Raw genomic sequence first — 55,800 nt, forward strand, 5'->3', positions numbered from 1 at the left:
CTGCCGGTCGCCCCGGCCAGCGCCACCACCGTGGCCTCGCCCAGGGCCTGGCGGGCACCGGCCTTGGCCAGCAGCGTGCGCGCCCGGCCCACCTCGGGGACGGCCAGCCGCCCCTCGGCCAGCTCGACGGCCTCCCGCAACCCGGCCAGCCGGGTGGTCAGGTCAGCCACGTGCCCGGGCCGTCGCCTCGGCCGCCGCACGCACGGCGGCGACGTCCTCGGTGGAGGCGGTGCCGGCGAGCAGCTCGGTGAACCGGGCCCGCTCGGCGGCGAGCAGGGCCTCGGTGCGCTCGTCGAGGTCGCGGCGCGCCCGGTCGGCGAGCTGGCGCACGGCCGAGTCGCCGAACACGGCCTCCAGCACCCGCTGCCCCACGACCGTCGTGCCGCCGGCGACCGCGACCTCGGCACCCGACAGACCCGCGGTCTGCGCGAACACCGCGACCATCACCACGGCGCCGGCGCCGTTGACCCCCCACGACAGCACGCGGGCCCGGGTGCGCTTGCCCGCGCCCTCGCCGCGCACCAGCTCGAGCACCGCGCCCTGCCAGTCGCGCACCGTGCGGCCCGCGGCCTCGGTGAACCCGGGGCCCACGGTGGCCAGCTCGCGCTCCCGGCCGGCCACCAGCGCCGCACCGCCGGGCAGGGCCCGCCAGGCGGTGACGGTCTCCTCGGCCGCGGTCTCGGCGGCCGAGCGCAGCAGGTGCTCGACGCCGCTCTCGAGGGCCCCGGCGAGGTCCTCGGCCGGGGTGGTGCGGCCGGTGACCGCGGCGGTGACCCGGTCGCGCAGCCGCCCGATGCCGGCCTGCAGCGAGCGCATCCACTCACCGGTGCCCACGAACTCCTGCCAGCGGGCCAGCACCTCACCGCGCAGCAGGGTGCCGCTGCGCACGCCCTCGTCGACCGAGGCAGCCGCCCGTGCGGTGGCGGCGTCCGCGGCGGTCCGCAGCGCCGCGGCGGCCGCGACCTGCTCGTCCCCGGCCGCGGCGATGCCGGCGATGCGCTCGTCGAGGCTGGCCAGTGCGCCCGCCAGGGTCTGCCGCACCACCTCCGCCCGGGCACCGGCGTCCGCGGCCAGCCCGTGCAGCCAACCGCGCAGCGGGGCCACCTGCTCCTCGGGCAGGAGGCCGTCGCGCAGCGGCACCTCAGGCACCACCCACAGCCGCGCGGCGCCCAGCCCGGCGCGGGCCAGCATCCCGGTCAGGTCGGCGGCGATCTCCTCCGCCGCCTCCGGCGGCACCCGGTCCAGGACGACGGCCAACGCCGTCCCCCGGTCGGCGGCGGTGCGCAGCAGGTCCCACGGGACGGCGTCGGCGTAGCGGGCGGCCGTGGTGACGAACACCCACAGGTCGGCCGCGGCCAGCAGCTGCCCGGCCAGGTCGCGGTTGCTCTCCACCACGCTGTCGACGTCGGGGGCGTCGACCAGGGCGAGACCGGGCGGCAGGGCCGGGGTCACCGTCACCTGCACCGGCAGCACCCGGCCGTCGGCGAAGGTGCCGCGGTCGGCGGGGGCGCACACCAGCACGGGGGTGCGGGTGGTCGGGCGCAGCACGCCGGCCGTGCTCACCTGCTCGCCGAGCAGGCTGTTGACCAGCGTCGACTTGCCGGCGCCGGTCGAGCCGCCCACCACGGCCAGCAGCGGGGCGTCGAGGTCGCGCAGCCGGGGCAGCAGGTAGTCCTCGACCTGGTCGACGACCGAGCGCACGGCCCTGACCGCTCCGTCACGACCCGGCGTCGCGAGCCGCCAGGGCAGGGCGTCGACGCGGTCGCGGAGCCGGTCGAGCTCCTCGGGGAGGGTCACCGGGGAAGTCTCCCCCGGTTGCTCCCGCTGCGCGTCCGGACCGCGTCGGTCAGGATGGGTCCGACCGCGCCCCGCCGACGCACGAGAAGAGGACGCCACCCCGTGCACGCCGACTCCTCGTGGCCCCACGCGCCGGTCCCCGACATCCCCGGTGACGTCTGGCGCTGGCAGCTGCCCAGCGTGCACGACGCCTCCCGCGTGCGCATGGACCTCCGCGCCCGGCTCGCCCACCCCTCCCTGGCGTCGTCGTCCACCGAGGACGCCCGTGAGGGCCTGCTGCTCGCCTTCGAGGAGCTCGCGTCGAACGCACTGCGGCACGGCGGCGGGGCCGTCGAGGCGGTCATCGTGGCCACCCCGGGGTCCGGCTGGGTGCTGAGCCTGTCCGACGAGGCCGTCGACCGGCCGCCGGTGCCCGCCGTCGACCGCGACCCCGCCTTCGGCGGCATGGGGCTGCCGATGGTCGCGCAGCTCTCGGTCGAGCACGGCTACGCGATCGCGCACGACCGCAAGCACGTGTGGGCGCGGCTGGCCTCGGGCGTCCCGGCACCCGACGCCACCCCGGCCCCCCGGGGCAGCCTCGCCTGACCTGGGTCTTCGTCACCCGTCCGTGACACCCGGGGTCACGGTCGGTTAGCGTCGTGACGATGCGCCGCCGGTTGACCGTCCTCGTCGCCGGGGCAGTGGTGGCTCTCACCGCAGCGACGTCCCCCGCGTACGCCGCCCCCGTCGACGCCACCGCGGTCACCGCCGCGCAGGCCGAGGTCGACCGGGTCGCCGCCCTCGTGCGCGCCGCCGAGGACGAGCTGGCCCGCTCGACCGTGCTGGCCGAGGCGGCCGCCGACGCCGACCGGGCCGCCCAGGAGCAGCTGCTCGCCGCCCAGGTCGCGCAGGTCACCACCGCCGCGGCGCTGGCCCGGGCCCAGGCCGACACCGTCGCCGCCGAGGCCGACGTCGCCACCCTGGGCCGTGAGGCGTTCATGGGCCAGCAGGGGTTCGGCACCGCGCAGGTGCTGCTGGACTCGGGCAGCCCCGAGGAGGTGCTGCAGCGGGCCGCCACCCTGGCGCAGCTCGGCGAGGACCGTGCCCAGCGCTTGGACGCCGTGGAGCTCGTGCGCGACCAGGAGCAGGCGGCCGACACCGCGGCCCAGCAGGCGGTCGCCGAGCTGAGCACCGCGGCCTCCGCCGCCGCCGAGGCCGACACCGCCGCGCAGCAGCAGGTCGCCGCCGCGCAGCAGTCCTACGACGCCGTGGCCGCGCAGAAGGCCGGCCTCGACGCCCAGCTGCTCGCCGCGCAGACCGCGCTGCTGGAGGCCCAGGGCGTCGAGGACGCCGCCGCAGCGGCCCAGGCGGCCGCCGCCGAGGCGGTGGCCGAGGTCAGCGTGACGTCGGTGGGTGACGGCTCGCTGGTCGCCGGTCGGGTCACCTCCTGCTACGGCTCGCGCTGGGGCACCACGCACTACGGCGTCGACATCGCCGCCCCCATCGGCACCCCGATCTACGTCCCCGAGGGCGGTGTGGTGCTCGACGCCGGGCCGGCCAACGGGTTCGGGCAGGCCGTGTACGTGCAGCACCCCGACGGCGTCGTCTCCCTGTACGGGCACGTCGACACGTTCACCGTGCGGGCCGGGCAGGTCGTGTCCGCCGGCCAGCAGATCGCCACCGTGGGCAACCGCGGCCAGTCGACCGGTCCGCACGTGCACGTCGAGACGCACTACGGCGGCCTCTACGCCGACCGCCGCAACCCGGTGCCCTGGCTGACCTCGCACGGCATCTCCGTCGGCACCTGCGGCTGACGCCCCCCGCGCACCGAGCCACCTGCTGCGCTCCCACGCGGGTCTCCCAGCTCGATGACCCGCACCCCAGCGCACCCGCGAGGTGGGCGCGTCGCTGCGCCCGTCATCGGGGGCGATGAGCCGCATGCCGGCGCGGTGGCTCGCCGGGTGCGCACGCGGAGGTCATCGACCCGACGTTGCCGTGGACGTTGCATGCCGTCCGACCGTTTACCGCACCAGCGGATCGTGCGTCGCCAGCCGTCCGCACCGACGGAGATGATCACGGTTCACGGCCAGGTCGGCGCAACTTGTACGTGAACGGCCGTGACGCACACCACCCCTGGGCGTTGGACAGGTCGACGCTGTGCGCCCGCTCGACGACGGTGCGCAGCGCTCCGCCACCGACGACAGCTGACGAAGGAGTCACCTGTGAGCCTGGGAACGCCTGAGCACGACATCGCCGAACCCGCGCGCGAGCACAGCCGCCGCCGCTTCCTGACCTTCCTGGTGGCCGCACCCACCCTGGCCGTCGCCGCGCGCATCGGCGCCGACGGCCTCGCCCCGGCCTCGGCGCAGGCCGCCGTGCCGTCGCTGCCGGCCCCGGCGGAGATCCTGGACCTGGGCGACGCGCTGATCCTGGCGGCCGCCCCGACCGCGAACCTCATCGTGGTCACCGTCGACGAGACCGGCCGGGTCGGTCTGGCCCTGCCCCGCGCCGAGGTCGGGCAGGGCATCACCACCGCCGTGGGCATGCTGATCGCCGACGAGCTCGACGTCGGTCTGGACCAGGTCGACGTCACCCTCGCCGACGCCCGGCCCGAACTCGTGTTCAACCAGCTCACCGGCGGCTCGAACACGATCCGCAGCGTCTACGGCCCGGTGCGGGCGGCGGCCGCCCAGGCCCGCGCCCGGCTGCTCGCCGCGGCTGCCGCCCGCTGGGGCACCGCGCCGTCCGTCCTCTCCGTGTCCGCCGGTGTCGTCACCGGCCCCGGCGGGCGCAGCGCGACCTACGGCGAGCTCTCCGCCGCAGCCGCCGACCCCGGCCTGTCGGTCGTGCTGGCCACGCCCAAGCCCCCCTCGGCCGCCACCCTGGTCGGCACCCCCACCAACCGGGTCGACGCGCGACGCATGGTCACCGGGCAGATGGAGTACACGCTCGACCTCGACGTGGTGCCCGGCGCGCTGCCGACGATGGTGCGCCGCCCGCCGACGATCAACGGCACCGTGCGGTCGGTGCAGAACGAGGCCGCGGTGCGGGCGATGCCCGGCGTCGTCGACGTGGTCACCGTGGCGACCGGCGTGGCCGTGCTCGCCGAGACCTTCGGGCAGGCACTGGCCGGCAAGGAGGCCCTGGAGGTCACCTGGGGCCCGGGCACCGTCGACGGCGAGAGCAACGCGACGATCCAGCAGAAGCTGCGGGCGGCCACCCTGCCCTTCGTCGTCCCGCCGTTGCTGACCACCACGGTCGACGCCGAGTTCGACTTCGCGATGGTCAGCCACGCGCCGATGGAGACCAACTCGGCGATCGCCGACGTCCGGCGCGACCGGGCCGAGATCTGGTCGGGGCTGAAGTCGCCGATCGTCGCGCAGCAGACCATCGCCGCCGAGCTCGGCCTGCCCCAGTCGGCGGTCACCGTGCACGTCACCCAGGGCGGCGGCTCGTTCGGTCGCCGGCTGTTCTTCGACGCGGCCCTGGAGGCCGCGCGCATCTCGAAGGCGGCCGGCAAGCCGGTGAAGCTGATGTGGTCGCGGATCGACGACATGCGGCACGGGCGGGCCCGCGCGGCCAGCTTCCACCGCATCCGGGCGACCGTGGCCGCGGGCCAGGTGCTCACCTTCGAGCACCGGGTGGCCAGCGGCGAGACCGACACCAAGCACGGACTCGGCGAGATCCTCACCGCGGTCGCGGCCAGCCTGCCCGTCGGCGGGAACCTGAGCTTCGCCCAGACGATCTTCCTGACCACGGTGCACTCGCCCTACCAGCTCGGCGCGACCACGCACCTGCTGAACGAGGTGCCGCTGCAGATGCACACCGGCTCGTGGCGGTCGGTCTACTCGGCCAACACCCGGGGCGCCGAGGAGGTGCTCATCGACGAGATCGCCGCGAAGCTCGGCAAGGACCCGGTGACCTTCCGCCGCGAGTTCCTCAAGAGCGACCGGTTCCGCGCGGTGCTCGAGAAGGTGGTCACGGAGGGCCAGTGGGGCCGCTCGATGCCGCGCGGCACGGCCCAGGGCATCGCCTTCCACGCCGAGTACAAGTCGTGCACCGCGTGCCTGGTCGAGGTCGACGCCACCGACCCCCGTGCGCCGCGGGTCACCCGGGCCACCATCGCCGCCGACGTCGGCCGGGTGATCAACCCGCGCGGCCTGGAGTCCCAGCTGATCGGCGGGCTCACCGACGCCATCGGGACGACGTTCCGGGCCGGGTTGCACATCGACGCCGGCCTGCCGCTGGAGGGCAGCTACTCGCAGTTCCACTACACCCGCCAGGCCGAGAGCCCGCTGCGCACGTCGGTGTTCGTGGTGCCCTCGGACGGCGAACCGGGGGGTGCCGGCGAGCTCGGCGTCCCCGCGGCCGTCGGCGCGGTCGCCAACGCCTACGCCCGCGCGACCGGCACGAAGCCGCGCAGCTTCCCGATCAACTTCCCGGTCGACTTCGACCCCTTCCCCCGCTGAGCCAGGAGACGACCGCGATGCCGAACTACACCTTCCAGCTCAACGGCGAGACCGTCACCGTCGACGCCCCGGCCGATCTGCCGCTGCTGTGGGCGCTGCGCGACAAGCTGGGCGTCACCGGGCCGAAGTACGGCTGCGGGATCGACGTCTGCAAGGCCTGCACCAGCCACCTCGACGGCGCCGCGATCAACCCGTGCGTCACCCCCACCGCCGACGTGGCCGGCCGCGAGGTCACCACCATCGAGGGGCTGGCCGGCACCTGGTCCGACGACCCGGACGAGCTGCACCCCGTGCAGGAGGCCTGGCTCGAGCGCGACGTCGCCCAGTGCGGGTACTGCCAGCCGGGCCAGATCATGGCCGCGGTCGCGCTGCTGCGCCGGACGTCGAACCCGACGGACGCCGACATCGACGCGATCGAGAACGTCTGCCGGTGCGGCTCCTACAGCCGCATCCGGGAGGCGATCAAGGCCGCCGCCGCCCGCATGTGAGCTGCGGTGATCAGCTCAGCTGATCCGACTCCGTCCTGGCTCACCGGCGTCGGTGCGCCAGGACGGAGGCCGGTGGACGCAGCTGATCCACGCCGAGCGGGCCGTCAGCCGCGGGCGCTCCAGGCGGCCCACAGCCGGGCGTAGCCACCCCCGGCGGCGACCAGCTCGTCGTGCGTCCCCTGCTCGACCACCCGCCCGGCGGCCAGCACCACCACCCGGTCGGCGCGGGCGGCCTGGCTGAGCCGGTGGGCCACCACCAGCGTGGTGCGGCCGCGCACGGCGGCGTCGGCGGACTCCTCGAGGTCCCGGGCCCCTGCGCTGCCGGCCTCCGCCGTCGCCTCGTCCAGGACGGCAACAGGCGGGTCGGCCAGCACCAACCGGGCCAGGGCGAGCTGCTGGGCCTGGGGGGCGGTGAGCTCGCGGCCGCCCTCGCCGACCAGCGTGCCCAGCCCCATCGCGACCGCCCAGCCCGCACCGACGGTCTCCAGCGCCGCGGTCACCTCGGCGTCGGTGGCGTCGGGGCAGGCCAGCCGCACGTCGTCGGCGAGGGTGCCGGCGAAGACGTGCACCTCCTGGCTGACCAGACCCACGTGCGCCCGCAGGTCCTCGACGGGTGCGCCGTCCAGGAGCACCCGGCCCGCAGACGGTTCGAGGGCCCCGGCCAGCACCCCGGCCAGGGTGGTCTTGCCCGCGCCCGAGGCCCCGACCAGCGCCGTGTGCTCCCCGGGGGCCAGCACGAGGTCGACGTCGTCGAGCACGGCCGGCCCGCCGTAGCTGTGCCGGATCCCGCGCAGCTCGACGGCCGGGCGGGTGGTCGAGCGGGCCCGGGCCGCCGGGGGGACGTCGGGCAGGTCGGCGACCCCGACCATGCGCACCAGCGACGCCCCGGCGGACTGGATGTCGTCGAAGGTGAACAGCAGCAGGCCCAGCGGCCCGAACAGGCGGTGGAACAGCAGCGCCGCCGTCGTCACCGCACCGACCGTCACGGTGTCGGCGCGCACGAGCACGAACCCGACCGCGAGGACGGCGGCCAGGCCCACGTACTCGGCGCGGTTGGTCCGCCACCCGAAGTCGGTGTAGAGCCGGAAGACGTCGAGGGTGATCGACAGCGACCGGGCCGACCGGTCGTCGACCACCGCGCGGTGCCGGGCCTCGTCGGCGTAGGCGTGCACGGTGTCGGCGCCCTGCACCGAGCTGACCAGGGCCTGCGACCGCTCGCCCATCGCGACGCGCTCGGCGGCGTACCGGGGGCCCGACCGCGGCAGGTACCAGCGCAGGGCGGCGACGTAGAGCGGGAGGGCCACGAGCCCGGCCAGGGCCAACCGCCAGTCCAGGGCCCCCAGCCCCAGCAGGGTGAGCAGCACCGTGAGCCCGGCGCCGACCACCTGCGGCAGCCCGCTGGTCACGGCCTCGGCCACCTTGGCGACGTCGTCGGCGACCCGCGAGAGCAGGTCACCGCCGCGCACCCGGTCCAGCGTCGCCGAGGGCAGGTGCAGCGCCCGGTCGACCACGCGCTCGCGCAGCCGGGCCAGCACGGTCTCCCCGAGCCGCGCCATGAGCACGACGGAGACCCCGGTGAGGACGGCGGTCAGCAGCGCCGCGGCCAGCAGCGCGACCAGGAACGGCCCGATCGAGCCCTCCTGCCGGTCGACGGCGTCGACGAGGCGGCCCAGCACCGCGGGGGCGACCAGCCCGGACGCCGCGGCGGCGACGGCGGAGAGCAGCGTGACCGCGGTCGCGACGGGGCGGGTACGGAGGACGTCCCACACCACACGGCCGGCGCGCCGTCCGGTCGAGACGGGCAGCAGCTGGTCGCTCACCGCAGCACCGCCGCGGCGTAGTCCGGACGGCCGGCGAGCTCGTGGTGGGGGCCCTCGGCGACGACCGCGCCCTCGCGCAGCACCACCACCCGGTCGCAGCGGCCCAGCAGCGCCGGGCTGCTGGTGACCAGCACGGTCGTGCGGCCCGCGCGCAACCGCGCCAGCCCGGCGGCGATCTCGCCCTCCGTCACCGCGTCCACCGCGGTGGTCGGGTCGTGCAGCACCAGCACGTCGGGCCCGCGCAGCAGCGCCCGGGCCAGCCCCACCCGCTGCCGCTGCCCACCCGACAGCGAGCGCCCGCGGTCGGCGACGGCCAGCTCGAGGTCGGCGAGGTCGGCCGCCCCCGCCGCGGTCAGGCTCGTGCGCAAGGCTGCTTCGTCCGCCGCACCCGCCGGGTCGACGGCGGTGCGCAGGGTGCCCTCGAACAGCACGACGGCGTGCGGCTCGACCAGCACCCGCGCCCGGACGGCGGCGGGGTCGAGCCCGGCGACGTCCTGCCCGTCCAGCAGCAGCTCCCCGGGCAGGGCGGCGCGCCGACCACCGAGCAGGGCGACCAGGGCCTCGGCGTCGGCCGGGTCGGTGGTCACCACCCCGGTCGTGCGGCCCGGTTCCACGTGGAACCCGAGCGCGGGCAGCTCGAGGCGGCCCGGGCCCGGCAGCGGGGGCACCCCGGTCGGGTGCAGCGGCTCGGCGGCCAGGACCCCGACCACCCGGGCCGCGGACGCGCGCGCCTCGGCGACCTTCTGGCCGGCGAACCCGAGCAGCCCGACCGGCTCGGCGAGGAACTGGGCCAGCCCCACGACGGTGACCAGCTGGCCGACGGTCATCGCGCCGTCGAGGGCGAGCGCCCCGGCGACCCCGGCCACGGCCAGCAGGAACAGCCCGCTGCCCAGCACGGTGGCCCCGCGGTAGGTGCCGACGGCGCCGGCGGCCCGCAGCGTCGAGGCCAACGCGGCGGCGCTGGTGCGGCGGTAGCGCTCGGTGGCGGCGTCCTCGGCGCCGATGCCGCGCAGCACGCGCGTGCCGCGCACGAGGTCGGTGGCCAGCCCGGCGGTGCGGGCGACGTCCTCCTGCTGGGTGGCGGTGCGCCGGGTGAGCCAGGGCGACAGCAGCTGCAGCAGACCCACGAGCAGGGGCGCACCGAGCAGCACGCCGATGCCCAGCGGCACGCTGATGGTGAGCAGCCCGACCGCCGAGACCGCCAGCGCCGTCGTCCCGGCGACCACCAGCGAGGCCGCCTCCACCACCCGGCCGACCCGTTCGGCGTCGTTGGTCGCGATGCTCAGCAGCTCGCCGGTGGGCGGGGTGCCGCGCAGCCCGTGCGGGTCGAGCACCCGGGCGGCCACCTCGACCCGCAGCTGGTGGGTCTCGGTGAACCAGCCGGCGACCACGTGCCGCGCGCCGAACCGGTAGGCCTGCGACAGGACCACGAACAGCACCGCCGTCGCGCCCAGCGAGGCCAGCAGGGCCGGCACCGAGCCCGTGCTCACCGCACGGTCGATGGTCACGCCGATGGCGACGGGCACCAGCGCCTCGCACGCCTGGTGCAGCGAGAGCAGCAGGGTCGCCGCGCCGAGCTGCCGGGGGTGCCGGTGCAGTGCGCGACGCAGCAGGCCGGTCGCGGTGGTGGGGTGCCCGTTCATGAGTGAGGGCACCCTAACCCAGCCCGGTGGTGGCCTCAGGCCCGCGTGCGGCGGTGCCCCCGGCGCTGCACGCGACCGACCACGCGCTGCACCCGGTTCGGCGTCTGCTCGGGGTCCAGCAGCTCGGTGTCGGCCAGCAGGGTGTCGATGATGCCCTGGCGCGGGGGCTGGAAGGGCTGCAGCGAGCGGCCCTCGTCGCGGCGCAGGTGCTCGACCGCCCCGATGAGCGAACCGTCGTGGGCGGCCACGGCGGCGGCGACGTCCTCGGCCCGCACCCCGAGGTGCTCGGCCAGCAGCCGGTCGCGCATGCCCAGCACCGCCGCGGCGACCTCGGCGCGGTCGGCGTGGTCGGCGCCGGCCTCGATGGTGAGGTCGCACTCGGTGTCCAGCCCCATCGAGCGGTTGTTCAGGTTCGACGAGCCGATGCGCAGCAGCCGGTCGTCGACGACGCAGACCTTGGCGTGCACGTAGATCGGCGCGCGCTGCTCGGTGACCGGCACGTAGATGCGGAAGCGGTCGTGCACGTCGGCCCCGCGCACCATGCCCAGCAGCTTGGCCCGGGCGGTGCCCATGGCCTTCTCCTCGAGCCAGCCGTCGGCGGTCTCGGGGTTGACCACCACGAACTCGGGGCCGTCCTCCTCGCCCAGCCGCGCGGCGATGGCCTCGGCGACGCGGCGGTTGGCGAAGTACTGGCTCTCGATGTAGACCGCCGTGGTCGCGCTCGCGACCATCGCCAGCCAGAGGTCCTCGATCTCGTGCACCAGCTCCCACTCGCGGTGCTGCGGCCGGGTGCGCGAGATGGCCACGTCGACGTCGTGCAGCAGCACCGGCACCTGCTCGGGCCAGCAGTGCTCGACGTCCTCGACCGGGTCCAGCTGCTCACCGGTGCCCGCGGCCCACCGCCGGCGGGCCAGCTCGCCGAGGGCCTTGGCCGCCGGTCCGGACACCAGGCTGGTGACGTCGTGCCAGGGCTGCGTGGTGCGCGGAGAGCGCGGCCGGTGCCGGTGCCGGTTGCGGTCGAGGTGCTCGGAGGTGTCCCAGCGGTCTGCGGTGACGTCGATGCCGCCGGCGAAGGCCAGGCAGTCGTCGACGACGACGATCTTCTGGTGGTGCGCCCCGCCGAGGGGGTGGAAGGCGTCGACCTTCATCTGGAACCGGTCGGGGGTGCGCCGGTTCAGCAGCACGATCGGCGCCAGCCCGCGGCCGAGGGCCTCGAGCATGCCGAGGTCCCACTGCAGCACCCCGACGAAGAGGTCGGGGTTGGCCTCGACCGCGGCCTCGAGCACCCGGCCCACGCGGTCGTCGCGGCCCCGGCCCGGGGAGCGCGGGTCCAGCCGGATGCGGGGGTCGAAGTCCCACCCGATGAACAGCACCTGCCGCTTCGCCTGCAGCACGACCTGCTTGAGGGTGGCGAAGTAGTCGGCGGCGTCGACGAACACCGCGTGCTGGGTGGCCCGCTCGATGCGCCAGACCGTCTCGCCGGGCACCAGCACGCTGCCCGGCGCCGGGGCCGGGTCGACCGGCTCGTGGACGCTGGGGACGGCGGCGGCGAACCCGCCGGTCTCCGGATCGGTCTCGGGGTCGGTGGTGGTCACGGGTGCTTGGTGGCGTAGGCGGCCGCGGCGTCGCGCAGGCTCTTGGTCGGGCGCAGCCAGGCGCCGTCGACCGGCAGCGAGTCCAGCCGCACCCGGTCCAGCGGGGCGGCGAAGGCACCGGGGACGTCCTCGATGTCGACGAAGCGCAGCAGCTCCGAGGAACTGGCGTAGCCGGCCACCTCGGAGAACGCCACGACGACGACCTCGGTGCCGGCACGGGCCAGCTCCTCCAGCGGCTCGGCGAAGTTGCGGCCGTCGCCGGAGAACACGACCAACCGGCGCAGCTGGTGGCTGTGCGCGCGCACCTCGATGTGGTCGAGCATCGACTGGTCGATGTCGTCGTCGGGGCGGCTCTTGGGGCGGGCGAAGACCGAGTAGCCGAAGCTGCGCAGCGCCTCGACCCAGCCGCGCAGCGTGGTGACGTGCTGCGGCGGCACGTTCGCGAAGACGCACGCCTCGACGTCGTCGGCGTCGGCCCCGCCGACGAACCAGGCGGCGATGGCGTCGAATCGCGGCCGGGAGGCCGCGGTGGGGCGGGCGCCGATGACCGTCGCCAGCGTCATGTCGATGTTCGGGGCGTCCCAGACCAGCAGGTCCAGCGAGGGGCGGCCGTCCGGGCCGCGGTCGTCCGCGGGCGACCAGGCGGGTTCGGCGTCGGTGCTCACGGGCGCGCTCACCGGGCCAGTGTGCCCCGTCGGGTCCGGGTCCGGTGACCAGGTGCGGACGTCGGCCACCCGCGAGGGTGGTCCGGCAGGGGACGTCGCCCGCCGCGAGCGACGTCGACCGGAGGGCTCCACCCGGTCCATGGTGGCAGCCCCGCACGCACGGCGAGCGGGTGGTCGCGCACGGTTCTTCATTGACATCTCATAGAGTTCCGGGACGAAGCGGAACCGAACGGGACGAGGTACAGGCATGCAGTCGTCACGGCGCGACCGCAAGCGCGAGCAGACTCGCCAGCACATCCTGGCCGAGGCCCGCCGGTTGTTCCTGGCCCAGGGCTTCGAGCGCACCACCGTGCTGCAGATCGCCGAGGCCGCGGACGTCGCCGTCCAGACGGTGTTCAACCACGCCCCCAGCAAGGAGGCGCTGTTCTTCCTGGGCCGCATCCCGTACCTGGAGGCCATGACCCGCCCGGTGGACCCGACGGGTGACCGCACGGCGGCCGAGGTGCTCGTCGCGCAGCTGGCCGAGCAGACCCTGGGCTACCTGCGCTCGCTGGAGGACCCGGACAACCTGGCCATGGCCGCGCAGGTCGACTCCTCCCCCGCGCTGGCGCAGTACGAGCGCACCCTGCTGGCGCACTCGGAGGGCGACCTGGCGGCGGTGCTCGAGGAGCAGGTGCCCGGCGTCGACGGCTGGCTGGCCGCGGCCCTGCTGGTGGCCATCACCCGCACCCACGCCTACGTGCAACGGCGCCGCATCATCGGGGGCACCCCGCCGGCCGAGGTCCTGGCCAGCCTCGAGCGCGACCTGCCCCGGCACCTGAACGCGGTGCTCGAGGTGGCCACCCGCGCCGAGCCCGACCTCGCCGACCTGCCCGACACGATGCGGGTCATCGCCGAGACCTGACGAGCGGAGCCTGACAGGCTGGGGCGGTGGAGACCACCAGCAGCCGTGAGGTGTACCGCAACCCCTGGACCGTCGTCCGCGAGGACACCCTGCGCCTGACCGACGGCAGCGCGGGCCTGTACGGGGTGGTGGTGCGCCCGGACTACGGGTTGGTGATCCCCGCCCAGGACGACGGGTTCTGGCTGGTCGAGCAGTACCGGCACCCCGTCGGCCGGCGCTGCTGGGAGTTCCCGCAGGGCAGCTGGCCGGCGGGCCACTCCGGCACCGCCGAGGACCTCGCCCGCGCCGAGCTGGCCGAGGAGACCGGCTTCCGGGCCGGTCGGCTGCGCCACCTGGGCCGCCTCGACGACGCCCCGGGGCTGTCCACGCAGTGCTTCGACGTCTGGCTGGCCACCGAACTGACGCCGGGGCCGGCGGCGCGCGAGGCCAGCGAGGCCGACATGGTGCAGGCCTTCGTGCCCGAGACCGAGCTGGTCGCCCGCATCCGGGACGGCGGGATCACCGACGCCTCGACGCTGGCCGCCTACGCGTTGCTGCTGCTGGACCGGGCCTGACGCTCAGGCACGGCGGGCGGGCCACCGGCGGGGTTGCCGGCGGTGGAACGCTTCGGGACGGCGCGGACGCCACTCGGCCCGGGCGAGCGCGTACTCGACCTCGCCGAACTCGGCGCCGGTGATCGGGGCGGTGCGGTCGTCCATGTAGGTCTGCCGCCAGGTCAGGCCGACCTTCTCCATGACACGGCGGCTGCCGGCGTTGACCGCGAGCGTGGTGGCCACGACCTCGTCGACGTCCGTGCCGGTGAACGCGGCGTCGACCAGAACGCGGGCCCCCTCGGTGGCCAGCCCCCGGCCCCACGCCGACCGGCGCAGCCGGTAGCCCAGCTCGACCGCGGCGATGGTCTCGGTGACCATCGGCCGCAGCTCGAACCAGCCGACGAAGGCGTCGGTCGCCCGGTCCTCGGCGGCCCAGTAGCCCAGCGGCAGCGGGCCGTGGTCGGCCAGCAGCCGGGGCAGGTCGCGGTGCCGCACGCGGGCCGGCGGCACGGGCCGGCCGGTGCCCAGGTGGCGCATGACCTCGGGGTCGCCGTGCAGCTCGACCACGGCGTCGCCGTCGGCGGGCCGGATGGGGCGCAGCCGCAGCCGCGGGGTGACCAGGGGTGGCACGACCTCCTGCCGGCCCGGGCCGGGCACGGCACGCGGAGCGGCCAGCCGCCGCCTGAGGTCGATCGCCATCTCCCCCACGCTAGCCTCTCCGCCCCGCACGGTGGGTCACCGCCGGTGTGCCCGCCGTGTCGGAACGCCGCCGTTCAGCGCCACCGGCGCCACCAGGACCGTCGCGCCGGGGGCTCCGGCGCGGGCGGCACCTCGACCGGGGCCGGCCGGTCGGCCCACCACTCGGCCACCCGTTCCTCCTCGTCGTGCATGCGCACCACCAGCGGCGGGCCGTCCAGCGGCTGCCGCCAGGCGGCGGCCACGCGGTCGTTGAACTCCCGGACGGCGGCGCGCACCCGGTCCTCGCTGGTCAGTGCGGCCAGCCGGCGGGGCAGGTCGTCGCGCTCGCGGCCCAGGGCCAGCGACGGCGGCAGGAACGAGGCGTCGGGCTCCTGCCGGCGGGCCCAGGCCAGCGCCCAGGCGTAGGTGTCCTCGGGGCCGTCGCGCTTCGGGAGGGGCTTGCCGGCGCCGGGCAGGTCGGCGAAGTCGCCGCGCTCGTCCGCCGTCCGGATCTGGTGCTCGACCCAGGTCTCGAAGGCCATGCCCTCGGGCTTGCGCTGCGTCACCCCACCGATCGTCCCAGCGTCAGACCGGCGCGACCACCGCCCGGTCGACGATCTCGGCGACCGCGGTGCCGGCCGGCAGGGTGCCCAGCACGCTTCCCCAGTCGCCGGCCAGCCGCGTGGCGCAGAAGGCGTCGGCCACCGCCCCGGGGGCGTGCTGCAGCAACAGCGAGCCCTGCAGGCACAGGGCCAGCTGGCCGGCCACCCGCCGCGCACGCAGCGGCAGGTCGGCGGGGTCGGCCAGCTCGGCCCGCAGGCGGGCGACCGCGGCGTCGAACCGGTCGTCGGCGCCGGCGGCGGCCTCGACCTCGGCCAGGACGGCGGCCACGGAGGCGGAGTCGCGCTCCATCGCCCGCAGCACGTCGAGGGCGATGACGTTGCCGCTGCCCTCCCAGATCGAGTTCAGCGGCGACTGCCGGTACAGCCGGGGCAGCACCGACTCCTCGACGTAGCCGTTGCCGCCGAGCACCTCGAGCGCCTCGGCGACCACGGCCGGGGTGCGCTTGCAGACGAAGAACTTGCCCGCCGCGCCGGCCAGCCGCAGGAAGTCGGTCTCGCCGGCGTCCTGCGCGGCGGCGAGCCTGATCGCCAGCGCGGTGGCCGCCTCGCTCTCGACCGCGACGTCGGCGAGCACGTTCTGCATGAGCGGCTGGTCGACGAGCCGGGCGCCGAAGGCCGAGCGGTGCCGGGCGTGGTGCAGCGCCTGCGTCAGCGCCGCCCGCACGGTGGACGCCGATCCCAGCACGCAGTCCAGCCGGGTGGTGGTGACCATCTCGAGGATCGCCCGCACACCCCGGCCGGGTTCGCCGACCAGCCAGCCCACGGTGCGGTCGAACTCGACCTCGGACGAGGCGTTCGAGCGGTCGCCGAGCTTGTCCTTGAGCCGCTGCAGCCGGAACACGTTGCGCTCGCCGTCGGGCAGCATGCGCGGCACCAGGAAGCAGGAGACGCCCTCCTCGGTCTGCGCCAGCACCAGGAAGACGTCGCTCATCGGCGCCGAGGTGAACCACTTGTGCCCGGTCAGGTGGTACGTGCCGTCGATGCGGGCCACGGCCTTCGTCGTGCCGGCCCGCACGTCGGAGCCGCCCTGCTTCTCGGTCATGCCCATGCCGGCGACCAGCCCGGCCTTGGCGCGCGGGTCGGCCAGGCCGACCTCGTAGGACGTCGAGGTCAGGCCCGCCTCGAACACCACCGCCAGCTCCGGCGCCCGGCGCAGGGCGGGGACGGCGGCGTAGGTCATGGTCACCGGGCAGCCGTGCCCGGCCTCGACCTGCGTCCAGCCCAGGTAGCCCACCGCACGGCGCACGTGGGCGTGCGCGTCGCCGGCCTCGGCGAGGGCCCACGGGGTGCCGGCCAGCCCGTGGCCCACGGCAGCGCTCATCAGCTCGTGCCAGGCGGGGTGGAACTCCACCTCGTCGATGCGGTGACCGGTGCGGTCGTGGGTGCGCAGCCGCGGCGGGTTCTCGTTCGCCAGCCGGCCCCACTCGGCGGCCTGCTCGCTGCCGGCCAGGGCGCCGAGGTCCTCGAGGGAGTCCAGGGTGAGCTCGTCGGCGTGCCGCAGGCAGGCCTCGACCAGCGCGGTGTCCCCGGCGATCGGGTCGTGCCCGACGAGCGGCGGCACCTGGTTGGTCACCGTGTGGGTCGCGTTCACCCCGTGACCGTACGGCCGGGACCTGGTGGCCCGGACGGGTCAGGCCCGGGTCAGGGCCGGACCAGGCGCTGCAGGGCCGCGGCGGCCAGCGGCACGTAGCCGACGACCAGGGGCAGCGGGCCCGAGACGGTCAGGCCGGTGGTCGTCCCGCGCTCGGGGCCGGGGCGCACCCAGTGCATGAGCTGCAGGGTGCCGATGCCGATGTCCACCGACCACAGCCACTCGCGGGCGGCGTCGTCCACGGCGTCGACGACGAACGGGGCGGAGAACCCCAACGGCCCCAGCACCCGGCCGGTGACACCCGGGTCGATGCGCACGAACTCCGTGTCGACGCCGCGGATCTGCGGCGACCAGTCCGACCACCTGGCCGGGTGCAGGTAGCGGTCCCAGGCCTCCTCGGGGTCCACCAGACCGGTCGCGTGCAGGCGCATCGAGCTCATGGGCACCCCTGTATCCCGATCGGTTCCACGTGGAACGTGATCAGGCCGGCGGGCCGCCGAGCAGCAGGGCGCGCAGCAGGTGCATGCCGACGGTGACGGTGCGCTTGCGGAAGGCCGCCCGGTCACCCGGGACCACGAGCGAGCGGGTGACCACCCCGTCGGGGCCGACCGCGCACAGGTGCACGGTGCCCACCGGCTTGTCGGGGCTGCCACCACCGGGCCCGGCGATGCCGGTGACCCCGATGCCGACGTCGGCGCCGAACCGGGCCCGGGCACCGTCGGCGAGCTGGCGGGCCACCTCGGGGCTGACCGCGCCGACGGTCGCCAGCGTCTCGGCGGAGACGCCCAGCAGCTGCTCCTTGGCGCTGTTGGCGTAGGACACCACCCCGCCCGGCACCCACGCCGAGGCTCCGGGCCGGTCGATGAGCCGGGCGACCAGCTGGCCACCCGTGCACGACTCAGCCGTGGCCACGGTGAGCGACCGCTCCTCCAGCGCGCCGGCCACCAAGGTGTCGACGTCGGGGCCCTCGCTGAACAGGGTCGCCGCGTAGTCGCCGCGCACCGCGTCGACCAGGTGCGCGTAGGCGGCGGCCGCGTCGGGGGCGTAGCGGGTGACGATCTCGAGCTCGCCGTCGCGCAGGCAGGTGGTGATCTCCAGGCCGGCCAGCTGGTCCTCGACCCGGCGCAGCGTCGCCGCCAGCTCGGACTCGGGCGTGCCCCACAGCCGCAGGGTGTCCTGGCGCAGCTCGACCGCCCGGTCGAGCACGGCGCGCACCGGGGCGGCCTCGAGCGCGGCCGGCCACATGGCCTGCAGCTCGCTGGGCGGCCCGGGCAGGACGACGACCGGCGGCCCGTCCCCCTCGGCCGGGGGGACGACGAGACCCGGCGCGGTGCCCACCGGCTCCAGCACCACGGCCCCGTGCGGCACCCGGGCCTGCTTGCGGGTGCCCGCCTCGGTCGCGGCCGGGTCGACCCGCCACCCGCGGCGGGACATCAACCGCTCGACGATCGCGGTGATCCGCCCGGCCAGCGCCTCGTCGACCGCCGACGGGCGGCCGCAGAAGTCACCCACCACCTCGGCGGTCAGGTCGTCGGCGGTGGGGCCCAGACCGCCCGAGGTGAGCACCAGGTCGTTGGTCGCGGCCAGGTAGGCCAGCGCCGAGCGCAGGTCGTCGGGCCGGTCGCCGACGACGACCACCTGGCCGACGTCCAGGCCGCGCCGGCGCAGCTGCTCGGCCAGCCACGGACCGTTGCGGTCGGTGACCCGGCCGGTCAGGACCTCGGTGCCGGTGACGACGATCCCTGCGCGTGCTCCCACACGGCCGACAGTAGGCGCCACTACGGTGGCCCGCGTGAGCCAGCCGCCGTACCCCCCGCAGCCCTCGGCCGAGAACGACCCGGCCCGCGCGCCGGAGCCGCCGTACGACCCGGCCCACCCGGCGCAGCCGACCGAGCCCGGCTACGACCCGCCGCGTCCGCCGCGCCCGGCCGAGCGGGCCTACGACCCGGCCTACCCGCCGCAGCCCACCGGTCCGATGGACGGCGGGTTCCCCGCACCCCCGCCGCCGCTCCCCGGTCCCGAGGTGTCCACCGGCCCGCGCGTCGGGGTGCGGCCGGCCCGCCGCAGCACCGCCGACCGGGCCGCCCTGACCGCGCTGGTGCTCGGCGCCCTCGGCGTCGTCCTGCTCGTGGCCGGCTTGTCGATGAACCTGTTCGAGGGCGGCCCGTCGTCCTGGACGGCCATCCCCGCCTGGGCGGTGTTCGCCACGCTGGCCGCCCTCGTCGCCCTCGTGCCGCACGTGCCCAGCCGCGGCGGGCTGAGCCCCGCGCAGGTCTGGCAGGTGGGTGTCGCCGGTGCAGCCGGGGTCGTCGTCTCCTGGCTGCTCGTGGTCGTGTTCACCGGCGCCGGTGGCACCAACCGCGGGTTCGTGCTCACCCTGGCCACCGCCCTGGTGGCCGGCAGCGTCTGGCTGGCCCGCCGCCGCAGCGCCTGACGCGGCGGGCGGGGCTCAGCCCCGCCCGCCCCCGGGTCCACCCCGGCCGGGCCCTCCGTTGCCGGGGCCGCCGCCGTTCCCCGGTCCACCACCGTTGCCCGGACCACCGTTCCCGTTCCCGTTGCCGTTGCCGTTGCCGTTGCCGTTGCCGTTGCCCGGGCCGGCCGGCGCGTCCGTCGTGGCCGGCGCAGGGTCCTCGGTGACCGGCGGCGCGGTGCTGACCTCGGTGACCGGCGCCGCGGTGGTGGGCTCGGGCGCCGGAGCCGAGCTGGGGGCGGCCGAGCCGTAGCGCACCGTGACCGCGCTGCCGAGGGCCACCGGACCGCCGGCGGGGTCGACCCCGGTGACCAGCCCGGCGTCCGACCCGTCCCCGGGGACCTCCTCGGTGGACACGTCCAGCCCCAGGGCCGTCAGTTCCGCGGTCACGTCGGCGACCGGTCGCCCGACGTAGTCCGCGGCGTCGAACGCGACCGTCGACGGGGTCGCCGCGGTGGCCGAGGACGTCGTGGGTGCCGCATCGGCGGGGGCGCTCGACCCGCCCAGGCCGAGCAGCAGCGCGGTGCCGCCCCCGACCAGCAGCAGCGCGGCCGCCAGCCCGGCCAGCAGCAGGCCGCGGTGACGGCGGCGAGCGGGCGCGGCGGTCGTCGACGTGCCGGTCGTCGGCGTGGCGGTGGCCGCCGGCACCAGGGCGGGGTCCAGCAGCGCGGTGACCCCGGGCGGCGGCACCAGGTCGAGCAGCTCGGTCGGTTCGTCGCCCGTGGCGGCCCGGGCCCGGCCCGCCGCGGCCACCACGGCGTCGCCGTCGGCGAGCCGGCCGGCCGGGTCCTTGACCAGCATCGCGGCCACCAGCTCGCGCACCGGGGCGGGCACCGTGTCGGGCAGCTCGTCGGGCTCGTCGTTGATCTGGCTCAGCGCGACCGCGACCGAGCTGGCGCCGTCGAAGGCCCGCCGGCCGGCGAGCAGCTCGTAGGCCACCATGCCCAGCGCGTACACGTCGCTGGCCGGGCCAGCGGTCCCACCGCGGGCCTGCTCGGGTGACAGGTAGTGCGCGGTGCCGATGACCTGGCCGGTGCGGGTCAGCGCGACGCTCTCGGCCGACCAGGCGATGCCGAAGTCGGTGACCGCGACCGACCCGTCCGGCCGCAGCAGCAGGTTGGCCGGCTTCACGTCGCGGTGCACGATGCCCAGCTCGTGCGCGGCCCCCAGCCCGGCCGCGGCCTGGGCGACGACCTCGACCACCTGCTCGGGCGGGAGGGCACCCATCCGCCGGCGGACGGCGGCCAGCGACTCGCCGGGCACCAGCTCCATCACCAGGTAGGCGAGGGCCTCGCCGTCGGCAGCGGTGGTCTCGCCGTAGTCGAAGACGGCGACGACGTTGCGGTGGCCGAGCAGGGCGGCGTGCCGGGCCTCGGCGCGGAAGCGGGCCAGGAACTCGGGCTCCCCGGCGTACTCGCTGCGCAGCACCTTGACCGCGACCGCCCGGCCCAGCCGCTGGTCGTGCGCACGCCACACCTGACCCATGCCGCCGGTGGCGACCAGCGAGCGCAGCTCGTACCGACCGCCGAGGACCTGCATCGCCGAGGACACCCGACCATGCTGCCCCCGCTCCGCCGTCCCGGCGACACCGGTCAGCCGGGCAGGTCCCGCACCGCTGCGTCCAGCTCGGCCACGAGCTGGGCCGGCCGGGACCGCCCGGCCGGTGCGGTCGGGTAGCGCAGCAGCACCGCACGCACCCGGGGGCCCGCACGCCCGGCGAGCTCCGCGACCCCCGCGCCCGAGCCGGTCAGCTCGGCCACCCGCGCGGCGCACGCGGCCGACCGGAGGACGTGCCCCACCTGGGTCGCCTGCGCGAGGGGGTGCAGGTAGGCCGCCGCTGCCGCGTCCCCGCACGCCTGCGCGCCGAGCCGGGCGACCTCGGTCGGCGCGGCCTTCGCGGCGCGGTGCGCGGCGACGGCCGTCGTCCGCTGCGCAAGGGTGCGCGGGCCGCCCCCGGCGAACGCCCGCGCCGCGTCGAGCGCCTCCCGCGGTCGGACGTCGTCGGGCACCGCTGCCTCGAACCCGGGGAGCACGAGCTCGGCGCAGTCGGCGGCGAACGCGGCCACGGCCCGGACGTCGTCCAGGGACAGGTCCACGCCGGCGTGGTCCATCAGGCGAACAGGCCCGAGCCCCACCAGTCGTCGTCGCCGGTCAGGCCGGGCGGGCAGGCGAAGACGCCCGACGACGTGTGCTTGACGTACTCGTTCATCTTGTCGGTGCGCAGGTTGCGCTGCACCTGCACGAACCCGGTGGACGGGTCGGACTGGTAGCAGAGGAAGAACAGCCCGGCGTCCAGCCGACCGAGCCCGTCGGAGCCGTCGACGAAGCTGTAGCCGCGGCGCAGGATCGCCGTCCCCGAGCTGCTGGGGTGGGCCAGCGCCACGTGCGAGGTGGCGGGCAGCGTCGCGGGGTCCACGGGGTCGAACTCGCCCGTCCGGCCGATCGGGGCGCCGCTGCCCTTGGTGCGGCCGACGGTGTCCTGCTGGTCGCGCAGGTTCTGCCGGTCCCACACCTCGACGAGCATGCGGATGCGCCGGCTGACCAGGTAGGAACCGCCGTCCATCCAGGTGCCGGTGCCCGACACCCACACGAAGCGGTCCAGCGCCTGCGGCTGGTCGGACTTGAGGTTGGCCGTGCCGTCCTTGAACCCGAACAGGTTGCGCGGGGTGGCCTGGTCCGACGTCGTCGACGAGGTGCGGCCGAACCCCAGCTGCGACCAGCAGACGCCGACCACGCCCTGCCCGATGCGGGCCAGGTTGCGCACCGCGTGGACGGCGACCTGCGGGTCGTCGGCGCAGGCCTGCACGCAGATGTCGCCGCCGCTGATCTCCGGGCGCAGCTCCTCGCCGGCGAAGGCGGGCAGCTCGACCAGCTCGGCCGGCTGCCGGTCGGCCAGCCCGAACCGGTCGACGCCGTCGGCGGTGCGGAACAGGGTGGGCCCGAAGCCGATGGTGATCGTCAGCCCCGCCGGGGGCAGGCCGAGGGCCTCGCCGGTGTCGTCCGGCGGCGCGTACTCGTCGCCCGCCACCGCGCCGATCGGTCCGGCGTCCTCGCCGCGGGTCATGCGGCGGGCCGCCTCGGTCCAGGCCTGCAGCATGCGCACCAGGGCCGAGCGGTCGGTGGTGGTGACGTCGAAGGCGACGAAGTGCAGCCGGTCCTGCGCAGGCGTGACGATGCCGGCCTGGTGGTCGCCGTGGAAGGGCACCACGCCGCCGGCACCACCCGCGGCCGCCGGGTCGTCGGCCGCGGCGGCCCGGCCGGCGGCCACACCGCCGGCGCCGAGCGCGACGACACCGGCCGCACCGACGCCCGCCGCGCCGAAGAAGTCGCGCCGGGAGAGCTTCATGACCCCACTGTCCCCGATCAGCCCGCGACGACGGCGGGCACCTGGCTGACCTGCGCGGCGAGGGCGTTGAGCGAGTCCGACAGGCCCTGCACCTGCTCGGGGGTCAGCGTCGTGTAGAGCACGAACCCGTCGCCGCTGGCGTACTGCGCGAGCTCGGCCTGGGTCGCGGCGAAGGCCTGGTCGAGTGCGGTGGCCAGGTCGGGGTCGGCCTCGGCGATCGCCGGGCGGAGCGACTGGACGGCGGCCTGCGAACCGTCGAGGTTGGCCTGGAAGTCCCACAGGTCGGTGTGGGAGTACCGCTCCTCCTCGCCGGTGACCTTGCCGCTGGCGATCTCGTCGAGCAGGGCGAGCGCGCCGTTGGCCAGGTCCAGCGGCTGCAGCTGGAGGTCCTGCACCCGGGTGGCCAGCTCGTCGATGTCGGCGACCAGCTGGTCGGCGACCGGGCCGGACTGCGACAGGTCCCCGGTGACCCACAGGTCGCGCTCGAGCACGTGGAAACCGGTCCAGGTGTCGCCGGGCTCGACGTCGTTCTCGCGGGCGTCGACCCGCGGGTCGAGGTCGCCGAAGCTCTCCGCGACCGGCTCGATCCGCTCCCAGTAGGTGCGCGCCACGGGGTACAGGGCCTGCGCCTGCGCCACGTCCCCGGCCTGCACCGCGGTGACGAACGCCTGGGTCTGCTCCTGCAGCGCGGTCACCTGGCTGCTCACGTACCGGGTGTAGTCGGCGACGGCGGCTTGCAGCGCCTCGTCGTCGGAGAGCTGCTCGGACTCGCCGGTGACCGTGAGGTCGGTGCGGATGCCGTCGCCGGTCATGCCCGGCTTGCACGCGGTCTGGTACTGCCCCGCGGGCAGCTCGACCAGCAGCGAGCGGGCCACGCCGGGGGCGATGTTCTCGACCTCGCCCATGATCCGGTCGCCCTCGGCGTAGACGTAGAACTCGTTGACCGAGCTGCCGCTGTTGGTCACCGTGAACTCGTGGGTGCCGGCCTCGAGCTCGGTGGCGTCGACGTCGCAGCTGGTGTCGCTCGCGGCCACGGCGATGTCGTCGGAGGCCTCGCCCCCACCGCTGCCGGCGTCCTCCCCGCCGCCGCAGGCGGCCAGCAGGGCGAGGGCGGCGGCTCCGGCCGCGACGAGAGGGGTCCTACGCGTGCGCATCGACGGGCTCCGAGCGGGTGGTGGGGGTGGTCCGGGCCGAGCGGCCCGGGAGGAGGAAGAGCGTCAGCACGGGGACGAGGTAGGCCAGGTAGGCCACGACCTCGAGCACGGTCGGCTGCGCCGAGATGTGGAACACGCCGTCGAGCACCGCGCCGTACCAGCTGCCCGGCTGCAGCCACGCCGACGCGTCGTAGGCGTAGGTGGTCAGGCCGGGCAGGACGCCGGCCTCCTGGAAGTCGTGGACGCCGTACTTGAAGATGCCGGCGGCCACGAACACCAGCAGCACACCGCTGATGGTGAAGAACCTCGACAGGTTGATCCGGACCGCGCCGGCGTAGAGCGCGAACCCGAGGACGACGGCGGTCGCCAGCCCGGCGGCCAGCCCGACCAGCGGGGTGGCGCTCACCGCGCCCTGGGCGGAGGCGAAGAACAGCAGGGTGGTCTCGAGGCCCTCGCGCACCACGGAGGCGAACGCGATGCCGACGACGGCACCCAGGCCCAGGCCCACGGCGTCGTCGAGCTTGCCGCGCAGCTCGCCGGACAGCTGCCGGGCGGTGCGCCGCATCCAGAAGATCATCCAGGTGACCAGGGCGACGGCGATCACCGAGGTGATGGCGTCGAAGAGCTCCTGGCCGGGCCCGCCGAGCACGGTGGAGGAGACGTAGGACAGCACCGCGCCGAACCCGACCGAGAGGACGACGGCCGCGGCCACCCCGCCCCACACCGGCAGCAGGTGCTGGCGCCGGCCGGTCTTGACCAGGTACGCGACCAGCACGCTGACGACGAGGACCATCTCCAGGCCCTCGCGCAGGCCGATCAGGTAGCTGGGGAAGAACAGCGCACCCACGGCAGCCTCCGGACGGATGAATGCCCCCAGCAGGACGCTGAGGGCAGGCATACCTTAGGCGCGCTGTCGCCGGTACGACCAGGGGCCCCAGGAAGTTCCCAGTTGGCTGAGAATTCCCTGAGGCCCCCGGCCGGTCAGATCAGCGCTTCAGCTCGAAGCGGTCGTTGTCCATGACCTTCGTCCACGCCTTCGCGAAGTCCTGCGCGAACTGCTCGGCGGCGTCGTCGGAGGAGTAGACCTCGACGATCCCGCGCAGGATGGCGTTGGAGTTGAACACCAGGTCGGCGGCGGTGGCGGTGTGCGCCACGGAGCCGTCGGCGCCCCCGCCCTCGTAGACGTCCTCCGCGTCGCGCGAGGTGCGCCACTGGATGCCCAGGTCGAGCACCGTGCGGAAGAAGTCCTGGCTCAGGACGCCCACCCGGTCGGTGAACACGCCGTGCTGCACGCCGCCGGTGTTGGCGCCCAGCACGCGCAGCCCGCCCACGAGCACGGTCATCTCCTTGGCGGTGAGGCCGAGGGTGAAGGCCTTGTCCACCAGCAGCTGCTCGGGCTGCAGCTTGCTGCCGGGCAGCAGGTAGCTGCGGAAGCCGTCGGCCTTGGGCTCGAGCCACCGGAAGTTCTCCGGGTCGGTCTGCTCCTGGGTGGCGTCGGTGCGGCCGGGCGTGAAGCCCACGGTCACCGGGACGCCGGCGTCGGCGGCGGCCTTCTCGACGGCGGCGGTGCCGGCGAGCACCACGAGGTCGGCGAAGGAGACGCGCTTGCCGGTCTCGGCCTCGAAGTCGGCCTTCACCTTCTCGATGGCCGGGATGACCTCGTCGACGCCGGCGTTGGCCGCCCAGCCGCGCTGCGGCTCGAGGCGGATGCGGCCGCCGTTGGCGCCGCCGCGCTTGTCGGTGTCGCGGTAGGACGCCGCGGCCGACCAGGCGGTGTGCACCAGCTGGGAGACCGTCGGGCCGGCGGCCAGCAGCCGCGCCTTCAGGTCGGCGATCTCCGCCTCGCCCACGAGCTCGTGGTCCACGGCCGGGACCGGGTCCTGCCAGACGAGCTCCTCGGACGGGACGTCGGGGCCCAGGTAGCGGGAGGTCGGGCCCATGTCGCGGTGCAGCAGCTTGAACCAGGCGCGGGCGTAGACGTCGGCGAAGTACTCCGGGTTCTCGTAGAACTTCTTCGAGATCTCGCGGAAGCCGGGGTCGACCACCAGGGCCATGTCGGCGGTGCTCATCATCGGGGGGTTCTTCTTGCCCTCGATGTGGGCGTCGGGGACGAGCTCCTGCGCCTCGGGGTTGCTCGGACCCCACTGCTTGGCGCCGGCCGGGCTCTCGCCGAGCTCCCAGTCGTAGGAGAACAGCATCTCGAAGTAGGTGTTGTCCCACTGGGTGGGCGTGGGGGTCCACGCACCCTCGAGACCGCTGGTGATGGTGTCGGCACCCTTGCCGGTGCCGTACTGGCTGATCCAGCCCAGGCCGTTGCCGTGCACCGGGCAGCCGTTCGGCTCGGGGCCGACGAGCTCGGGGTTGCCGGCGCCGTGGGTCTTGCCGAAGGTGTGGCCGCCGGCGACCAGGGCGACGGTCTCCTCGTCGTTCATGCCCATGCGGCTGAAGGTGACGCGGATGTCGTGCGCGGAGCCCATCGGGTCGGGCTTGCCCTGCGGACCCTCGGGGTTGACGTAGATCAGACCCATGGTGACCGCGGCCAGGTGGCCCTCGTCCAGGTCGAGCGGGTCGCTCTCGGAGGCGTAGCGCTCGTCGCCGAGCCAGGTGTCCTCGGGACCCCAGAACACCTCGCTGGGCTTCCACTGGTCCTTGCGGCCGAAGGCGAAGCCGAACGTCTTCAGGCCCATGTCGTCGTGCGCCACGTTGCCGGCGAGCACCAGCAGGTCGGCCCACGAGATCTTGCGGCCGTACTTCTGCTTGATCGGCAGCAGCAGGCGGCGGGCCTTGTCCAGGTTGGCGTTGTCGGGCCAGCTGTTGAGCGGGGCGAAGCGCTGCCCGCCCTCGCCGCCGCCGCCGCGGCCGTCGGCGCTGCGGTAGGTGCCCGCGGCGTGCCAGGACATGCGGATGAACAGCGGGCCGTAGTGACCCCAGTCCGAGGGCCACCAGTCCTGCGAGGTGTGCATGACCTCGACCAGGTCGCGCTTGAGGGCCTCGACGTCGAGCTTCGCGAACTCGGCCGCGTAGTCGAAGTCGGGGCCGTAGGGGTCGGCCTCGGGGACCGAGCGGTCGAGCACCCGGAGGTCGACCTGGTTGGGCCACCAGTCCTGCTCGGTGCGCGGGCGACCGCCGTGCACCGGCTCCGGCGACTTGATGGCCGGGTTCTCGCTCTCGCTGGTGCTGGCCGACTCGGCCTTGGCGACCTCGGTCTTGTCGTAGTCCTCGGCGGCGACCGTGGACTTGTCGTGCTCGCTCATCGCGTGCCTCTCTCTGCGGGGGGTTCGAGGGTGGGCAGGACGGTGGGTGCCGCGCAGGCGCGGCACAGACCCCAGTAGATGACCTCGGCCTCGTCGACGACGAACCCGTGGTCCTCGGACGGGGTCAGACAGGGGGCGGCGCCGACCGCGCAGTCGACGTCGGCGATCGAGCCGCACGAGCGGCAGACCAGGTGGTGGTGGTTGTCGCCCACCCGCAGCTCGTAGCGGGCGACCGAGCCCTGCGGCTCGATGCGGCGCACGAGGCCGGTGGTGGTGAGCGCCCGGAGCACGTCGTACACGGCCTGGTGGGAGACCTCGGGGTGCTGCTGGCGCACCAGACCGAGCACCTCGTCGGTGGTGGCGTGGGCGTGGCCGTGCAGGGCGGTCAGGACGGCGAGCCGCGGCCGGGTGACCCGGAGCGCGGCGCCCCGCAGGGCCTGCTCCAGCTCGGGCGTCGACATCACGTCGTCCACCCTGCCGTGCAATCTTGAACGAGTCAAATGAACACCGGGCGTCCACTGGTCGGGAGGTGGGCTTGCCCGGTCGCCGTCCGTCCGATTACCTGACCGGACGGTCAGCAACCCAGTCGAGGAGTGACGATGGCGTCCGAGGTCTACCTGGTCGACGGTGTGCGCACCCCCCAGGGCAAGTACGGCGGCGCGCTGGCCGGCGTCCGGCCCGACGACCTGGCCGCGCTCGTGGTCGGGGAGGCCCTGCGCCGCTCCGGCGCCCCGGCCGACGCCGTCGAGGAGGTCGTGCTCGGTGCGGCCAACCAGGCCGGGGAGGACAACCGCGACGTCGCCCGCATGGCCGTGCTGCTGGCCGGCCTGCCCGACACCGTGCCCGGGTACACCACCAACCGGCTGTGCGCCTCGGGGCTGACCGCCACCGCCTCGGCCGCCGCGGCGATCCGGGCCGGCGAGCTCGACCTGGCCATCGCCGGCGGCGTCGAGTCCATGACCCGCGCCCCCTGGGTGATGGCCAAGCCCGGCACCCCCTGGGCCCGCCCGGGCGAGGTCGTGGACACCTCGCTGGGCTGGCGGTTCGTCAACCCCACCTTCGCCGCGCACGACCGCGCCGTGGAGCACCCCGAGGACCCCCGCACCCGCAAGATCACCCTGTCGATGGGCGAGACCGCCGAGGAGATCGCCGCGCTCGACGGGCTGACCCGCGACGAGTGCGACGCCTTCGCCGTCCGCAGCCACGCCCGCGCCGTCGCGGCGCAGGAGGCCGGGCGCTTCGACGCCGAGATCGTGCCGGTCGACGTCGTCGGCCGGAAGGAGACCGTCACCGTCACCCGCGACGAGGGGCCGCGACCCGGGTCCTCCATCGAGTCGCTGGCCAAGCTCAAGCCGGTCTTCCGGTCCGGCGGCATCGTGACGGCCGGCAACAGCTCCCCGCTGTCGGACGGCGCCGCCGCTCTGGTGCTGGCCTCCGCCGAGGCCGTCGAGCGGCACGGGCTCACCCCCCGCGCCCGCGTCGTCGTCTCCGCCTCCGCCGGCGTCGCCCCCAACGTGATGGGCCTGGGCCCGGTGCCCTCGACCGAGAAGGCGCTGGCCAAGGCCGGCTGGTCGGTCGCCGACCTCGACGCCGTCGAGCTCAACGAGGCCTTCGCCGCGCAGTCACTGGGCGTGCTGCGCCGGCTGGGCATCGACGAGGAGATCGTCAACGCCGACGGCGGCGCCATCGCCCTGGGCCACCCGCTGGGCTGCTCGGGCGCCCGCCTCCTGGTCACCCTCATGGGCCGGCTCGAGCGCGAGGGCGGCCGGCGCGGGCTGGCCACCCTCTGCGTCGGCGTCGGCCAGGGCGTCTCGATGCTCGTCGAGCGCGTCTGATGGCCCGCACGGTCGGCGTCGTCGGCGGCGGGCGCATGGGCGGCGGCATCGCCCAGGGCCTGCTCGGCACCGGGGCGCACGTGCACGTCGTCGAGGCCGGCAGCGAGGCGGCGCAGGCCGCGCACGACCGCATCGTGGCGGGGCTCGAGGAGTCCGCCCGACGCGCCAAGCTCGAGGGCACGGTCCAGGACGCCGCCGCCCGGCTGTCGATGGTCGACACCCCCGGCGAGCTGCCCGGCGACTGCGTGCTCGTCGTCGAGGCCGTGCCCGAGGTCCCCGCGCTCAAGGTCGAGGTGCTGCGGGCGGTCGAGGGCGCCATCGGCCCCGACGCGGTGCTGGCCACCAACACCAGCTCGCTGTCGGTGACCGAGCTGGCCGCCGCGCTCGACCGGCCGGCCCGCTTCGTCGGCATGCACTTCTTCAACCCGGTGCCGTCGTCGAAGCTGGTCGAGGTGGTGGTCGCCGCCGAGACCGCGCCCGACGTGGTGGAGACGGCCCGGCGGTGGGTCGACGAGCTGGGCAAGACCGGCATCGTCGTCCGCGACTCCCCCGGGTTCGCCTCGTCGCGGCTGGGCGTGCTGCTGGGCCTGGAGGCGATCCGCATGCTCGAGGAGGGCGTGGCCGACGCCGAGGCCATCGACACCGCGATGGAGCTGGGCTACCGCCACCCGATGGGCCCGCTGCGCTCGACCGACCTGGTGGGCCTCGACGTCCGGCTGGCCGTGGCCGAGTATCTGACCTCCACGCTGGGCGACCGGTTCGCTCCCCCGCAGCTGCTGCGTGACAAGGTGGCCGCCGGTGACCTGGGCCGCAAGACCGGCCGCGGGTTCCACGACTACAGCTGAGGAGACGACGATGTCCGTGCAGCGCACCGACGACGGTGGCGTGGCCACGCTGACCCTGCCCGCGCCCGGGCTCACCCACGAGATCCGGCTGTCGATGATCGACCAGCTGCGGGCGGTGGCGGCCGACGAGTCGGTGCGGGCGGTGGTCATCACCGGCACGGGCAAGGCGTTCTGCGTCGGTCAGGACCTCGCCCAGCACGTCGAGGAGATCCGCGCGGGCAAGCCGGCCCTCGACGTCGTGGTCAGCGAGTACAACCCGATGGTCCTGGCGCTGGCCGCACTGCGGGTGCCGGTCGTGGTGGCCGTCAACGGCGCCTGCGCGGGTGCCGGGCTGGGGCTGGCGCTGGGCGGCGACCTGCGGGTGGCCGCGGCCGGCGCGAAGTTCACCACCGCGTTCGTCGGGGTGGGCCTGGGCAGCGACTCGGCGCTGGCCTCGCGCCTGGTGCACTGCGTGGGGGGCTCCCGGGCGGCCGAGCTGCTGCTGTTCCCGACGCCGTTCACCGCCGAGGACGCCGCGAACTGGGGTCTGGTGCACCGCGTGGTGCCGGCCGACGAGGTGCTGGCGACGGCCCAGGGCCTGGCCGCCCAGCTGGCCACCGGCCCCACCGCGGCCTACCGCGCGGTCAAGGAGGTCCTGGCCACCGCGGCCACCGACTCCCTCGAGACCACCCTGGCCCACGAGGCGCGCCTGCAGGCGCAGCTGGGCCACACCCACGACCACAGCGAGGCCGTCGAAGCCTTCCTGAGCAAGCGCAAGCCCGATTTCCGGGGCAACTAGCCCCCCGCCGGAGGCGTCATGTGACGCCCAAGACCCAGTTCGGCCTCGTTCTGGGTCTCCAGCGTCGTATGACGACTCCGAACCGATGGGTCGGGTGCTCGCTAGCACGTCCGACGACTCGCTGCTCGTCGTCGTCCACACGTGGGGGCTCTGTCCACCGGTCTGCGTCGGCACGCCCCGGTGTGCTCGCGGTCGCGGAGGGTCCAGGCATGGTGGTGGACCCGACGACCCTGCTCGGCCGTGACGGCGCACGCCGCAGCAGCGAGGTGGTGCTCGTCTCCGGTCGCTCGAGCGTGGTCCGGTGGGTGCGCAGCGGCCGGCTGCTCCGACCGTTCCCCGGGGTGCTCGTCGACCCGGCGCGGGCGCAGGACTGGCGTGTCCGCGCAGCCGCCGCCGTCCTCTGGTCGGGTGGGCGGCTGACCGGTCGCAGCGCCCTGCACCTGGCTGACCTGCTGGGTGAGCCCGGCCCCCGGGTGCACATCGGGGTGCCGCCGTCACGCCACGTCGCGGTCACCCGTCCGCCGTGGCTGGTGGTGCACGTACGGCGCGAGCTGTCCGGGCTGGTGCGCAGGGGTCTCGCGGTCGTCGACGACGTCGCAGCCCTGCTCGATGCGTGGGGGTTCGCACACGGCAGTCGCGGGACGGCGCGGGAGGTGGAGGTGGCCCGGTCGACGGTCATCGGGGCCATCCGGCGGAGACGCGTGGACCCCGCCTTCCTCGTCGCCGCGCTGGAGCTGAACACACGTCTGCCCGGGAGGGCAGAACTCCTCCACCTCGTCGAGCTGGCGGGCAGCGGATCGCACAGCGAGTTCGAGATCTGGGGGCTGCAGCACCTCTTCGACATCCCCGGGCTGCCGCCGGTCGAGAGGCAGTACGCGCTCGAGACGGCGATCGGCACCATCCACCTGGACGGCGCTCTCCCGCGGGCCCGCCTGGGCATCGAGCTCGACGGGGCCGCCTACCACCGCAGTCCGGACAACTGGGCGGGTGACCGGCGGCGCGATGCGGCAGCACTGGCGCTCGACTGGGCGACGTTGCGGATCGACTTCCGCCGCGCGCACGAAGCGCCGGCCGCTGCCCGCGCGGAGATCGCGGCCGCCTACTGGGCCCGCCTGTCCCGTATCGAGCGACCGCGCGCCGTCATCTGACGCTCAGGACTCGTTCCGCGGCTGTTCTGGGTCCCAGCCGTCACATGACGGCTCGGTGGGGGTGGGTGGGGTTGCGGGTCAGCTGACGAGGTCGGCGCAGGACTCGCAGCTGTCCTCGTCGGCGCCGTCCCAGACCTGATCGAGGTCGACGCGGGCGAGGGCGCCGCACACCGCCACCTCGCAGGCGCCGTCCACCTCGGACGGGCTGCGGTGCAGCTCCACGGCGTGCCAGGTGCCGGTGCTGCGGCCCTGGGCGGCAGCGAGGGTCAGGACGAGTTCGCTCATGACCTGACGTTCGGCGCCCACCGGGGGTGCGTGCAGGGACGGGGCGCACGAATCACCCGTCCGGGTTGGTCACTTGTGCACCATCAAGCTCAGGAACCCCCAGGTGAGGACGGCGTGTCCGGGTGCCGGTCAGCAGCTGCGGGTCCGGCTGGACCACGTCGTGCGGTGCGCACGCGTGCATGGCACGGTCGAGCCATGGAGCTCACCAAGCACGGGCACGCCTGCGTCGTCCTCTCCGACGGCGAGCGCCGCCTCCTCCTCGACCCCGGCGCCTTCACCGAGGAGTCCGCCTGGGCGGGCGCCACCGCGGTGCTCATCACGCACGAGCACTTCGACCACCTCGACGTCGAGCGCACCACGCGCGCCCTGGCCGAGGACCCGGCCCTCGAGCTGTGGACCAACCGCTCGGTCGCCGAGCAGCTGGGCGCCGGCCAACAGGTGCACGTGGTCGGCCACGGGGACGCCTTCACCGCCGCCGGCTTCGAGGTGGGCGTGCAGGGCGAGTGGCACGCGGTGATCCACCCCGACATCCCGCGCATCGCCAACATCGGCTTCGTGGTCGAGGGCCGGGTCTTCCACCCCGGCGACGCGCTCACCGTCCCGGAGTCCGACGTCGAGACGCTCCTGCTGCCGCTGCACGCCCCGTGGTCGAAGACCGGCGAGCTCATCGACTACGTCCGCGAGGTCGCACCGGCCCGGTCGTTCGCGGTGCACGACGGGCTGCTCAACGACACCGGTCTGATGGTGGGGGCGAACTTCCTCGGCGAGAACGGCCCCGGCGTCCCGGGCAGCTACCGCCGGTTGTCCCCTGGGGAGTCGGTCACCATCTGAGTGCGTGCGGCCAGTTCGGGTAGGGCCCGCCCATGCCTGTTGAGGACTACGACATCGAGGACCAGGGCGACCTGCAGTACGTCGTGCGGCTGAGCGACGGCGAGGAGGACGCCGAGGTCTGGTTCCGGCTGACCCCGTCGGTGCTGGAGCAGCTGGGCGTGGGCACCGACGACGCCGCTGACCTGGTCGCCGAGACCGTCGACTTCCTGCGCAAGCACCAGGAGATCCCCGACTTCCCCGACATGGTGGAGATCGAGGACGTGCTGGCCACCTACGACGACTACGAGCCGACCGTCACGCGTCGTCGCTGAGCTGGGTCCGGGCCTGGGCGCCGGCCTGGGCGAGGTGCTCGGGCAGCTTGGCCAGCTCGCTGTCGACCGTGCGCTGCACCAGACGGGTGATGCCGCTGCGCTGCACGAAGCGCACCAGCCGCGACCCGCCGACCGGCTCGTGGGTGACGGTGATCGTCACGTCGGTGCCGTCGGCGCCGCCCTTGCCCACGTCGGCGAGCTCGATGCGCGTCGTCCAGGTCTCGGGGGTGAGCTCGAGCCGGGTCTCCACGACCCGGGCCGGCGTCCACTCGACGATGGTGCCCTTCGGCGCCCCGGCGCCGGGCGTCGCGCCCTCACCGGGGGCGCAGAGGAACGTCGTGCCCTGCTTCGTGGGTCCGTCGACGACGTAGGTGACGTCGCAGACCGCGCAGTAGGGGTGCAGGACGGCCAGCGCGGCCCACACGTCCGCACGGCGCTCGGGTACCCGGCGGGTTCCGCTGGCTGTGGTCACACCCCAGACGGTAGGACGACGCCCCGGGCGCGCCGTCAGCGGCCGTTGACCGAGACCTCGAACTCGACCTGGCTCACGTCGGGGCGCAGCCGCGAGAACGAGTGCACGAGCGGGTTGCCGAAGCCGTCGAGCACGGTCGTGCGGACGACGAGCAGCGGCGACCCGGCCACGACCTGCAGGACGTCGGCCTCCTCCGCGCCGGCCGTGCCGACGTCGACCACGATGCGGGCGCGGGCGAGGTCGGCCTCGTACTCGCGGCGCAGGAACTCGTACAGCGAGCCGTGGCCGAAGTCCTCGGTGGCCGCCTTCGGGTAGTCCTCGGCCGGCAGGAACGAGCGGACGACGTGGTTGGGCAGCCCGTCGACCGAGCGCAGCCGCACGAGCTCGACCACCTCGTCGGCCGGCTCCAGGCGCAGCTCGGCGGCGACGGCGGGCGGTGCGGCGAGCACCCGCTGGCCCAGCACGGTGGTGCCGACCTGGGCACCCTGCTCGGTCATCACGGAGTGGAAGCCGGCGATGCGGTGCACGAAGCTCTCGCGGTACTCGTGCCGGATGCCGGGTCGGGTCACGTAGGTGCCGCGGCCCTGCTCGCGCACGAGGTGGCCGTCGGCGACCAGGCCGTCGACCGCCCGGCGCAGCGTGATGCGGCTGACCCCGTACTCCTCGCACAGCACCGGCTCGGGCGGGAGCAGGGTGTGCTCGGCGAGGTCGGCCACGCGACGGCGCAGGTGCTCGCGCACGGCCAGGTACTTGGGGCCGGCGTCCGGGCTCACCGTGCTGGTCCGTCGACGTCCACACCGGAAAGGTACTCGATCGGCAGACGTCTAGACGTCATGATGTCCCGGTCCCGTCCGTCGCCTCTGGCGGCGTCGCCGCACAACCCCTATTTTCAGACCGGCTTGTTCCGATCTGCCCCGGGAGCGTGCGTTGGACACCGACACCTCGACGTCGCCCCGACCCGTGGGTCGACCGAGGGACCCCGCCCTCGACGTCGCCATCCTGCGGGCGGCCCTCGACCTGCTCGCCGAGGGCGGGCTCGAGGCCTGCGCGCTGGACGAGGTCGCCCGCCGGGCCGGGGTCGGCAAGGCCACCATCTACCGCCGGTGGCCCAGCAAGGACGACCTGGTCCGCGACGCCTTCGAGGGCACCGACCTCGGCCTGGTGCCCACCGAGGACGTCGGCTCGCTCGTCGAGGACTGCCGCCGGCTGCTGCTGGCCCTGGGCGCCGCGCTGCGCAGCCCCCGGGCCCGGGCCTGGCGCCGCACCGTCCCGGCTCTCGGGGTGGACTCGCCGCTGGCGGGCAGCCTGCCCATCGGGCCGGTCGAGGCCTGGAACGAGGCCGTGCTCGACATGCTGGACCGGGCCCGCCGGCGCGGTGAGGTGGCCGCCGACGGCCTGCACCCGCTGGTGGTGCAGGCCGCCTGCTCGACCGTGATGGCCCGCTGGTTCACCAACCCCGACGGCGACGAGGCCGGCGAGCGCGTGCTGGTCGAGCAGCTGCTCACCGTGCTCGTCGCGCCGCACCTGCGCCCCTGACCGGCGACGTGCGGCAGCGGACCTGGGACGATGCCCCGGTGGCGGAGCGAGACTGGCGGGCGCAGAAACGGGACTCGACCCGTGCGCGGCTGACCGCGGCGGCCTTCGCGCTGTTCGACGAGCGCGGTTACTCGTCCGTCTCCGTAGGGGACATCGCGCACGGCGCCGGCGTCTCCGTGCCCACCTTCTACGCCTACTTCCGCACCAAGGAGCACGTCGTGCTCCCCGACCAGGACCTCGACTGGATCGCCGGGCACCTGGCCGCGCAGCCGCCCGACCTCCCGCTGCCCGAGCAGCTGCGGCTGGGCCTGCGGACGCTGGTGGCCGGGTTGACCCGGGAGCAGGAGGAGCTCGCGCTGCGCCGCTGGCGCTACGTGCAAGCCGACCCCGGCCTGCAGATGCGCGCCGCCGAGCGCGAGAACCACTCGGCTCGGGTGGTCGTGGCCGAGCTGGGCGTCGACCCGGCGACGCCCGCGGGGTCGGCGATCGTCGTGGTCGTCGTCGCCTGCCTGCGGGCGGCCACCGCGGCCATGGTCCGCTGGGCCGCCGCCGACGGCCGCCACCCGCTGCCGGACCTGGTCGACGAGGCCTTCGCCGCGCTGCGGTCGATGTGACTCAGCCGGGCTGCAGCTCGATGACGGTGATCTCCGGCCGGGCGCCGACCCTCATGGGCGGCCCCCAGTACCCGGCCCCCGACGTCACGTAGAGCTGCGTGTCGCCCTGGCGGGACAGGCCCTCGACGGCGGGCTGGTCGAGGGTGACCGCGTAGTCGAAGGGCCACAGCTGCCCGCCGTGGGTGTGCCCGCTCAGCTGCAGGTCGACCCCGGCGCGGCGGGCCTGCTCGACCTGCACGGGCTGGTGGGCCAGCAGCACCACCGGCACCGAGTCGTCGCGGCCGTCGAGCGCGGCGTCGAGGTCGGCGCCGTGCCCGGGCAGCCCCGACGCCGCGGCCGTGCGGTCGTCGATGCCGGCCAGGTCGAAAGCACCCGCGCCCCGGCGGAGCGACACGCGCTCGTTGCGCAGCACCTGCAGGCCCAGCCCGTCGAGGTGGGTCAGCCAGGCGTCGGTGTCGACGAAGTACTCGTGGTTGCCGGTGACGAAGTAGGCGCCGTCGCGGCTGACCAGGTCGCCCAGCGGGGCGGCGTCCCGCCGCAGCTCGGACACCTCGCCGTCGACCAGGTCGCCCACGACCGCGACCGCGTCCGGGGACTGCGCGTTGACCATCTCGACCAGCCGCTCGAACCGGCGCCCGCCGTAGGTCGCCGAGAGGTGGCCGTCGGAGAAGGTGACGATGCGGTAGCCGGCCAGCGCCGGGTCCAGTCCGGCGAGCGCGATCGGCACCCGGCGCACGACGGGCGCCGAGTTGGCCGCCCACAGCCCGTACCCGGCGGTGCCGACCGCGGCCGCGCCGGCCGTGACGGCCAGCGACCGGGCCAGGAACAACCGCCGGGACACGTCGACCGGTTCGGCCGCGGGCTCGGGTGCCGAAGCCGGTTCCGCCCCGGGTGCGGCGGGTGCCGCCTCCACCGCGGCCGGACGACGGCGCTGCACGGCCCGCAGCACCCACCGCACCGGCTCGAGCACCAGCAGCGCCAGGAAGGCGTAGAACGCGACGCCCAGCCAGGTGTAGCCGACCCAGTCCAGCGGCGCCTGCACCGCGAAGGGCAGCGACCGCCGTCCCAGCACGGCTGCGGTGGGCAGCAGCGCCAGGACGACGGCCAGCACGGTCAGCCACCGCCGCACCCGACCCGGGCGGGTGGTGCTGCGCACGAGCCGGAACCACAGCCAGCCGTGCAGCAGCACCATCGCGAGGGCGACGACGGCACCGAAGGCGATCACCGCCCCATTGTCAGCGCTTGCGCGTGACCCCGTTCAGCACGGGCCCCAGCGTGGGCCACAGCGCCCAGAAGTCGCGCTCGGCCTGCATGGCCCGCATCTCCTCCAGGGCGTGCAGCCGGCCGTAGGTCCAGGCGTTCTCGCCGGCGGCGAAGGCGGCCAGCCCCAGGGTGCGGCACAGCTCGCGGGTGACCACGGTGTCCTGCCGGTCACCGAGCACGTCCTGCAGCTGCTTCATCGCGTCGACCACGCCCATGGCGGCGCCGTTCTTCTTCTTGCCGCCGCCGTCGAGCACGGGCGCGGCGACCTCGGCGGTGTAGCGCACCCGCTTGCCGGCCTTGCGCACCTCGTGCAGCGCGAGCTCGTAGGGGCTCTCCGCCGCACCGTGCTCGGCGAGCGCGTGCCCGGCGGGGCCGTCCTCGGCGAACTCGGCGTCCTCGGCGGTGTCGACCAGCTTCTGCAGCCGCTTCACCGTGCGCCGCAGCACCGCGGCCAGGACCTCCTCGGCCGGCTCGGCGGCCAGCTCGGTCAGCGGGGGCTGGTCGACCAGGGCGTGCAGGGTGTCCAGCAGCGTCAGGTAGCGCGGCGTGCTCATCGCGGCGACGGCGTGCCCGGCGCCCTGCGTGCCGCCCTGGAGCTCGGCCTGCTGCAGGCGGGCGGCCACCGGGCCGAGCACGAACTCCACCGGCTGCGCGGCGACCAGCTCGCGCAGGTGCTCGACCGACACCTCGGCGTCGCGGGTGCCCGAGAGCTCCTGGCCCAGCCACTGCAGCTCGTCGCGGACGGCGTCGGTGCGGGTGCGGTCGATGACCGGCCGGTAGGCGGCCAGGATGCTGCGCAGCCGGCGGGCGGCGACGCGCACCTGGTGGACGCCGTCGGGGACGTCGGTGCGCACCATCAGGTCGGCCCGCTGCAGGGCGGCCAGCTGCCCGGCGAGCGCGGCGACGACGACGTCCCCGGCCTTGGGGACCGCGGCCAGCCGGGCCTGCTCGGCGGCCTCGTGCTCGGCGGCCTCCTGCGCCTTCGCAGCCCTCTTCGCGTCCTTCTTCGCCGTCTTCTTCGCCGCCTTCTCGGCGGCCTTGGCCGCGGCCTTCGCCGCCGCCGCACGACGGGCGATCTCCTTGGCCCGGGCCTTCTTGCCGGTGGGCAGCGGCTCCTCGGGGACGGGCTGCTCGGACAGGTCGTCCACGACGCCGTCCTGCTCGCCGGCGGCCGCGTCGTCGGCGCCGTCGGCCGCCGCGCCCTCGGCGACGGCGTCCTCGGCAGCGTCGTCCTCGTCGTCCTCGTCGTCGTCCTCGTCCTGGACGGCGGCCGGCGGCGGGCCGGCCAGGCGGTCGGCGAGCACGCGGGCGAGCTTGGCGGCCGAGGCCGACGGCCGGGCACCGGAGACCTCGAGCTCGGCGCCGACGGCGCTGAGCAGCCCCTCGTCGCCGTCGACCAGCTCGACCTCGACCTCGCGCCACGTGGTGACCACGACCGCGTCGCCGGGGGTGGCCGGCAGGGCGGTGCCGGTGACCTGGTCGTCGGCGACCTCGGCCAGCACCCGGCCGTCCTCGGCCAGCAGGGTGGTCAGGGTGCGGCGGGTGGCCAGCGTCGCGACCTGGGCGGTCGGGGCGCGCCGGACCACGCCGAGCACCGGCGCGAGCGTCGCCCGGGGCGGGGCCTTGACGGCCCGGCCCAGCGGCGAGTGCAGCTCGCGGCGGGCACCGGCCTCGGCGGGGAGCTTGAGGTGCCAGCCCGCGTCGGTGCCGCCGGTGCGCCGGCGCAGGGTGATCTTCGCGCGGGCCAGGCGCAGGTCGGCGGTGTCGTAGTAGGTGGCCGACAGCTCGTGCACGACGGGCTCACCGACCGAGGCCACCCCGGGCACCCCGGAGAGGTCGGGCACCACGAACGTCTCCTCGACGTCGAACTTGCGCTCGATCTCGGTGTGCTCGGTCGCCACGGCGCATCCACTCCTGCTGATCAACGGGTTGAGGTGCGCTTTCTACCGCAACCAGGTGAACGGCAACCCCGTGGCCGATCATGGCTGCGATGAGCACCGTGCGGCGCGACCTCCTGCCCCTGGCCCTCGCGACCCCCTGGGCGGTGTGCGCGGGGCTGCGCGCGACCGGGGCCGAGCGCGGCTGGCCGCTGGTCCCGGCGATGTCGTTCGTGCCCTACGCGGCGGCCTCGGCGGTGCTGCCGCTGGGCGTCGCACTGGCCCGCCGGTCCCCCGTCGCGACCGCGGTGTCGGCCGCCGCGGCCGGGGTGCTGGCCGGCGCCGTGGCCGCCCGCGGGCGGGGCGGGGCAGCCGCCGGCCCGGGCCCGCGGGTGCGCATCGTGTCGGCGAACCTGCTGCACGGCCGGGCCGACCCGCGCGCCGTCGTCGACCTGGTGCGCCGCCTGGACGCCGACGTCCTGTGCCTGGTCGAGCTGACCCCGGCCGCCGACGAGGCGTTCCGGGCCTCCGGGCTGCCCGAGCTGCTGCCGCACGAGCACGTGCGCGGGCACCGGCCGGGCGCGCCGCCGGCAGCCGGGGGCGCGGTGTGGACCCGCCTCGAGGTGCTCGAGCGGGGCGGGGCGCCGGGCCGGTTCGAACAGCCCGTCGTCCGGTTGGCCGTGCCGGGGGCGCCCGACCTCGAGGTGACCGCGGTGCACACCGACCCCCCGGTGACCCGGTCGCGCACCCGCCGGTGGGAGCGCGAGATGGCCCAGCTGCCGGGGGCGACCGACGACGTCCTTCGCGTGCTGGCCGGGGACTTCAACGCCACGCCCGACCACGCCACGTTCCGGCGGCTGCTGGCCCGGGGCTACGCCGACGCCGGCGCCCGCACCGGGCGGGCGCTGGTGCACACCTGGAGCCCCGAGCAGCGCCCGCAGCCCCGGCTGACCATCGACCACGTGCTGGCCGACCGGCGGGTCGGGGTGGCGGCGTTCTCGGTGCACGACCTGCCCGGCAGCGACCACCGGGCCCTGGCGGCGGAGCTGGTGCTGCCGGCCCGGTAGGCACGAGGATCGAGCGGTGCGCGCGCTCGAGGTCCTGGTCGTCGTCGGTGTCCTGGTGCTGGTCGGCTCGGTGCTGGCCCGCCGGTTGCGGTTGCCCCCGCCGCTGGTGCTGCTGGCGCTGGGCACCGTCGTCGGCTTCCTGCCCGGGGTCGGCGGGGTCGAGATGCCGCCGGACGTCGTCCTGTTCCTGTTCCTGCCGGCGCTGCTGTACTGGGAGTCGCTGACCATCTCGCTGCGCCAGATCCGCGCCGACCTGCGGGTGATCAGCCTGATGTCGATCGCCCTGGTGCTGATCACGGCCGGCACCGTCGCGGTGGTCGCGCACGCCCTGGGGCTGGACTGGCCGATGGCGTTCGTGCTCGGCGCGGTGCTGGCCCCCACCGACGCCACCGCCGTGTCGACCGTCGCCGGGCTGCTGCCCCGCCGGGCGCGCACCATCCTGCGGGCCGAGAGCCTGGTCAACGACGGCACCGCGCTGGTGGTCTTCGGGGTGGCGGTCGGCGTGGCCGTGGGCACGCTGGACGTCGGCCCGGGCGGCATCGCGTGGCGGCTGGTGCTGTCCTACGCCGGGGGCATCGCGGTCGGGCTGGCGCTTGCCTTCGCCGTGGTCGCGGTGCGCCGACGGCTGCACGACACCCGGCTGGAGAACGTGCTCAGCGTGCTCACCCCGTTCCTGGCCTACCTGCCGGCTGAGCTTCTGGGCGTCTCCGGCGTCGTCGCCGTGGTGACCTGCGGCCTGACCCTCACCCAGATCTCCACGCGGGTGATCTCGGCCCGCACCCGCGTGCAGTCCACCAGCTTCTGGACCCTCACCACGTTCCTGCTCAACGGGGCGCTGTTCGTGCTGGTCGGCCTCGAGCTGCACGCCGTGGTCGAGGGCCGCACCGCCGACGAGCTGTGGTCCGGCGTCGTGGCGACGCTGTGGATCGCGCTGACCGTCGTCGGCACCCGCCTGGTGTGGGGCAACACCACCCCGTTCGTGATCCGGGCGCTGGACCGCCGGCCGGCGCAGCGCGCCCGTCGGGTCGGGTTCCGCGGTCGGCTGCCCACCCAGTGGGCCGGGTTCCGCGGCGCGGTGTCGCTGGCCGCGGCCCTGGCGGTGCCGACGACGACCGCCGACGGCACCCCGCTGGAGGGTCGGGACCTGGTGCTGCTGGTGACCTTCGGCGTCATCACCGTCCTGCTGGTGGTGCAGGGCCTGACCCTGCCGGCCGTGATCCGGTTCTCCCGGTTGCAGCAGGACCCCGCCGAGGAGGAGGAACGGCTCCTCGCCGAACGCGAGATGACCCGGGCCGGCGCCGAGGCGATCGAGCAGCGGGCCACCGAGCTGGGCGTGCCCGAGGTCGTGGTCGAGCGGGTGCGCGAGTCCTACGAGACCCGCATGCGCCAGCAGCACGTCGAGCAGGTGCTGGCCGACGGCCGGGTCACCGACCCCGACCACGTCGCCGCCAAGCGCCGGGTGCTCGCCGACGCGGCCGCCGAGTCGCAGCTGCGGCTGGCCCTGCTGGCCGACAAGCGCGAGGCGGTGGTGCGGCTGCGCGACGAGCACACCATCGACGACGGCGTGCTGCGCCGGCTGACGGCCCAGCTCGACGTCGAGGAGGTCCGCCTGCTGGGCGTCGAGACCGACGAGTAGCCCGGAGGGGGTCCCTCCCCTAGCCGCGGTCCTGGAGGAAGGGGAACCGCGCGCGGACGCGGGCGACCTCGGCGGCGTCGACGTCGGCCAGCAGCACCATCTCGCCGTCGCCGGCCTCGGCCAGCAGCTCGCCCAGCGGGCTGACGATGCGGCTGTCGCCGCTGTGCTGCGTACCGTCGCCGGCGGTGCCCACGCGGTTCACGCCCACCACGTAGGCCTGGTTCTCGATGGCCCGGGCGCGCAGCAGCGTCGTCCAGTGCTCGCGGCGGGCGGCCGGCCAGTTGGCCGGCACCAGGTAGACGTCGGTGTCGGGCGCCAGCGCCCAGAAACCGTCGGCGAAGCGGAGGTCGTAGCAGACGAACAGGGTCACCCGCAGGTCACCGACCTGCACGGTCAGCGGCGCGGAGCCGGCGCGGTACCGCTCGTGCTCGCCGGCGTAGGTGAACGGGTGCTGCTTGCGGTAGCGGTGCACGGTGCCGTCGGGCCCGGCCAGCACGAAGGAGTTGAACGGGAGCTCCTCGCCGACGGCGATCTCCGCGCACGACCCGCCCACCCAGACCCCGTGCTGCTGCGCCTGCTCGGTCAGCCACTGCGCCGACGACCCGCCCTCGGGCTCGCCGATGCCCGGGGTCATGGAGAACCCGGTGGAGAACGTCTCGCTGAGCAGCACCAGCTCGGCGCCCTGCTCGACCGCCCGGGCCACGTGGCCGGCCAGTGCCGCGTGGTTGGCGGCGCGGTCCTCCCAGACGATGTCGTGCTGGATCGCGGCGATCCTCATGCGGTCAACCTCCGGACTGCCTCGTCGAGCACCTCGTCGCGCTTGCAGAACGCGAACCGCACCAGGTCGCGGCCGTCGCCGGCGTGCTGCGGGGTGTAGAACGCCGACATCGGGACGGCGACGACGCCCACCCGGTGCGGCAGCTCGCGGCAGAACGCCAGCCCGTCGCCGTCGACCCGCGCGGTGGCGAAGTAGGTGGCCTGCGGGCTGACCACCGGCAACCCGGCGGCCGCGAGCCCGGCCACCAGGCGGTCACGCCTGCCCTCCAGCTCGGCGGCCACCCCCGTGAAGTACGCGTCGGGCAGACCCAGGCCGGCGGCGATCGCGGGCTGGAAGGGTCCGGCGTTGACGTAGGTGAGGAACTGCTTGGCCGTGCGCACGCAGGCCACCAGCCCCGCCGGCCCGCACACCCAGCCGACCTTCCAGCCGGTGGTGGAGAAGGTCTTGCCGCCGCTGCCGACCACCAGCGTGCGCTCGCGCATGCCCGGCAGCTGCGCCAGCGAGACGTGCTCGGCGCCCGAGAACACCAGGTGCTCGTAGACCTCGTCGGTGACGGCCAGCAGGTCGTGCTCGAGGACGACGTCGGCCACCACCTCGAGCTCCGCGCGGTCGAGGACCTTCCCGGTGGGGTTGTGCGGGGTGTTGAGCAGCACCAGCTTGGTGCGCGGGGTGACCGCGGCGCGCAGCTCGTCGGGGTCGAACGTCCACGGCGCGGTGGAGACCTCGCCCGGCGCGACCGGCGGGGGCCGCAGCGGCACCGGGACGACGACGCCCCCGGCCATCGCGACGCCGGCCGCGTAGCTGTCGTAGAGCGGCTCGAGCACCATGACCTCGTCGCCCGGGTCGAGCAGCCCGAGCATCGCCCCGGCCAGGGCCTCGGTGGCACCCGCCGTCACCAGCACCTCGCTGCCCGGGTCGTAGGCCAGGCCGCGGAACCGCTGCACGTGGGCGGCGATGGCCTCCCTCAGCACGGGCAGCCCGGGGCCGGGCGGGTACTGGTCCAGCGGGGTGCCGATCGCGGCGCGCGCGACGTCGAGCACCTCGGCCGGCCCGGGGGTGTCGGGGAAGCCCTGCCCGAGGTTCACCGAGCCGGTGGCCACCGCCAGTGCGCTCATCTCGGCGAAGACCGTCGTCCCGAAGCCCTGCAGGCGGGCGGCGAGGTGGGTGCTCACGCGGTCGAGCCTGCCACCTTGACCAGCACGTCGGGCGGCACCACCCAGGGGCGGTCGGGGTAGCGGTCGAGCACGACCGTCACCTTCGACCGGCCCAGCGACGCGATGCGGCCGACCTCGCCGCCCAGGTAGGCGGGCACCCCTCGACGCGTGCGGGTGGGCGCGATGCGCACCCGGTCGTCGACGGCGATCGGGTCGCCCCGGTAGTCCGTGAACCCCGCCATCCCCCGAGTGTGCTCCCGCCGCCACACGCACGCCGTGAGCCGTCGCACGACGCCGAGGACCCGTTCCGGGCGCGTTCTGGGTCCTGGGCGTCACATGACGCCTGCGGGCGGGGGCGGGGCGACACGGGGCCGGGGCGGCAGCGGTGGATCGGGGCGACACTCGGGGGCATGACGACGTCCACCACCTCCCTGGTCGACGAGCTGCGCGCGGCGCTCCCCGACGGACAGCTCGTCGACGACCCGCAGATCGCCGAGTCCTACCGGCACGACGAGGCCGAGTGGGCGCCGTACGGCACGCCGCTGGCCGTCGTCCGGGCGCGGTCGACCGCCGACGTCCAGGCGGTCGTGCAGGCCTGCCTGCGGCACCGCGTCCCGCTGGTGACCCGGGGCGCCGGGACCGGGCTGTCGGGCGGGGCCAACGCGGTCGAGGGCTGCGTCGTGCTCAGCACCGAGCAGATGACCGCGGTGCTCGAGGTCGACCCGGTCGAGCGGCTGTGCGTGGTGCAGCCCGGTGTGGTCAACGACGACCTGCGGGCCCACGTGGCCGGGTTCGGGCTCTGGTACCCGCCGGACCCGGCGTCCTCGCCCTGGTCGACGATCGGCGGCAACGTGGCCACCAACGCCGGGGGCCTGTGCTGCGTGAAGTACGGCGTGACCCGCGACTTCGTGCTCGGCATGGAGGTCGTGACCGGCACCGGCGAGGTGGTGCGGCTGGGCCGCCGGACGGCGAAGGGCGTGGCCGGCTACGACCTGACCGGCTTGATGGTGGGCAGCGAGGGCACGCTCGGCGTGGTCACCGAGGTGACGCTGCGGCTGCGCCCGGCCCGGCTGCCCGAGCACACGGTGGCCGGCTACTTCGACTCGGTGGTGGCCGCGGGCGACGCCGTCCGGGCGGTGGGGGCCGCCGGGTTGACGCCGTCGGCGCTCGAACTGGTCGACCGGCACTGCCTGGCCGCCGTCGACGCCTGGAAGAACATGGGCCTGTCCACCGAGGCGCAGGTCGTGCTGCTCGGCCGCACCGACACCCCCGGCGCGGCCGGCGACGCCGAGGCCGACGCGCTGCTGGCCTGCTTCGAGTCCGCCGGCGCCACCTGGGCTGCCCGCTCGACCGACCAGGAGGAGGCCGACGCACTGTTCGCCGCCCGCCGGCTGGCCTACCCGGCGCTCGAGCGGCTGGGTCCGGTGCTCACCGAGGACGTCTGCGTGCCCATCGCCGCGGTGCCGTCGGTGCTGGGCCGCATCGAGGAGATCGCCGCCGAGCACGACGTCCTCATCGCCAACATCGCCCACGCCGGCGACGGCAACCTGCACCCGCTGATCATCACGCCGCCCGGCGACGAGCCGGCCCGGGCGCGGGCGATGCTGGCCTTCGACGAGATCATCGTGGCGGCGCTCGCCGCCGGCGGCACGGTCACCGGCGAGCACGGCGTCGGCCTGCTCAAGCGGCCCGGGCTCGCCGACGAGGTGGGCCCGGCGGTGATGGCGATGCAGCGTGCGGTCAAGCAGGCCCTGGACCCCGCCGGCATCCTCAACCCCGGCAAGGTCGTCTAGGCCCGGGACGGGTGACCGGTCAGGCCGGCGCGAACCGCACGGTGCGGGTGGCCGGGTCGGCCTCGGTCAGCCGCACCCGGACGACGTCCCCGGGGGTCAGCCGGCCGTCGCAGCGGGCCTGCACGGCGAGGTCGGCGAGCACGACGGTCGAGCGCTTCTCCTCGGCGTCGAGCACCACGGCGTCGAACACCTCGCCGACCCGACCGGACAGCATCGTGGCCTCGACCAGGTCGACGACGGCCCGCTCCACCGCGTGGGTGCGCCGGTCGGAGGCGGCCATGAGCGCGGGCAGCTCCGGCAGGGCGGCCCGCAGCTCGGCCGAGGGCTGCTCCCCCGCGGCCAGCGCCAGGCAGACCTCGGTGCCGAAGCGGTCGACCAGCCGGCGCAGCGGGGCGGTGACGTGGGCGTACGGCCCGCCGACCCCGCCGTGCCCGGGCTCAGCCGGGGCCTCGCCGTCGAAGGCGGTGTAACCGGCGCCGCGCAGCAACGAGGTCGCGGCGTCGAGGAAGGCGGCATGCCGGGGCCGGGCCGGGTCGAGGGTCCCGATCACCTCGCCGGGCCCGGCGCCGTCGGGCCACGCGACGCCCAGGCCGGGGGCCAGCCGCCGCAGGGCCTCGACCGCGCCCGGGTCGGGGGCGGGCAGCGTGCGCAGGATGCCCACCCCGCCCTCGAGCATCAGCCGGGCCGCGCACCGGCCGGTCAGCAGCGAGATCTGCGCGTTCCAGCCCTCGACGTCGGACTGGCCACGGAACGCAACGGTCCAGCCGCCGTCCGGACCGGGCTCGACCTCCTGGGACGGCGTCCCGAGCTCGATCGCACCCCGGTCGCGGGCGCGGGCCTGGAGCAGCCGGCCGATCTCGGGCAGCAGCTCCAGCTCGGCGGGCAGGTCGGCGCCGACCGCGACGTAGTCCAGCTGGGCACGGCTGCGCACCCGGGCCCGCCGCAGGTCGACCGCGGTGATCTCGCCGGCGGCGTCCAGGTCGATCGTCCACAGCGCGGCGGGGCGGAGCTGGTCGGGCAGCAGGCTGGCCGCGCCCTCGCTCAGCTGCGGCGGGTGCAGCGGGGTGCGGCCGTCGGGGCAGTAGACGGTCTGCCCACGACGACGGGCCTCGGCGTCGACCGCGCTGCCCAGCGGCACGAAGGCGCCGACGTCGGCGATGGCGTAGGAGACGCGGTAGCCGCCGTCCCGTCGCGCGAGGTGCATCGCCTGGTCGAGGTCGCGCGCGCCCGGCGGGTCGACGGTGACCAGCGGCAGGTCGGTGGCGTCGTGGTCGGGCAACGGGGGCGCGGCTGCGACGCGGTCGGCCTCGGCCAGGACGTCGGGCGGGAACTCGGCCGGGACCTCGAACTCCGCCCGGACCGCGGCGAAGTCGAGCGGACCGGACACCTTCAGCACGCGAGCCACCCCGCCACCGTGGCACACCCGCACGTTCCACGTGGAACGACGACCTCAGCGCAGGACGCCGCCCAGGTCCGCCGAGGCCAGCAGCAGCACGAGCACCGGGACGACGCCCGTGGCCGGCACGCGGTAGCGCCCGCCGCCGTCGGCCTCCACCACACCGGCGCCGGTGAGGGTCGTCAGGTGGTGGTACAGCTGCCCGGACGACGACCCGCCCACCGCCTCGACCAGCTCGGCGACGCTGGCCGGACCGCGCAGCAGGTGGCGCACGACCTCCAGCCGGACGGCGTGCCCGAGCGCCGCGAGCACCCGGACCCCCGCTGCGGGCGGCAGCCCGAGCACTGCGTCTGCGTCGTAGCCGATCTCCCACGCCACCTCGCCGTGCAGCCGCACCTGGCCGCCGTAGGTGACGGTGCCCGCGTCGCCGGCACCGCCCGGAGCGGGCGCGCCCTCCAGCGCGGCCACCCGGGCCTCGAGCTCGGCCAGCCGTGCGGCCAGCTCCTCCGTCGTCACGGCACCATGCTCACACCCGTCGATCAGCGCAGCGCGCACTCCAGCTGCGCCCGGGCGTCGGGGTCGGTCATCGCGGCGAGCAGCACCTGCTGCTGCGGGAGGCCGGAGGTCAGCGCCCCGGCCCACTCGCCGACCGCCATGCCCTCGACGAGGAGCACACCGACGGTGACCTCGCCGTCGGCGGTGCGCAGGGCGATGGCCTCGGTCAGCACCCCGGGCAGGGAGCCGCCCTTGAACCCCAGCCCGGCGTACCCCTCGGGCGGTCCCTGCCACTCGAGCTGGGCCCGGGCCGCCGGGAGCGCTCCCGCGCCGATCGCGGCGTGCACCGCCGCGAGACCCTCGGCCGTGCCGGCCACCGAGTCCGCCGCCCAGGTGGTCTGCGCGGCGGGGTCGGGCAACGGCAGGGCCTGGACGCGGGCAGCCTCGGCGGGGTCGTCGACGTAGCGCTGGGCGGCGGTCTCGGGGTCGACCCCTGGCTCCAGCACGCGCAGGAGGTCGCCGAGGAAGCTGCCCGTGGGGGCGCCGTCCCAGCCGAGGTCCGCGGCGGTGGCGGCGAGCACCTCGGGACCGAGCAGCTCGCGGAGCAGGTCGGGGGCGGCGTTGTCGCTCTCCTGCACCATCGCCGAGACGACGTCGGAGACCAGCACCGGCGTGGCCGGGTCCGTCGCCCGGACCCCGTCGGTGGCGATGCCCAGCCGGGTGAGCGCGGCGACGTGCGCGCCGCCGTCGGTGCCGGGGAGGTACCAGCGCTCCCACCGCCCGACCGGCACGGAGGCGTCGGGGGCGAGGCGACCGTCCTCGACGAGGGTGGCCCAGGCGGCCAGGTGCACGACCTTGCGGGCCGAGGCGAGCGGCCGGGCCCGGTCGCCGAGGTGCTCGACCCGATCGCCGTCGTCGAGCACCAGCGAGGCGTCGTCGGGGTGCGCGGCCAGCCAGCCGAGGAAGTCCTCGGGCGTGGTCGTGCCCGGGGTCGGCGAGGCCGTGCACGCGGTGGGGGTCGGTGACCCGGACGCCGTCGCCTCGGCGGCCGGGGTGGCCGTGCAGGCGGTCATCAGCAGGCCGACGGGCAGGGCGGTGAGCAGGCGGCGCATCGTCTTTCCCCGTTCATCCGGAATTACGTACATCCGGAGAATGGCAGGACGCGGGCCGGTGCGCCACCGGGTGGACAGAGGCCATGCCCGAGGGACACATGATCCACGTGGACGCCCGCCGGTTCGCCGAGGCGATGGGTGGCCACGTGGTGCACGCCGAGAGCCCGTTCGGCCCCGCCGCAGGGGCCCGGCGTGCGCGGAGCGTGCGGTGGGGGGCGGCGGGGTCCTTCTGCTCTTCCTGCGGTTCTCCGGCGACTCACCGCAGTACCTGCACGTGCACCTGGGCCTCATCGGCGGCTGGACCTGGTGGGACCGCGACCACCAGCAGCTCGCGGGCCGGCCGGTGGTGGAGGCCGACGACAGCAACGTGCGGCTGCGGTTGCGCTCGGGCCGGGGGGACGCCGAGCGCAGCGCCGAGCTGCGCGGGGCCATCACCTGCACGCTGGTCGACGAGGAGGGCCTGGACTCCGCCGTCGCCGAGCTCGGCCCCGACCCGCTGCGCGACGACGCCGACCCCGACGTCGCCTGGGCCAAGGTGCGGAAGTCGAGGAAGCCGATCGGGGGCCTGCTGCTCGACCAGGCCGTCACCGCCAGCGCCGGGCTGATCTGGCGGGCCGAGGTGCCGTTCCTGGCCGGCGTCGACCCGCACCGCCCCGGCGTCGACGTCACCGAGGACGAGTTCACGACGATGTGGTCGGAGATGCGCCGGGTGATGAAGGGCGCCGTCGAGCGCGGCGGCACGGAGATCACCACCGACCCCGAGGACCGGCCGCAGACCGACGGCCACGTCAGCCGCGACGACGCCTTCTACGTCTTCCGCCGCGAGGGCGAGGGCTGCCTGCGCTGCGGGACGCCGGTCGAGGTCGCCGAGATGGGGACCCGCAAGGTCTGGTGGTGCCCAGGGTGTCAGCCCCGCTAGGGACGTCGGCGTTGGCCCCGTCGCAGGGTTCCGGGGCGCGCGCAGCGTGCCGCGGGGGGCGACGGGGCCCTTCCAGCAGCCCCACTGAGCTCGCGCCGAGTGCACGACGGCGGTGGTCTCGGGCCGCCGGAGTCCACCGCAGCAGTGCACTCGGCGATCATGGCGCCATGAGCGCGAACGGCCCGGGGGTCTTCGATGACGACCTCACGTGCGACGTCCGGGACACCTACCGGCGCTTGCTGCAGGACCGGGTCCCCGACGACGAGGCGACCCGGCAGACGATCGCTGGCTGGGCCGACCTCGGGCCGGACGAGGAGCCGCGGCTCTGGCTGGCCCTGGCCGCCACCCAGTCGTCGGTGGGTCGGCTCGACGACTCGGTCCTCCGCCGCGCGCTCGAGGTCATCGACACCGGTCGGGATCTCGAGTCCTGGAGCGAGCTCGGGGACGAGTGGGTCGTCGCCCGGGCCGGTGCACTGGCCGATCTCCGCGCTCGGCTGACCGGACCGCAGCCGACCCGGAAGGCGGTGAGGCGCCCGTGGCGCTGGGTCACGGACCTCACCGTGGGAACCGTCCTCGCCTGGAGGAGGAGCGACGGCGACGTGGTGGTGCTGCGGGTCGTCCACACCCCGGAGGACCGGTTCACCGGGTCGGTCGGCGTGGTGCTGCAACGGCTGGCATGGTCCGGCCCGGATCTGCCTCCGCCCGACCAGCTCGCCTCCCTGCCACCAGGACCGGACGTCGTCCCCCCGGACCCGTACGGAGGAAGGGGTCAGCCGGGGGCCTGCATTCCGTTCCGGTGGCGGAAGAGCCATGCCGACTGGGCCGACGTCGGCTTCGTGGTCTGCGGCTCCGTCCCCCCTCGCGACGGCGACGCGGGCGACTGGGAGCTGCACGTCCCGCACATGTGGTGGGAGACGCTCACCTTCCACCTCGACCAGGACTGAGGGCCTCCCCGGCTCGACCTGCCGATCCGGTCCCCGCCTTCGGCCCCGCGTGACCGCACGCCGTGCGCCACAGCACCGCGCCGACCGCACCCCTGCGGTGGTCTCGAGGCGCCCGGGACAGCTGCAGGGGTGGATTCGAGTGCACCGCAGCCGGTCAGCCGACGCGGAAGTCGCCCAGGCCCTCGATGGTCACGACGTCGCCGGCGCGCAGCTGGCGGCCGCGGCGGTCCTCGGGCTCCCCGTTGACCTGCACCACGCCGTCGGTCAGCACGTCCTTCACCTGCGCACCCGTCGGGACGGCGTCGACCAGCTTGAGCAGCTGACCCAGCCGGATGACGTCCTCGCCGGCACGGAGCTCCACGGTCTGCATGCCGCTCACCATGCCTGCAGCTCGTCGCCGACCGCGATCCGGCCACCCGTCGAGGGCATCGCGCCCACCGACAGCATGCCGTCGCGCTCGCGGTGGATGCTCTTGAGCACCCCGGTGTCCCGCCCGACGCCGCCGGGCTGCGGCCGCGTCGTCATCACGCAGCGCGGCACGCGGGCCGAGACGTCGAGCACCGTCGTCCCCAACCGCACCCGCTGACCGACCAGCGCGTCCTCGCCCGAGCCCTCGAGCAGCACGTTGGCCCGGAACCGGCGCGGCGCCCACGACCCCGTCGACCCGGTCGACAGCAGCGTGATCCGCGAGTTCGCGTTGTCGTGGAAGGCGCCGTCGGCACCGGAGAACGGGTTCCACCGCGACTCGGTCTCCAGGTCCGCGGGGTTCTCGTACGTGCGCGGTCCGGGGTAGCTGGCCGGCCGCAGCTCGACCGGCCTGCCCACCCAGTCCGACAGGACGGCGTCGTCGCTGGTCACCGTGCCGTCGGGCAGCACGACGTCCGGCCGGCCGCCCGTCGTGCGGGCCGCGGCGAACAGCAGGTCGGGCACCCGCCGGGCGGTCAGCCCGAACCCGGTCGCGGTGTCGAACAGCGCCCAGGCCCGGTCGCCGACGATCCCCTCGGCGCCGACCTCGACGGCGTCGCACCGCTCCCCCTGCAACGACTTGACCGGGTAGCGCCACAGCTCGATGACCTGCATGCCAGCAGTGTGCCGCGCCGCAGATCCCCCCGCGGCCGCCGGCGCCGTGCGAACCTGGGCCGCCTTCGAGACCAGGAGTGGACGAGATGACCGACGGCGAGGACCTCCCCGGGCCCCGCAGCGTGCTCGACGTGCACGTGCCCGACCGCGACGACCTGCTCATCTCCTTCGTCCCCGAGGAGCAGCCCGACGACGGCGTCCTGGTCGTGACCGTGGCCCAGGACCGCACCGGGCGCCGCATCCGCGTGCCGGTCGGCGACACCGTGGAGCTCATCTGGTCCAGCCGCCGCGGACCCCGTGCCCGCAGCGCCCGGGTGGTCGAGGTCGTCACCACCGGCGAGCCCGTGTGGCGCCTGGAGCCCCTGGGCACGGTGCGCGACGGCCAGCGCCGGGGCGCCGTGCGCGCCGAGGTGGGCCTGCCCGTGACGCTGGTCGACGGCAGCCGGACGGCGGCCGGCACCAGCCTCGACCTCAGCGAGACCGGGGTGCGGGGGCGCTGGCCGCTGGAGTCCGGGTGGCCGGCGGTGGGCGACGAGGTCGTGCTGACGGTCGTGCTGTCCGAGGCCCGCACCCTCACCGGCCCGGCCCGGGTGCGCCGGGCCTACCCGACCACCGACGGACGGGTCGAGGCGTCGCTGGAGTTCGTGGGCTGGCCCGAGAAGGCGCAGGACCAGCTGCGCGGTCGCGTGTTCGAGCGCCTGCGGCAGCTGGCCCGGCGCGGCGACCTCTAGGCCGGCCGCCAGGACAAGGTCCAGCTGCCCGACCACGCCTCGTCCGGGGCGAGCACCACCAGGTCGGTGCCGTCGGCCAGGGCGTTCGGCGGGCAGGTCATCGGCTCCACCGCGACGCTGCGCCGGCGCTGGCCCTCGGGCAGCGTGTCGCCGGTGTAGACCTGCAGCCACGGCCACGCGGCGTCCACCGCCAGCTCGAGCTCGCCCTCGGAGCCGGCCAGCCGCACCCGGGCCCAGCCGTCGTCGTCGCGCACGAGGTCGGTGAGGGCGTCGTCCAGTGCCCGGTCGCCGATCGTGCCGACCGCCCCGTCGAAGGGGTGCCGCCCGCCGGTGGGCAGGCCGCCGTCCAGGTCCAGGCCCGTGCGGGCGGGGACGTCGAGGGTGGCCGCACCCACGTCGCCGTCCTGGCCGGACCCGACGTGCAGGTAGGGGTGCATGCCCACGCCGAACGGCGCGTCGTGGGTGCCGACGTTGCGCACCCGGACCGTGACGGTCAGCCGGTCGGGCTCCAGGCCGTAGTCGACCGCGACGGCCAGCCGGAACGGGTACCCCGAACGGGGTTCGAGCACGGTGCCGACGGTGACGGCGTCCTGGGTGCGGGCCAGCACGGTGAACGGCTGCCAGGACAGCAGACCGTGCATGGCCGACCCCTCGGCGGCGGTGTCCAGCTGCAGGTCGCTGTCCCCCCAGGACCACCGCCCGTCGCGCAGCCGGTTGGGCCACGGCAGCAGCAGGCCACCCCGGCGCCCCTTCGGGACGATGCCGGTGCGGTAGCCGTCGAGCACGTCCCAGTCGCCGACGGCGAGCCGTCGCAGCCCTCCTCCGCGCAGGTCGACCGCCACCCGGGCGGCGCCGCGCTCGAGCCAGGCGCCCAGCGGCTCGGTGGTCGGCCAGGCCTCGGGGTCAGGGGTGATGCCCGGGGTGCCGAGCAGGTCGGCCAGCACGTCGAGCACCTCGGCACGGCGGACGGCGGCGGCCGGCGCGATCTCGGTCAGCCCGAAGTAGCCGTGCACCAGCCCCGGCCCGGGCAGGTGGACGACGTGCACCCCGGCGGCGGCCAGCTCGACGGCGTAGGTGTCGCCCTCGTCGCGCAGCGGGTCGAACTCGGCGGTGGCCACCACGGCCGGCGGCAGCCCGGTGAGGTCGGTGCCCAGCGGGGCGACGTAGCGGTCGCCGCCGTCGGGCACGTACCAGTCCCAGAACCGGCGCATGTCGGACTTCTCGAGGAACAGCCCGGTGGCGTTCTGCTCGGTCGAGGGCATGGCCATGGTCGGGTCCAGGCCCGGGTAGACCAGCAGCTGGGCGGCCAGCACCGGTCCGTCGTCGTCGCGGCAGCGCAGCGCGACCCCGGCCGCGAGCCCGGCGCCGGCGCTGTCGCCGGCCACCACCAGCGGCGCGGTCGGCCAGCGGCGCGCGGCCCACCGGACGGCGGCCAGGCTGTCCTCCAGGGGTGCGGGGTGCGGGTGCTCGGGGGCCAGCCGGTAGTCGACCGCGACGACGGTGGCGCCCAGCCGGTTGGCCACCGCTCGGCACACGGGGTCGTGGGTGTCGAGGTCGCCGACCGCCCAGCCGCCCCCGTGCAGCCAGACGACGACCGGACGGGTGCGGTCGCCCACCCGGCCCAGCCCCGAGCGGTAGATGCGCACCGACAGCTCGCCGCCCGGGCCCTCGATCGTGCGGTCCTCGACGTCGGCGACCGGCTCGGGGCGGTAGCCGTCGCCGCGGCGGGCCAGCGACAGCGCCCGGTAGCGCTCGCGGTCGACGGCGGCGTCGCCGCTGACCAGCGGGGTGGCCCCGGCGGCGGTGAGGCGCTCGAGGAAGGGCGGGAAGTGCGGGTCGATCGGCACGGGGTCACCTCACCACGTGCGGGGTCACCCGGCGAGCGGGTCCTCGCCCTTCCCGAGCAGCGACACCCGCACCAGGCCGGCGGCGAAGCGGGCCAGGTCGTCGCCGTCGACCAGCCCGGCGAGCGCGGCGGGGTCGGTGGGCAGCCCCACCCGCTCGGCGCCGCGCACGGCGCGGTCGTCGAGGTGCGGGCGCAGCCACGGCCACACCTGCTGCGCCTCGCGCAGGAACACGTGCGCACCGGTGGGCCCGAACCCCGGGAACTCCTGCAGCAGCGCAGCGGCCCGGTCGGCGTCGCCGTCGGCCTCGGCGGCCAGCCGGCGCAGGTCGCCGTGCCAGCGGTCGCGCACCTGGGTGGCGAGGTCGCCGAGCTGGCGCGAGGTGCGCTCGTCGTAGCGGCGGTAGTGGCCGCGGCCCAGGGCGTCGACCCGGTCCTGCCAGCTGGCCTCGAGCATGTGCTCGGGGGTGGTCAGCCCGGCGTCGAGCAGCTCGGTGGTGGCGGCGACGGCGATGCCGGCGTCGATGCGGGCGCTGAGCAGCTCGGCCAGCACCAGCAGCTGCCACAGCGGCGCGGGGGTGTCGGCCAGCCGGATGCCGGCGTCGGTCGCGTAGGTGGTGCCGTGCTTCTCCAGGACGGCGGCGGCGGTGTCGCGGTGGGTCATCGCCACCCCGTACCCGTGACGGCAGCGAGGGCACATCGATGACGGACGTCAGTGGTACGGGGTCCTCCCGGAGGGAAGACTCCAGGCATGCCCGCCACCGAGCTCCGCGCCGCCGACACCGACCGCACCGCCGTCGCCGAGGCCCTCGGCCGGGCCCTCCACGAGGGTCGCCTCACCGTGGCCGAGTACGACGAGCGCCTCGCCTCGGCCTACGCCGCCCGCACCCACGCCGACCTCGCCGTCCTCACCGCCGACCTGCCCACCCCGGCGACCACCTCACCGGTGTCCTACGGCAGCTGCGGCGGGGACGGCGACCTGCGCAATGCCTGGCGCGGTTACCTGACCGTCGCGCTCATCGTCTGGGCGGTCTACCTGGCGTCCTCGGTCGCCGGCGGGTTCGGCTACCCCTGGCCGGTCTGGGTCGTCGGCCCCTGGGGCGCCGTCCTCGTCGCCCGCACGCTGAGCACCCGCGGCGCCCTCGCCCGCCGCTGACCCACCGACGACGAGAGGCCCCACCCGGATCGGGTGGGGCCTCTCGTCTGCACTGTGGGCAAGGGGGGAGTTGAACCCCCACGTCCTTTCGGACACACGGACCTGAACCGTGCGCGTCTGCCATTCCGCCACTTGCCCTGGCGGAGGAGAACACTAGCAGCCCCCTCCGGAGAACATTCCGCCGGGGCGTCGCGGGCTCGCCGACCGGACCACGGGCCCCGTCCCGGTTACGATCGCCGTCGGAGTTCGTGGGAGGTCAGCCGAGCGTAGGGAGCGACTGTGGGTGTGCTGCAGCGCTTCGAGCGACGGCTGGAGGGCATGGTCGGGCTCGCGTTCGCCCGCATCTTCAAGGGCAAGGTCCACCCCGCCGAGATCGCCAAGGCCCTGCAGCGCGAGGCCACCGAGCAGCGCAAGGTGATGGGCGAGGGCCGTGTGCTGGTCCCCAACGTCTACGACGTGCGGCTGGGCCCGGCCGACTACGACAACCTCGCCGAGTGGTCCGAGCAGTTGGCCGCCGAGCTGGCCGACATGGTCGCCGAGCACGTCGAGGACGAGGGCTTCCAGACCTTCGGCGACATCCAGGTCCGCCTCGAGCGCGACGACGAGCTGCACACCGGCGTCTTCGAGGTCGCCTCGCACGTCGCCGACCCGCGCGCCGACCGCCCCTCCCGCTACAGCACCGACCTGTCCGACGACTGGGGCGGCCCGGTCCCCGGCGTCAACGCCGCCCCGCCCGTGCCCGCCCCGGCCGGTCGCCCACCGGTGCCGCCGCTGCCCCCGCTGCGCGGGCGCGAGCCGGCCGGCCCCGCCGTGGTCGGCCGCTCGGGCCAGCGCCCCGGGGTCACGCACGTCCTGGTCGTCGACGGCCCGGGCACCCGGCACGTGCTGTCGG

56 protein-coding genes and 1 tRNA gene (2 of these 57 running past the window's edge) are annotated in these 55,800 nt (G+C 75.4%); 23 read left to right on the plus strand and 34 right to left on the minus strand.

Annotated features, from left to right (window positions below; genetic code table 11):
• Window positions 1-170 carry the 5' portion of a GTPase gene (locus BLP29_RS18300; protein ID WP_092807506.1) on the minus strand. The gene continues 1,381 nt to the left of window position 1, outside the view, so only the first 170 of its 1,551 coding nucleotides appear in the window; the start codon lies at window positions 168-170; the stop codon falls past the left edge of the window.
• Complete coding sequence (locus BLP29_RS18305) at window positions 163-1,797, minus strand: GTPase domain-containing protein (RefSeq protein ID WP_165839444.1); 1,635 nt, start codon at window positions 1,795-1,797, stop codon at window positions 163-165. Before BLP29_RS18305 ends, BLP29_RS18300 begins: the two co-directional genes overlap by 8 nt.
• A gap of 102 nt (window positions 1,798-1,899) precedes the next feature.
• Between BLP29_RS18305 and BLP29_RS18310 the strand changes: the two genes are divergently transcribed.
• The 4 genes from BLP29_RS18310 to BLP29_RS18325 all read left to right on the plus strand — a co-directional run bounded on the left by BLP29_RS18310 (window position 1,900) and on the right by BLP29_RS18325 (window position 6,733).
• Complete coding sequence (locus tag BLP29_RS18310) at window positions 1,900-2,382, plus strand: ATP-binding protein (RefSeq protein WP_092807228.1); 483 nt, start codon at window positions 1,900-1,902, stop codon at window positions 2,380-2,382.
• Window positions 2,383-2,441: 59 nt separating this feature from the next.
• Window positions 2,442-3,590 (plus strand): M23 family metallopeptidase, encoded by a 1,149-nt coding sequence (locus BLP29_RS18315; RefSeq protein ID WP_092807230.1) that lies wholly within the window; start codon window positions 2,442-2,444, stop codon window positions 3,588-3,590.
• Window positions 3,591-3,998: 408 nt separating this feature from the next.
• Entirely contained in the window at window positions 3,999-6,245 is a 2,247-nt protein-coding gene (locus BLP29_RS18320; RefSeq protein WP_165839445.1) for a xanthine dehydrogenase family protein molybdopterin-binding subunit, read from the plus strand.
• Window positions 6,246-6,262: 17 nt separating this feature from the next.
• A complete protein-coding gene (locus BLP29_RS18325; RefSeq protein WP_092807232.1) occupies window positions 6,263-6,733 on the plus strand; it encodes a (2Fe-2S)-binding protein in 471 nt (156 codons plus the stop codon).
• Between the two features lie 104 nt (window positions 6,734-6,837).
• Here the strand turns inward: BLP29_RS18325 and BLP29_RS18330 are convergent, their stop codons facing one another.
• From BLP29_RS18330 to BLP29_RS18345, 4 genes are read right to left on the minus strand one after another with little or no spacing between them, the layout of a single operon-like run.
• Entirely contained in the window at window positions 6,838-8,553 is a 1,716-nt protein-coding gene (locus BLP29_RS18330) for an ABC transporter ATP-binding protein (RefSeq protein WP_092807234.1), read from the minus strand.
• On the minus strand, window positions 8,550-10,196 hold the full coding sequence (locus tag BLP29_RS18335) for an ABC transporter ATP-binding protein (protein ID WP_092807236.1): 1,647 nt from the start codon (window positions 10,194-10,196) through the stop codon (window positions 8,550-8,552). The genes BLP29_RS18330 and BLP29_RS18335 overlap by 4 nt, the downstream gene beginning before the upstream one ends.
• Window positions 10,197-10,231: 35 nt before the next feature.
• Entirely contained in the window at window positions 10,232-11,791 is a 1,560-nt protein-coding gene (locus BLP29_RS18340) for a phospholipase D-like domain-containing protein (RefSeq protein WP_207798590.1), read from the minus strand.
• Window positions 11,788-12,468, minus strand: coding sequence for an NYN domain-containing protein (locus BLP29_RS18345; protein ID WP_243470080.1), 681 nt, complete (start codon window positions 12,466-12,468; stop codon window positions 11,788-11,790). The genes BLP29_RS18340 and BLP29_RS18345 overlap by 4 nt, the downstream gene beginning before the upstream one ends.
• Before the next feature lie 235 nt (window positions 12,469-12,703).
• Here BLP29_RS18345 and BLP29_RS20780 point away from each other — a divergent pair, with 235 nt between their 5' ends.
• The gene (locus BLP29_RS20780) at window positions 12,704-13,360 is read left to right on the plus strand and encodes a TetR/AcrR family transcriptional regulator (RefSeq protein WP_133379279.1); all 657 of its coding nucleotides are present in this window, start codon (window positions 12,704-12,706) and stop codon (window positions 13,358-13,360) included.
• 26 nt (window positions 13,361-13,386) lie between these two features.
• Complete coding sequence (locus BLP29_RS18355) at window positions 13,387-13,914, plus strand: NUDIX domain-containing protein (protein WP_092807240.1); 528 nt, start codon at window positions 13,387-13,389, stop codon at window positions 13,912-13,914.
• Window positions 13,915-13,917: 3 nt separating this feature from the next.
• Here the strand turns inward: BLP29_RS18355 and BLP29_RS18360 are convergent, their stop codons facing one another.
• The 5 genes from BLP29_RS18360 to BLP29_RS18380 all read right to left on the minus strand — a co-directional run bounded on the left by BLP29_RS18360 (window position 13,918) and on the right by BLP29_RS18380 (window position 18,543).
• A complete protein-coding gene (locus tag BLP29_RS18360) occupies window positions 13,918-14,592 on the minus strand; it encodes a GNAT family N-acetyltransferase (protein WP_092807514.1) in 675 nt (224 codons plus the stop codon).
• Between the two features lie 74 nt (window positions 14,593-14,666).
• Complete coding sequence (locus tag BLP29_RS18365) at window positions 14,667-15,137, minus strand: DnaJ family domain-containing protein (protein WP_092807242.1); 471 nt, start codon at window positions 15,135-15,137, stop codon at window positions 14,667-14,669.
• Between the two features lie 19 nt (window positions 15,138-15,156).
• The gene (locus BLP29_RS18370; RefSeq protein ID WP_092807243.1) at window positions 15,157-16,785 is read right to left on the minus strand and encodes an acyl-CoA dehydrogenase family protein; all 1,629 of its coding nucleotides are present in this window, start codon (window positions 16,783-16,785) and stop codon (window positions 15,157-15,159) included.
• Between the two features lie 50 nt (window positions 16,786-16,835).
• Complete coding sequence (locus tag BLP29_RS18375; protein ID WP_092807245.1) at window positions 16,836-17,225, minus strand: polyketide cyclase; 390 nt, start codon at window positions 17,223-17,225, stop codon at window positions 16,836-16,838.
• Between the two features lie 40 nt (window positions 17,226-17,265).
• On the minus strand, window positions 17,266-18,543 hold the full coding sequence (locus BLP29_RS18380; protein WP_092807247.1) for a competence/damage-inducible protein A: 1,278 nt from the start codon (window positions 18,541-18,543) through the stop codon (window positions 17,266-17,268).
• Window positions 18,544-18,577: 34 nt separating this feature from the next.
• On the opposite strand from BLP29_RS18380, the gene BLP29_RS18385 reads away from it, so the two are divergent.
• A complete protein-coding gene (locus tag BLP29_RS18385; RefSeq protein ID WP_092807249.1) occupies window positions 18,578-19,219 on the plus strand; it encodes a hypothetical protein in 642 nt (213 codons plus the stop codon).
• Window positions 19,220-19,234: 15 nt separating this feature from the next.
• Here the strand turns inward: BLP29_RS18385 and BLP29_RS18390 are convergent, their stop codons facing one another.
• The 7 genes from BLP29_RS18390 to BLP29_RS18420 all read right to left on the minus strand — a co-directional run bounded on the left by BLP29_RS18390 (window position 19,235) and on the right by BLP29_RS18420 (window position 27,470).
• A complete protein-coding gene (locus tag BLP29_RS18390; protein WP_243470081.1) occupies window positions 19,235-20,806 on the minus strand; it encodes a protein kinase domain-containing protein in 1,572 nt (523 codons plus the stop codon).
• Between the two features lie 41 nt (window positions 20,807-20,847).
• Window positions 20,848-21,351 carry a putative immunity protein gene (locus BLP29_RS18395; protein ID WP_243470082.1) on the minus strand — a complete coding sequence of 168 codons (504 nt, stop codon included), beginning with the start codon at window positions 21,349-21,351 and terminating at the stop codon, window positions 20,848-20,850.
• A 14-nt stretch (window positions 21,352-21,365) separates the two neighbouring features.
• Window positions 21,366-22,601: an iron uptake transporter deferrochelatase/peroxidase subunit gene (gene efeB, locus BLP29_RS18400; RefSeq protein ID WP_092807253.1), complete on the minus strand. Its 1,236-nt coding sequence runs from the start codon at window positions 22,599-22,601 to the stop codon at window positions 21,366-21,368.
• 17 nt (window positions 22,602-22,618) lie between these two features.
• Entirely contained in the window at window positions 22,619-23,755 is a 1,137-nt protein-coding gene (efeO, locus tag BLP29_RS18405) for an iron uptake system protein EfeO (RefSeq protein WP_092807255.1), read from the minus strand.
• A complete protein-coding gene (gene efeU, locus BLP29_RS18410; protein WP_207798591.1) occupies window positions 23,742-24,602 on the minus strand; it encodes an iron uptake transporter permease EfeU in 861 nt (286 codons plus the stop codon). The genes efeO and efeU overlap by 14 nt, the downstream gene beginning before the upstream one ends.
• 139 nt (window positions 24,603-24,741) lie before the next feature.
• The gene (katG, locus tag BLP29_RS18415; protein ID WP_092807259.1) at window positions 24,742-27,009 is read right to left on the minus strand and encodes a catalase/peroxidase HPI; all 2,268 of its coding nucleotides are present in this window, start codon (window positions 27,007-27,009) and stop codon (window positions 24,742-24,744) included.
• On the minus strand, window positions 27,006-27,470 hold the full coding sequence (locus BLP29_RS18420) for a Fur family transcriptional regulator (protein ID WP_092807518.1): 465 nt from the start codon (window positions 27,468-27,470) through the stop codon (window positions 27,006-27,008). The genes katG and BLP29_RS18420 overlap by 4 nt, the downstream gene beginning before the upstream one ends.
• Window positions 27,471-27,608: 138 nt before the next feature.
• On the opposite strand from BLP29_RS18420, the gene BLP29_RS18425 reads away from it, so the two are divergent.
• From BLP29_RS18425 to BLP29_RS18440, 4 genes are all read left to right on the plus strand, one after another.
• On the plus strand, window positions 27,609-28,844 hold the full coding sequence (locus BLP29_RS18425; protein ID WP_092807261.1) for a thiolase family protein: 1,236 nt from the start codon (window positions 27,609-27,611) through the stop codon (window positions 28,842-28,844).
• Entirely contained in the window at window positions 28,844-29,689 is an 846-nt protein-coding gene (locus BLP29_RS18430; protein WP_092807263.1) for a 3-hydroxyacyl-CoA dehydrogenase family protein, read from the plus strand. Before BLP29_RS18425 ends, BLP29_RS18430 begins: the two co-directional genes overlap by 1 nt.
• Window positions 29,690-29,699: 10 nt before the next feature.
• On the plus strand, window positions 29,700-30,467 hold the full coding sequence (locus tag BLP29_RS18435; protein WP_092807265.1) for an enoyl-CoA hydratase-related protein: 768 nt from the start codon (window positions 29,700-29,702) through the stop codon (window positions 30,465-30,467).
• Window positions 30,468-30,676: 209 nt separating this feature from the next.
• Window positions 30,677-31,615 (plus strand): hypothetical protein, encoded by a 939-nt coding sequence (locus BLP29_RS18440; RefSeq protein ID WP_092807267.1) that lies wholly within the window; start codon window positions 30,677-30,679, stop codon window positions 31,613-31,615.
• A 78-nt stretch (window positions 31,616-31,693) separates the two neighbouring features.
• Here BLP29_RS18440 and BLP29_RS18445 read toward each other — a convergent pair whose 3' ends face one another.
• Window positions 31,694-31,900 (minus strand): hypothetical protein, encoded by a 207-nt coding sequence (locus BLP29_RS18445; RefSeq protein WP_092807269.1) that lies wholly within the window; start codon window positions 31,898-31,900, stop codon window positions 31,694-31,696.
• Window positions 31,901-32,095: 195 nt separating this feature from the next.
• Between BLP29_RS18445 and BLP29_RS18450 the strand changes: the two genes are divergently transcribed.
• Window positions 32,096-32,731, plus strand: coding sequence for an MBL fold metallo-hydrolase (locus tag BLP29_RS18450; RefSeq protein WP_092807271.1), 636 nt, complete (start codon window positions 32,096-32,098; stop codon window positions 32,729-32,731).
• 32 nt (window positions 32,732-32,763) lie between these two features.
• Window positions 32,764-33,042 carry a hypothetical protein gene (locus BLP29_RS18455; RefSeq protein ID WP_092807273.1) on the plus strand — a complete coding sequence of 93 codons (279 nt, stop codon included), beginning with the start codon at window positions 32,764-32,766 and terminating at the stop codon, window positions 33,040-33,042.
• On the opposite strand, the gene BLP29_RS18460 is transcribed toward BLP29_RS18455, so the two are convergent.
• Both BLP29_RS18460 and BLP29_RS18465 read right to left on the minus strand, forming a co-directional pair.
• A complete protein-coding gene (locus BLP29_RS18460; protein ID WP_092807275.1) occupies window positions 33,026-33,514 on the minus strand; it encodes a polyketide cyclase in 489 nt (162 codons plus the stop codon). The genes BLP29_RS18455 and BLP29_RS18460 overlap by 17 nt on opposite strands.
• A gap of 35 nt (window positions 33,515-33,549) precedes the next feature.
• Window positions 33,550-34,287: a GntR family transcriptional regulator gene (locus BLP29_RS18465; RefSeq protein ID WP_092807277.1), complete on the minus strand. Its 738-nt coding sequence runs from the start codon at window positions 34,285-34,287 to the stop codon at window positions 33,550-33,552.
• A 187-nt stretch (window positions 34,288-34,474) separates the two neighbouring features.
• Between BLP29_RS18465 and BLP29_RS21115 the strand changes: the two genes are divergently transcribed.
• Entirely contained in the window at window positions 34,475-35,050 is a 576-nt protein-coding gene (locus BLP29_RS21115) for a TetR/AcrR family transcriptional regulator (protein ID WP_207798592.1), read from the plus strand.
• Between the two features lie 38 nt (window positions 35,051-35,088).
• The gene (locus BLP29_RS18475; protein ID WP_133379281.1) at window positions 35,089-35,664 is read left to right on the plus strand and encodes a TetR/AcrR family transcriptional regulator; all 576 of its coding nucleotides are present in this window, start codon (window positions 35,089-35,091) and stop codon (window positions 35,662-35,664) included.
• A gap of 1 nt (window position 35,665) precedes the next feature.
• Here BLP29_RS18475 and BLP29_RS18480 read toward each other — a convergent pair whose 3' ends face one another.
• Both BLP29_RS18480 and BLP29_RS18485 read right to left on the minus strand, forming a co-directional pair.
• Window positions 35,666-36,889 (minus strand): metallophosphoesterase, encoded by a 1,224-nt coding sequence (locus BLP29_RS18480; RefSeq protein WP_243470083.1) that lies wholly within the window; start codon window positions 36,887-36,889, stop codon window positions 35,666-35,668.
• A 10-nt stretch (window positions 36,890-36,899) separates the two neighbouring features.
• Window positions 36,900-38,828, minus strand: coding sequence for a CYTH and CHAD domain-containing protein (locus tag BLP29_RS18485; RefSeq protein ID WP_243470084.1), 1,929 nt, complete (start codon window positions 38,826-38,828; stop codon window positions 36,900-36,902).
• A gap of 89 nt (window positions 38,829-38,917) precedes the next feature.
• Between BLP29_RS18485 and BLP29_RS18490 the strand changes: the two genes are divergently transcribed.
• Window positions 38,918-39,871 carry an endonuclease/exonuclease/phosphatase family protein gene (locus BLP29_RS18490; protein WP_092807281.1) on the plus strand — a complete coding sequence of 318 codons (954 nt, stop codon included), beginning with the start codon at window positions 38,918-38,920 and terminating at the stop codon, window positions 39,869-39,871.
• 16 nt (window positions 39,872-39,887) lie between these two features.
• Entirely contained in the window at window positions 39,888-41,507 is a 1,620-nt protein-coding gene (locus BLP29_RS18495; protein ID WP_092807283.1) for a Na+/H+ antiporter, read from the plus strand.
• Between the two features lie 19 nt (window positions 41,508-41,526).
• Here the strand turns inward: BLP29_RS18495 and BLP29_RS18500 are convergent, their stop codons facing one another.
• Genes BLP29_RS18500 through BLP29_RS18510 form a run of 3 tightly spaced genes read right to left on the minus strand, consistent with a single transcriptional unit; the run spans window position 41,527 to window position 43,681 of the window.
• The gene (locus BLP29_RS18500) at window positions 41,527-42,285 is read right to left on the minus strand and encodes a nitrilase-related carbon-nitrogen hydrolase (RefSeq protein WP_092807285.1); all 759 of its coding nucleotides are present in this window, start codon (window positions 42,283-42,285) and stop codon (window positions 41,527-41,529) included.
• On the minus strand, window positions 42,282-43,457 hold the full coding sequence (locus BLP29_RS18505; protein ID WP_243470085.1) for a pyridoxal phosphate-dependent aminotransferase: 1,176 nt from the start codon (window positions 43,455-43,457) through the stop codon (window positions 42,282-42,284). Before BLP29_RS18505 ends, BLP29_RS18500 begins: the two co-directional genes overlap by 4 nt.
• Complete coding sequence (locus BLP29_RS18510; protein WP_092807287.1) at window positions 43,454-43,681, minus strand: hypothetical protein; 228 nt, start codon at window positions 43,679-43,681, stop codon at window positions 43,454-43,456. The genes BLP29_RS18505 and BLP29_RS18510 overlap by 4 nt, the downstream gene beginning before the upstream one ends.
• Window positions 43,682-43,849: 168 nt before the next feature.
• Between BLP29_RS18510 and BLP29_RS18515 the strand changes: the two genes are divergently transcribed.
• Window positions 43,850-45,232: an FAD-binding oxidoreductase gene (locus BLP29_RS18515; protein WP_092807289.1), complete on the plus strand. Its 1,383-nt coding sequence runs from the start codon at window positions 43,850-43,852 to the stop codon at window positions 45,230-45,232.
• 19 nt (window positions 45,233-45,251) lie between these two features.
• On the opposite strand, the gene BLP29_RS18520 is transcribed toward BLP29_RS18515, so the two are convergent.
• Genes BLP29_RS18520 through BLP29_RS21120 form a run of 3 tightly spaced genes read right to left on the minus strand, consistent with a single transcriptional unit; the run spans window position 45,252 to window position 48,235 of the window.
• Complete coding sequence (locus BLP29_RS18520) at window positions 45,252-46,637, minus strand: RNB domain-containing ribonuclease (protein WP_092807526.1); 1,386 nt, start codon at window positions 46,635-46,637, stop codon at window positions 45,252-45,254.
• A gap of 45 nt (window positions 46,638-46,682) precedes the next feature.
• Window positions 46,683-47,144 (minus strand): ArsR/SmtB family transcription factor, encoded by a 462-nt coding sequence (locus BLP29_RS18525; protein ID WP_092807291.1) that lies wholly within the window; start codon window positions 47,142-47,144, stop codon window positions 46,683-46,685.
• Between the two features lie 23 nt (window positions 47,145-47,167).
• Complete coding sequence (locus BLP29_RS21120; protein ID WP_165839447.1) at window positions 47,168-48,235, minus strand: serine hydrolase; 1,068 nt, start codon at window positions 48,233-48,235, stop codon at window positions 47,168-47,170.
• A 208-nt stretch (window positions 48,236-48,443) separates the two neighbouring features.
• Between BLP29_RS21120 and BLP29_RS21125 the strand changes: the two genes are divergently transcribed.
• Both BLP29_RS21125 and BLP29_RS18540 read left to right on the plus strand, forming a co-directional pair.
• A complete protein-coding gene (locus tag BLP29_RS21125; RefSeq protein WP_165839448.1) occupies window positions 48,444-49,154 on the plus strand; it encodes an Fpg/Nei family DNA glycosylase in 711 nt (236 codons plus the stop codon).
• Window positions 49,155-49,321: 167 nt separating this feature from the next.
• Complete coding sequence (locus BLP29_RS18540; RefSeq protein ID WP_092807297.1) at window positions 49,322-50,098, plus strand: hypothetical protein; 777 nt, start codon at window positions 49,322-49,324, stop codon at window positions 50,096-50,098.
• A 154-nt stretch (window positions 50,099-50,252) separates the two neighbouring features.
• Here the strand turns inward: BLP29_RS18540 and BLP29_RS18545 are convergent, their stop codons facing one another.
• Entirely contained in the window at window positions 50,253-50,468 is a 216-nt protein-coding gene (locus BLP29_RS18545; protein ID WP_092807528.1) for an RNA-binding S4 domain-containing protein, read from the minus strand.
• Window positions 50,469-50,473: 5 nt separating this feature from the next.
• Window positions 50,474-51,178, minus strand: coding sequence for an MOSC domain-containing protein (locus tag BLP29_RS18550; RefSeq protein WP_092807299.1), 705 nt, complete (start codon window positions 51,176-51,178; stop codon window positions 50,474-50,476).
• Between the two features lie 86 nt (window positions 51,179-51,264).
• Here BLP29_RS18550 and BLP29_RS18555 point away from each other — a divergent pair, with 86 nt between their 5' ends.
• Window positions 51,265-51,909, plus strand: coding sequence for a flagellar brake protein (locus BLP29_RS18555; protein WP_092807301.1), 645 nt, complete (start codon window positions 51,265-51,267; stop codon window positions 51,907-51,909).
• On the opposite strand, the gene BLP29_RS18560 is transcribed toward BLP29_RS18555, so the two are convergent.
• The gene (locus tag BLP29_RS18560; RefSeq protein ID WP_207798593.1) at window positions 51,906-53,756 is read right to left on the minus strand and encodes an aldose epimerase family protein; all 1,851 of its coding nucleotides are present in this window, start codon (window positions 53,754-53,756) and stop codon (window positions 51,906-51,908) included. The two genes, BLP29_RS18555 and BLP29_RS18560, sit on opposite strands and share 4 nt — an antisense overlap.
• 24 nt (window positions 53,757-53,780) lie before the next feature.
• Window positions 53,781-54,416, minus strand: a complete 636-nt coding sequence (locus BLP29_RS18570; protein ID WP_092807303.1) for an HhH-GDP family DNA glycosylase — start codon at window positions 54,414-54,416, stop codon at window positions 53,781-53,783.
• 87 nt (window positions 54,417-54,503) lie between these two features.
• Here BLP29_RS18570 and BLP29_RS18575 point away from each other — a divergent pair, with 87 nt between their 5' ends.
• Window positions 54,504-54,908, plus strand: coding sequence for a DUF1707 SHOCT-like domain-containing protein (locus BLP29_RS18575; RefSeq protein WP_092807305.1), 405 nt, complete (start codon window positions 54,504-54,506; stop codon window positions 54,906-54,908).
• Window positions 54,909-54,963: 55 nt separating this feature from the next.
• Here the strand turns inward: BLP29_RS18575 and BLP29_RS18580 are convergent.
• A tRNA-Leu gene (locus BLP29_RS18580) sits at window positions 54,964-55,046 on the minus strand.
• A gap of 141 nt (window positions 55,047-55,187) precedes the next feature.
• On the opposite strand from BLP29_RS18580, the gene BLP29_RS18585 reads away from it, so the two are divergent.
• Window positions 55,188-55,800, plus strand: partial view of an FhaA domain-containing protein gene (locus BLP29_RS18585; RefSeq protein WP_092807307.1) — the 5' portion only. The gene runs 236 nt beyond the window's last position; only the first 613 of its 849 coding nucleotides appear in the window; its start codon is at window positions 55,188-55,190; the stop codon falls past the right edge of the window.

The sequence above is a fragment of the Klenkia marina genome (genome assembly GCF_900101025.1).
GTDB classification, from domain to species: domain Bacteria; phylum Actinomycetota; class Actinomycetes; order Mycobacteriales; family Geodermatophilaceae; genus Klenkia; species Klenkia marina.

Coding starts and splice junctions, on each gene's coding strand:
- BLP29_RS18315 (WP_092807230.1), top strand. CDS start 2,442: ATGCGCCGCCGGTTGACCGTCCTCGTCGCCGGGGCAGTGGTGGCTCTC.
- BLP29_RS18325 (WP_092807232.1), top strand. CDS start 6,263: ATGCCGAACTACACCTTCCAGCTCAACGGCGAGACCGTCACCGTCGAC.
- BLP29_RS18335 (WP_092807236.1), bottom strand. CDS start 10,196: ATGAACGGGCACCCCACCACCGCGACCGGCCTGCTGCGTCGCGCACTG.
- BLP29_RS20780 (WP_133379279.1), top strand. CDS start 12,704: ATGCAGTCGTCACGGCGCGACCGCAAGCGCGAGCAGACTCGCCAGCAC.
- BLP29_RS18360 (WP_092807514.1), bottom strand. CDS start 14,592: ATGGCGATCGACCTCAGGCGGCGGCTGGCCGCTCCGCGTGCCGTGCCC.
- BLP29_RS18375 (WP_092807245.1), bottom strand. CDS start 17,225: ATGAGCTCGATGCGCCTGCACGCGACCGGTCTGGTGGACCCCGAGGAG.
- efeB (WP_092807253.1), bottom strand. CDS start 22,601: ATGAAGCTCTCCCGGCGCGACTTCTTCGGCGCGGCGGGCGTCGGTGCG.
- efeO (WP_092807255.1), bottom strand. CDS start 23,755: ATGCGCACGCGTAGGACCCCTCTCGTCGCGGCCGGAGCCGCCGCCCTC.
- katG (WP_092807259.1), bottom strand. CDS start 27,009: ATGAGCGAGCACGACAAGTCCACGGTCGCCGCCGAGGACTACGACAAG.
- BLP29_RS18420 (WP_092807518.1), bottom strand. CDS start 27,470: ATGTCGACGCCCGAGCTGGAGCAGGCCCTGCGGGGCGCCGCGCTCCGG.
- BLP29_RS18425 (WP_092807261.1), top strand. CDS start 27,609: ATGGCGTCCGAGGTCTACCTGGTCGACGGTGTGCGCACCCCCCAGGGC.
- BLP29_RS18430 (WP_092807263.1), top strand. CDS start 28,844: ATGGCCCGCACGGTCGGCGTCGTCGGCGGCGGGCGCATGGGCGGCGGC.
- BLP29_RS18435 (WP_092807265.1), top strand. CDS start 29,700: ATGTCCGTGCAGCGCACCGACGACGGTGGCGTGGCCACGCTGACCCTG.
- BLP29_RS18440 (WP_092807267.1), top strand. CDS start 30,677: ATGGTGGTGGACCCGACGACCCTGCTCGGCCGTGACGGCGCACGCCGC.
- BLP29_RS18445 (WP_092807269.1), bottom strand. CDS start 31,900: ATGAGCGAACTCGTCCTGACCCTCGCTGCCGCCCAGGGCCGCAGCACC.
- BLP29_RS18450 (WP_092807271.1), top strand. CDS start 32,096: ATGGAGCTCACCAAGCACGGGCACGCCTGCGTCGTCCTCTCCGACGGC.
- BLP29_RS18455 (WP_092807273.1), top strand. CDS start 32,764: ATGCCTGTTGAGGACTACGACATCGAGGACCAGGGCGACCTGCAGTAC.
- BLP29_RS18490 (WP_092807281.1), top strand. CDS start 38,918: ATGAGCACCGTGCGGCGCGACCTCCTGCCCCTGGCCCTCGCGACCCCC.
- BLP29_RS18500 (WP_092807285.1), bottom strand. CDS start 42,285: ATGAGGATCGCCGCGATCCAGCACGACATCGTCTGGGAGGACCGCGCC.
- BLP29_RS18510 (WP_092807287.1), bottom strand. CDS start 43,681: ATGGCGGGGTTCACGGACTACCGGGGCGACCCGATCGCCGTCGACGAC.
- BLP29_RS18515 (WP_092807289.1), top strand. CDS start 43,850: ATGACGACGTCCACCACCTCCCTGGTCGACGAGCTGCGCGCGGCGCTC.
- BLP29_RS21120 (WP_165839447.1), bottom strand. CDS start 48,235: ATGCGCCGCCTGCTCACCGCCCTGCCCGTCGGCCTGCTGATGACCGCC.
- BLP29_RS18540 (WP_092807297.1), top strand. CDS start 49,322: ATGAGCGCGAACGGCCCGGGGGTCTTCGATGACGACCTCACGTGCGAC.
- BLP29_RS18545 (WP_092807528.1), bottom strand. CDS start 50,468: ATGCAGACCGTGGAGCTCCGTGCCGGCGAGGACGTCATCCGGCTGGGT.
- BLP29_RS18550 (WP_092807299.1), bottom strand. CDS start 51,178: ATGCAGGTCATCGAGCTGTGGCGCTACCCGGTCAAGTCGTTGCAGGGG.
- BLP29_RS18555 (WP_092807301.1), top strand. CDS start 51,265: ATGACCGACGGCGAGGACCTCCCCGGGCCCCGCAGCGTGCTCGACGTG.
- BLP29_RS18570 (WP_092807303.1), bottom strand. CDS start 54,416: ATGACCCACCGCGACACCGCCGCCGCCGTCCTGGAGAAGCACGGCACC.
- BLP29_RS18575 (WP_092807305.1), top strand. CDS start 54,504: ATGCCCGCCACCGAGCTCCGCGCCGCCGACACCGACCGCACCGCCGTC.